This is a genomic window from Gemmatimonas sp. UBA7669, from assembly GCF_002483225.1.
Lineage (GTDB): Bacteria > Gemmatimonadota > Gemmatimonadetes > Gemmatimonadales > Gemmatimonadaceae > Gemmatimonas.
Genome location: NZ_DLHL01000051.1, coordinates 226,937 through 273,031 on the forward strand (window position 1 = coordinate 226,937; position 46,095 = coordinate 273,031).

General features: G+C 66.7%; 39 protein-coding genes (1 of these 39 running past the window's edge). 16 read left to right on the forward strand and 23 right to left on the reverse strand.

The window, feature by feature from the left end:
• The 10 genes from B2747_RS15115 to B2747_RS15160 all read right to left on the reverse strand — a co-directional run.
• Positions 1–320 carry the start of a hypothetical protein gene (locus B2747_RS15115; RefSeq protein ID WP_291162720.1) on the reverse strand. Its footprint begins 958 nt before the window's first position, so only the first 320 of its 1,278 coding nucleotides appear in the window; it begins with the start codon at positions 318–320; its stop codon lies off the left edge, out of view.
• Positions 317–640, reverse strand: a complete 324-nt coding sequence (locus tag B2747_RS15120; RefSeq protein WP_291162723.1) for a hydrogenase maturation protease — start codon at positions 638–640, stop codon at positions 317–319. The genes B2747_RS15115 and B2747_RS15120 overlap by 4 nt, the downstream gene beginning before the upstream one ends.
• On the reverse strand, positions 640–1,170 hold the full coding sequence (locus tag B2747_RS15125; RefSeq protein WP_291162726.1) for a hydrogenase maturation protease: 531 nt from the start codon (positions 1,168–1,170) through the stop codon (positions 640–642). The genes B2747_RS15120 and B2747_RS15125 overlap by 1 nt, the downstream gene beginning before the upstream one ends.
• Entirely contained in the window at positions 1,167–2,792 is a 1,626-nt protein-coding gene (locus B2747_RS15130) for a nickel-dependent hydrogenase large subunit (protein WP_291162729.1), read from the reverse strand. The genes B2747_RS15125 and B2747_RS15130 overlap by 4 nt, the downstream gene beginning before the upstream one ends.
• A 58-nt stretch (positions 2,793–2,850) precedes the next feature.
• Positions 2,851–3,822, reverse strand: coding sequence for a hydrogenase (locus B2747_RS15135; RefSeq protein WP_291162732.1), 972 nt, complete (start codon positions 3,820–3,822; stop codon positions 2,851–2,853).
• 166 nt (positions 3,823–3,988) lie between these two features.
• Positions 3,989–4,666 carry a response regulator transcription factor gene (locus B2747_RS15140; protein WP_291162735.1) on the reverse strand — a complete coding sequence of 226 codons (678 nt, stop codon included), beginning with the start codon at positions 4,664–4,666 and terminating at the stop codon, positions 3,989–3,991.
• A complete protein-coding gene (locus B2747_RS15145) occupies positions 4,663–6,348 on the reverse strand; it encodes a GAF domain-containing protein (protein ID WP_291162738.1) in 1,686 nt (561 codons plus the stop codon). The genes B2747_RS15140 and B2747_RS15145 overlap by 4 nt, the downstream gene beginning before the upstream one ends.
• Positions 6,349–6,386: 38 nt before the next feature.
• The gene (gene hypB, locus B2747_RS15150) at positions 6,387–7,082 is read right to left on the reverse strand and encodes a hydrogenase nickel incorporation protein HypB (RefSeq protein WP_291162742.1); all 696 of its coding nucleotides are present in this window, start codon (positions 7,080–7,082) and stop codon (positions 6,387–6,389) included.
• Entirely contained in the window at positions 7,079–7,489 is a 411-nt protein-coding gene (hypA, locus tag B2747_RS15155) for a hydrogenase maturation nickel metallochaperone HypA (RefSeq protein WP_291162744.1), read from the reverse strand. Before hypA ends, hypB begins: the two co-directional genes overlap by 4 nt.
• 19 nt (positions 7,490–7,508) lie before the next feature.
• Positions 7,509–8,297 carry a DUF1641 domain-containing protein gene (locus B2747_RS15160; protein WP_291162746.1) on the reverse strand — a complete coding sequence of 263 codons (789 nt, stop codon included), beginning with the start codon at positions 8,295–8,297 and terminating at the stop codon, positions 7,509–7,511.
• Between the two features lie 114 nt (positions 8,298–8,411).
• On the opposite strand from B2747_RS15160, the gene hypF reads away from it, so the two are divergent.
• From hypF to B2747_RS15180, 4 genes are all read left to right on the forward strand, one after another.
• A complete protein-coding gene (gene hypF / locus B2747_RS15165; protein ID WP_291162749.1) occupies positions 8,412–10,868 on the forward strand; it encodes a carbamoyltransferase HypF in 2,457 nt (818 codons plus the stop codon).
• Between the two features lie 29 nt (positions 10,869–10,897).
• Positions 10,898–11,581 carry a hypothetical protein gene (locus tag B2747_RS15170; protein WP_291162752.1) on the forward strand — a complete coding sequence of 228 codons (684 nt, stop codon included), beginning with the start codon at positions 10,898–10,900 and terminating at the stop codon, positions 11,579–11,581.
• A gap of 72 nt (positions 11,582–11,653) precedes the next feature.
• Complete coding sequence (locus B2747_RS15175) at positions 11,654–13,288, forward strand: metallopeptidase TldD-related protein (protein WP_291162755.1); 1,635 nt, start codon at positions 11,654–11,656, stop codon at positions 13,286–13,288.
• Positions 13,285–14,679 (forward strand): TldD/PmbA family protein, encoded by a 1,395-nt coding sequence (locus B2747_RS15180; protein WP_291162758.1) that lies wholly within the window; start codon positions 13,285–13,287, stop codon positions 14,677–14,679. The genes B2747_RS15175 and B2747_RS15180 overlap by 4 nt, the downstream gene beginning before the upstream one ends.
• Positions 14,680–14,785: 106 nt before the next feature.
• Here the strand turns inward: B2747_RS15180 and B2747_RS15185 are convergent, their stop codons facing one another.
• Both B2747_RS15185 and B2747_RS15190 read right to left on the reverse strand, forming a co-directional pair.
• Positions 14,786–15,505 (reverse strand): hypothetical protein, encoded by a 720-nt coding sequence (locus B2747_RS15185; protein ID WP_291162761.1) that lies wholly within the window; start codon positions 15,503–15,505, stop codon positions 14,786–14,788.
• A gap of 129 nt (positions 15,506–15,634) precedes the next feature.
• Positions 15,635–16,486: a GNAT family N-acetyltransferase gene (locus tag B2747_RS15190; protein WP_291162764.1), complete on the reverse strand. Its 852-nt coding sequence runs from the start codon at positions 16,484–16,486 to the stop codon at positions 15,635–15,637.
• Positions 16,487–16,515: 29 nt separating this feature from the next.
• On the opposite strand from B2747_RS15190, the gene B2747_RS15195 reads away from it, so the two are divergent.
• Positions 16,516–16,830, forward strand: coding sequence for a superinfection immunity protein (locus B2747_RS15195; RefSeq protein WP_291162767.1), 315 nt, complete (start codon positions 16,516–16,518; stop codon positions 16,828–16,830).
• On the opposite strand, the gene malQ is transcribed toward B2747_RS15195, so the two are convergent.
• Positions 16,794–18,302 carry a 4-alpha-glucanotransferase gene (malQ, locus tag B2747_RS15200; RefSeq protein WP_291162769.1) on the reverse strand — a complete coding sequence of 503 codons (1,509 nt, stop codon included), beginning with the start codon at positions 18,300–18,302 and terminating at the stop codon, positions 16,794–16,796. The genes B2747_RS15195 and malQ overlap by 37 nt on opposite strands.
• A 172-nt stretch (positions 18,303–18,474) precedes the next feature.
• On the opposite strand from malQ, the gene B2747_RS15205 reads away from it, so the two are divergent.
• Positions 18,475–19,455, forward strand: a complete 981-nt coding sequence (locus tag B2747_RS15205; protein WP_291162771.1) for a hypothetical protein — start codon at positions 18,475–18,477, stop codon at positions 19,453–19,455.
• A 138-nt stretch (positions 19,456–19,593) separates the two neighbouring features.
• On the opposite strand, the gene B2747_RS15210 is transcribed toward B2747_RS15205, so the two are convergent.
• The 8 genes from B2747_RS15210 to B2747_RS15245 all read right to left on the reverse strand — a co-directional run bounded on the left by B2747_RS15210 (position 19,594) and on the right by B2747_RS15245 (position 29,792).
• Positions 19,594–20,880, reverse strand: coding sequence for an MFS transporter (locus B2747_RS15210; protein WP_291162774.1), 1,287 nt, complete (start codon positions 20,878–20,880; stop codon positions 19,594–19,596).
• Positions 20,877–21,755 (reverse strand): ABC transporter permease, encoded by an 879-nt coding sequence (locus B2747_RS15215; RefSeq protein ID WP_291162777.1) that lies wholly within the window; start codon positions 21,753–21,755, stop codon positions 20,877–20,879. Before B2747_RS15215 ends, B2747_RS15210 begins: the two co-directional genes overlap by 4 nt.
• Entirely contained in the window at positions 21,752–22,897 is a 1,146-nt protein-coding gene (locus B2747_RS15220; RefSeq protein ID WP_291162780.1) for an ABC transporter permease, read from the reverse strand. Before B2747_RS15220 ends, B2747_RS15215 begins: the two co-directional genes overlap by 4 nt.
• Positions 22,894–24,510 (reverse strand): ABC transporter ATP-binding protein, encoded by a 1,617-nt coding sequence (locus B2747_RS15225; RefSeq protein ID WP_291162783.1) that lies wholly within the window; start codon positions 24,508–24,510, stop codon positions 22,894–22,896. The genes B2747_RS15220 and B2747_RS15225 overlap by 4 nt, the downstream gene beginning before the upstream one ends.
• Positions 24,507–25,556, reverse strand: coding sequence for a BMP family lipoprotein (locus tag B2747_RS15230; protein ID WP_291162786.1), 1,050 nt, complete (start codon positions 25,554–25,556; stop codon positions 24,507–24,509). Before B2747_RS15230 ends, B2747_RS15225 begins: the two co-directional genes overlap by 4 nt.
• A gap of 58 nt (positions 25,557–25,614) precedes the next feature.
• On the reverse strand, positions 25,615–26,928 hold the full coding sequence (locus B2747_RS15235; RefSeq protein WP_291162789.1) for an LVIVD repeat-containing protein: 1,314 nt from the start codon (positions 26,926–26,928) through the stop codon (positions 25,615–25,617).
• Positions 26,912–28,210 carry a hypothetical protein gene (locus B2747_RS15240; RefSeq protein WP_291162792.1) on the reverse strand — a complete coding sequence of 433 codons (1,299 nt, stop codon included), beginning with the start codon at positions 28,208–28,210 and terminating at the stop codon, positions 26,912–26,914. The genes B2747_RS15235 and B2747_RS15240 overlap by 17 nt, the downstream gene beginning before the upstream one ends.
• A gap of 61 nt (positions 28,211–28,271) precedes the next feature.
• Complete coding sequence (locus B2747_RS15245; RefSeq protein WP_291162795.1) at positions 28,272–29,792, reverse strand: hypothetical protein; 1,521 nt, start codon at positions 29,790–29,792, stop codon at positions 28,272–28,274.
• 94 nt (positions 29,793–29,886) lie between these two features.
• On the opposite strand from B2747_RS15245, the gene B2747_RS15250 reads away from it, so the two are divergent.
• From B2747_RS15250 to B2747_RS15285, 8 genes are all read left to right on the forward strand, one after another.
• Positions 29,887–31,410 (forward strand): L-aspartate oxidase, encoded by a 1,524-nt coding sequence (locus B2747_RS15250; RefSeq protein ID WP_291162797.1) that lies wholly within the window; start codon positions 29,887–29,889, stop codon positions 31,408–31,410.
• A gap of 76 nt (positions 31,411–31,486) precedes the next feature.
• The gene (nadA, locus tag B2747_RS15255; protein WP_291162798.1) at positions 31,487–32,494 is read left to right on the forward strand and encodes a quinolinate synthase NadA; all 1,008 of its coding nucleotides are present in this window, start codon (positions 31,487–31,489) and stop codon (positions 32,492–32,494) included.
• The gene (nadC, locus tag B2747_RS15260) at positions 32,491–33,450 is read left to right on the forward strand and encodes a carboxylating nicotinate-nucleotide diphosphorylase (protein WP_291162799.1); all 960 of its coding nucleotides are present in this window, start codon (positions 32,491–32,493) and stop codon (positions 33,448–33,450) included. The genes nadA and nadC overlap by 4 nt, the downstream gene beginning before the upstream one ends.
• A gap of 47 nt (positions 33,451–33,497) precedes the next feature.
• Positions 33,498–34,442 carry a hypothetical protein gene (locus tag B2747_RS15265; RefSeq protein ID WP_291162800.1) on the forward strand — a complete coding sequence of 315 codons (945 nt, stop codon included), beginning with the start codon at positions 33,498–33,500 and terminating at the stop codon, positions 34,440–34,442.
• Between the two features lie 52 nt (positions 34,443–34,494).
• Positions 34,495–35,817: a fumarylacetoacetase gene (gene fahA, locus B2747_RS15270; RefSeq protein WP_291162801.1), complete on the forward strand. Its 1,323-nt coding sequence runs from the start codon at positions 34,495–34,497 to the stop codon at positions 35,815–35,817.
• Positions 35,818–35,857: 40 nt separating this feature from the next.
• Positions 35,858–37,213 (forward strand): cytochrome ubiquinol oxidase subunit I, encoded by a 1,356-nt coding sequence (locus tag B2747_RS15275; RefSeq protein ID WP_291162802.1) that lies wholly within the window; start codon positions 35,858–35,860, stop codon positions 37,211–37,213.
• Entirely contained in the window at positions 37,210–38,310 is a 1,101-nt protein-coding gene (locus tag B2747_RS15280; RefSeq protein ID WP_291162803.1) for a cytochrome d ubiquinol oxidase subunit II, read from the forward strand. Before B2747_RS15275 ends, B2747_RS15280 begins: the two co-directional genes overlap by 4 nt.
• A gap of 9 nt (positions 38,311–38,319) precedes the next feature.
• Entirely contained in the window at positions 38,320–39,015 is a 696-nt protein-coding gene (locus tag B2747_RS15285) for a response regulator transcription factor (protein ID WP_291162805.1), read from the forward strand.
• 23 nt (positions 39,016–39,038) lie between these two features.
• Here B2747_RS15285 and B2747_RS15290 read toward each other — a convergent pair whose 3' ends face one another.
• Both B2747_RS15290 and B2747_RS15295 read right to left on the reverse strand, forming a co-directional pair.
• Complete coding sequence (locus B2747_RS15290) at positions 39,039–40,877, reverse strand: acyl-CoA dehydrogenase family protein (RefSeq protein WP_291162808.1); 1,839 nt, start codon at positions 40,875–40,877, stop codon at positions 39,039–39,041.
• Between the two features lie 117 nt (positions 40,878–40,994).
• Positions 40,995–42,737 carry an Ig-like domain-containing protein gene (locus tag B2747_RS15295; protein WP_291162810.1) on the reverse strand — a complete coding sequence of 581 codons (1,743 nt, stop codon included), beginning with the start codon at positions 42,735–42,737 and terminating at the stop codon, positions 40,995–40,997.
• A gap of 262 nt (positions 42,738–42,999) precedes the next feature.
• Here B2747_RS15295 and B2747_RS15300 point away from each other — a divergent pair, with 262 nt between their 5' ends.
• A complete protein-coding gene (locus B2747_RS15300) occupies positions 43,000–44,577 on the forward strand; it encodes a glycosyltransferase family 39 protein (protein ID WP_291162812.1) in 1,578 nt (525 codons plus the stop codon).
• A 57-nt stretch (positions 44,578–44,634) separates the two neighbouring features.
• Positions 44,635–46,026 carry a dipeptidase gene (locus tag B2747_RS15305; RefSeq protein ID WP_291162814.1) on the forward strand — a complete coding sequence of 464 codons (1,392 nt, stop codon included), beginning with the start codon at positions 44,635–44,637 and terminating at the stop codon, positions 46,024–46,026.
• Positions 46,027–46,095 lie beyond the last annotated feature (69 nt).

Here is a 46,095-nt window from a genome sequence, read left to right on the forward strand (position 1 = left end):
GCCAGATCTCCGGCATCACCGGCGAGCACGAAACGATTGTAGGCCACCAGGGCCGTACCGTGCGTCGATTCATCGGCGGACAGCAATGCCATGGCCTCGTCGCGCGCTCCCGCCAGTGACGCCGCAAAGAAGCGCCAGGCGTTTGGCCAGATTTCGGGGACGCTGCCGCGCATCAGCGCCTCCTGGGCCTGTCTGGCCGTTTCTCTGTCCGTGTCGGAGCGGACGTCGGGTTCCGGCAGCAGCAGCAGCCCGGCCGGGAACGGGAAGATGCCGATGGGTTGCGGACGAACGAGCATGGGAACGGGAAGCAAGGGAGTCATGGGGCGGCCCCTGTGACCTCGGCCGCGACACCGGGCGTCGTATGCAGGGCGACACGAAGGGCACCCTGGCGGTCGTCCCAGAACGCGGGGCACATGCCGGGCGCATAGCGATCATGCAGAGCTTCGCGCACCAGCACCGAGCGGTCACCGGCTGGATTGCGCTGCTTGAGCAACAGGCCGCCGCCACCCGCGCCACGGGTCGGGAGCAGCCACAACTCCTCACCCCGCAGCATGGCCAGCAACGTGTCGTTCGGGAAATACGCCTGGGCGAGATCGGCGCCCAGTACGAGGTATCCCGCCTCGGTGATCTCGATGTCCATCAGGCCACCGTGTGGGACGCCGGCACCGGCGTATCGGCCGGTGCCGGCATCGGCAGATCCTGCGTCCATGCAACGTCCGCGAGGATGCGCTGGATCACCGTTTCCATCGCCGCATCCACCCGGGGCGAGAGCGGCGCACCGGCCGCGAACTGCTGGGCTTCGATGAGCCACACATCGATGCGTGGGGGATAGTCGTCCTTGAGAATCCAGCGGGCGAATGCCAGCGCGTGGTCCCACCGAAATGCGTGCAGGTTGATGCCAGCCAGCGGTGGGGTTTCCGCGTCCACGCCATCGAGGCGAAAGATGGCGCCGGGCTCGGAGCCGCTGCTGCAGGCGTCCACGATGATGACGTGCGGCACGCCGCGCATCTGGAAGGCCACATCCATACCGCCCGTTCCGCCATCGGCACAACGCACGCCGTGCGGCACCCCTCTTTCCCAGAGGTGCCGCACGAGTACCGGACCGACCGCATCGTCGCCGCGCAGCAGATTGCCGCAGCCGACGATGAGCGCCTGCACCGCTGAATTCATCCCATCTCGCCGATGCGGAACCGGGAGAGCTCCTTCCCGGTCTTTTCGTCGTACGCATGCACCGTGCACACCAGGCACGAGTCGTACGAGCGGGCCACATGGCCCATTTCGATCGGATCGTTGGGGTTCTGGATCTCGGCACCGATGAACGCCTGCTCCATGGGGCCGTGGCGACCCAGACGGTCGCGCGGGCCGATGTTCCAGGCGGTGGGCGTGATGACCTGATAGTTCTCGATCTTGCCGTCGCTCAGCACGATCCAGTCGGACAGCGAACCGCGCGCCGCTTCGGTGGAGCCGAAGCCCCGGCCCGTCGCGTGCTCCACGGGCTTGGTATAGAACCGGTCATGCAGGTCGATTTCGTCGAGCCACTTGCGCACCAGGCCAGCATACTTGGGCGCTTCGTGCATGCGGGCCATGACGCGCACGAGGATGCTGGGACCCACCGTATTGATGGCGTCGAGAATGAAGGGGTCGTATTCCTGATGCGAGGCAGCGCCCTCGCGTCCCGCCATCACCTGCCGCGCCAGCGGGCCGACTTCGAGCGGAATGGCGCCCTTGCCCGGCACGTCGTAGCGCGGCGACTTGGACCAGGAATACTTGCCCTGCTTGTGGCCCTCGAGCGGATCGATGGGATCCGTCTCGCCCTGCCATGGATGCAGCGATTTGTCGCCCTTGTAGAACGAGTGTGCGGTGTCTTCGCGAACGTTCAGATGATCGAAGTCATGGAAGGCGCTCCCGTCGTAGATGCCGGCCCGCGACACGAGGGCGTCATTGCGGCCGTCGACCGTGGGGTGCTCGTATTTCGACGGATCGAAGAATGTCCCGGTGGCGAGGAATGCGCCCACGCCCTGGCCATACTTGTCGAGACCGGCCCGCTGAGCGAACCGGATGAACAACCCGCAGTCGGAGTTGCGCTGCGACTCGTTCTCCTCGGCCCACGCCAGCATGTCGTTCCAGCTCTTGATTTCCATCCAGCGCTCGACGGAGCAGCCGAGCCACTGCTTCTCGAGCCAGTCGCGCTTCCAGGCATCGAGAATGGCGATGGAGCGCGTGACGTCGCTGAGCGACGGGGCGCACATCACGCCGCCAGGAATCATGAAACTCGAGTGTGGCCACTGCCCCCCGAACATGGCATAGATCTCGACCGGCTTGGCGGACAACGTGACGCCTGGCTCGAAGCTGGTGCCCACGAAGGCGGCAAACCGGCGCACCACCTCGTCGTATTCCGGGAGATGCTTGTACTTGGGATTGCAGAGGTCGACCGCAAACAACGCATAGAACCAGCGCGGAATGGAGAGCAGGGTTTCGCACGCCTGCGCGATGTTGCGAATGAGGGTCGCGTTGCGCGGGACGTGCGTCTTCCACGCCGTGTCGAGCGCGTAGGCCGCCTTGTACAGATGGGAGCCACCGCAGATGCCGCAGATGCGCGGGGTGACGATGAGACCGGCCTGCGGATCCTTGCCGCGCAGGATGATCTCGAACCCGCGGAACATGCTCGCCTCGGTCCACGCGTCGGTCACGACGCCGTCGCGGATCGTCACGCGCAGATCGAGGTCGCCCTCCACGCGCCCGAGCGGGCTGATGCGCAGGTCGGAGGGCATGGGCTGAGTCGCCGTTGCCATGGCTATGCTGAGAAAGAGAGGGTGAGAGAGAGCGTGCCGTCAGGCCACGTCAGAAACATCAGACGACGAACATGTCTTCCTTGGTCCACTTGGGCGCCGCAATACGCGCCGCGGCGGCGTGGGCCATGTACGAAACGTGATCGGTGCCGGTGGGCACTTCCTTGGGAATGGTGCCGCTCACCTTCTGCGTCTTGAACACCGTGCCCGGCTTGAGATCATGGAACGGCCACTCGGGCTCGGTGCAACCGGTGCAGGGCATGCCGGCGCGGGTCTTCGACGACTGCCGGTTCCACAGGATGCGATTGCATGGCGAGTGCGTCATCGGACCGCGGCAGCCGAGCTCGTAGAAGAGACAGCCTTGCCGCGTGCCCTGACCGAACTCCATCGTGCTCTGTTTGTATTCGAAGTATTGCACACGCGTGCAGCCGGTCTGCGTGAACGTCTTGAAGAACGTCTGCGGACGCTGGAGATCGTCGAGGGCGATGTCGCCGGCACGACCCGAGGCGATGGCCACCAGGATCTGCGTCACCCAGTCGGGGTGCGCCGGGCAGCCGGGGATGTTCACCACCGGCAGCCCCCACTTGGACTTGAAGTCGGAGCCCAGAAATCCGCCGTGATTCCGCTTCATGTACTGCAGTCCGATGTTGTCCACCGGATTGGGATCCACGGCCGGAATGCCGCCCCAGCACGCGCAGTCGCCCAGCGCGACGACCGCGCCGGCGTGCGCCGCGAGTTCCTTGACCCAGTCCTTCATGGGCCGGTCGGCGAACATGTTGAAACGGCCGGTGTTGTTGGGCCCGAGAATGACCGTGCCCTCGAAGACGAACAGATCGAGCTGCCGACGCCCGGCGGCGAGGTCGTCCAGCATCTGCCGGACGGGCGCGCCCATTTCGACACCAAGCGAAGGGTGCCAGAGGATGTCGATACCGAAGTCCGTGACCAGATCGCACGCACTCGGCTCTTCGGCATTCAGGAAGGACATCGTGTTCCCGGAACACGCGCCACCCTGCAGCCACAACACCGTTGCCATGTGGGAAGTCTCCTGGTGGGGAGGGCCGGATGCACCGGCGGGAGGAGGGAGGGGAAGGGGCGTCGGGCGCGGAACGCTCTCTGCGCCGAACCGGATGGCACGATGCGCCTTGGCGGAGCGCGCAACAATAGCAAGAACTAGGTACGCGACGGTCTGCGCGAGGCGCCTAGGGTCCGCTCATCGGGCCGCCTTGCGGACTGCCGTGCTGACTGCTCTGCAGCACGATGAGCCCGCGGCCGGCGGCGATGCGCACCAGCTCCACCTGGTTGTGGGCGTCCAGTTTCTGCATGAGGTTGGCGCGATGTCGGGTGGCCGTGTGCGGTGAGATGTTGAGCGTGTCTGCCACGGCCGATGTGGTGAGCCCGTTGGCAATGAGCTGCAGCACCTCGCGCTCCCGCGCCGTCAGCGTCGTGGGGCGGATGCGCGACTCCTGCAGCCGGACCCGGTCAATGGCCGCCGCGAGATAGCGCTGCCCGCGCAGCACCGCGTCGATGGCGTGGAACAGCTCGTCGTCCATCGAGTCCTTGAGCAGGTAGCCGTTGGCACCCGACTGCAGCGCCTGACTCACCAGATGGGCCTCGTCGTGCATGGACAGCACCAGCACCTTGGTCGGCAGTCCGCGGGCCCGCACGCGACGCAGCGTCTCCAGCCCGTCGATACCCGGCATGTTGAGATCGAGCACCACCAGATCGGGACGTTCGCCTTCGATCAGCTCGAGTGCGGTCTCACCGGATGGAGCCTCCCCCACCACGTCGTAGCGTCCATCGAGGCGCAGCAGCACGGCCAGCCCGCGGCGCACCAGGGCGTGGTCATCGACGAGCACCAGACGCGCACGCGCCGTCATCGGCAAGGCAATTGCACGCGGATCCGGGTGCCTTCACCGGCGCCACTGGTCAGTTCCAGGTGCCCGTTGAGTTGATGCACCCGCTCGGCGATGCCACGCAGGCCGAGTCCCTGCGACTGATCCTGGACGTCGAATCCACACCCATCGTCCTGGATGGCCACCGAAAGGAACCCGCTGTGCTGGGTCACCTCGATCTGGACGCGTGTCGCACCGGCGTGTGCGGACACATTGGTGAGGGCCTCCTGCACGATGCGGAATACGGCCGTCTCATGGGCCGGAAAGCGTCGATCGTCGAGCCCGTCCACATCGAGCTGCACCACGAAGCCGCCGCGCTGCTCGGTGTCGTGCACCAGCTGCGCGAGCGCCGTGCCCAGTCCATGCTGATCAAGAGCCGGCGGCCGCAGGCGACGCGCCAACTGACGGAATCGCGCCGTGGCCTGATTGACCTGCATACGCAGTTCGTCGAGCGGGGCCCGTACGGTGGGCGCATCATCGGGCATGACGCGGGCCAGCACCTGCAAGGCCAGCTTGACCCCGACCAGTGCCTGACCGGCCTCGTCATGCAATTCGCGTGCGATGTGCTGGCGCTCTTCCTCGATCCGTTCGGCGTGCTGCGCGAACAGTCGACGGACTTCGGCGTTCTTGGCCGCGAGGGCGCTCACCAGCCGGGAATTTTCGATGGCCATGGCCGTCGTATCGGCCAACGCTTCGAGAAACGCGGCGTCGTTCCATGTGAAGGCCGGTCGGCCGACGCCGCGGTGCAGCTCCAGAAAGCCCACGACCTGATGCGAGGCGTCACGCAGCGGCACACACACGGCATGCTGCACGCCGTCCTGCTCCACGAGATCGCTGTCACGCGCCAGATCATGCGCATAGTCGGCCGTGAGATAGGCAAACTCATGGTCGAGCACACGACCCGGGATGCCCTCCCCGCGTGCCCAGCTGATGGGACGGCGCCGCCAGCGGCCGTTCCGCCAGTAGGCGTCCGACTCCAGCACGGCCTCGCCCGATGGTCGGGTCACCGACAGGCCGCCGCAGCCTCCGTCGGCCTTGAGAAACTGGGCCGCATGCTCGACCATCTCGTGCACCAGCGTCACGGGCTCACGATGCCGGTGCACCGCGCCGGAGAACGCGAGCAATGCCTCCATGCCGTTGGACCATTCGGCCAGGCGTGCCAGCAGCTCCGAGCGATCGAGGGCCACCGACAGTTGGTTCGACACCACCTCCAGCGTCTGCAGTGTCCCGTCGCTGCACGTCACGGTCGCCGGCCCTGCAAGGCAGAGCACCGCCACCGGGTGTCCGGCATGATGCAGGACGGGCAATGCGACCAGACTTTCCCAGCCCAATGCGCCGGGCGTGATACGCGTACCCGTGACCGGTTCGTCGGGAGCGCGGGACACATGCCGCGTGCGCCTGGCGGTCACCACGCGCATGATGGTACGGAGCGCGGGCTGCATGTCGAATCCGCCCTCGGAGCCCGCGGCCGATCCGGCGATGGACACCGCCTGCACATCCCCTTCGTGCACCGTGCCGAGGGCAACGAACGGCAGGGCCATGTGCAGCGCCATGGTACGGCACAGCGTGGCTCGCAGCGTGGCGCCGTCCGGCTCCCGCGCCAGTGCGCCCGATACCGCCGACAGCAATGCCAGTCCATCGGACGCCCGGGCGGACGTGTCGAACACGAGATGAGGGGCCGCCGACACGATGGCGCGGGTGCGGGTCAGACGGGCAGCGCGGCGCGCCAGCGTTCACGGGCGGCGTCGAGCGTGGTGAGCCATTCGTCGAGTCCCTGGCTCGTGCGCGTGGAACAGGTGAGGACCGGCATGCCCGGGCGCACGGAGGCAATGGACGATTCGGCCGCCGCCCGGTCGAACTCGCACGGCACGGCCAGATCGTACTTCGTGATCATGGCCAGATCGGCCGAGTTGAACATGGTCGGGTACTTGAGCGGTTTGTCCTCACCTTCGGTGACCGACAACAGCACCAGACGCAGCGCTTCGCCCAGATCATACGACGCGGGGCACACCAGGTTGCCGACGTTCTCCACGAACAGCACGTCGAGTGCGTGCAGGTCCCAGCCGTCGAGATGCTGCTCGATCATCTCCGCTTCGAGATGACAGCGTCCGTGGGTATTGATCTGCCGCACCGGCGCCCCGCTGCGTGCCAGACGCTGTGCATCGTTGTCCGTGGCCAGATCCCCCACCAGAGCGGCAACCCGCACACCGCGAGCGTGCAGCGCCGTGAGCGTCCACTCCAGAAACGCCGTCTTTCCGGTACCTGGACTCGATACGAGGTTGACCACAAAAACGCCGGCGTCGACAAACCGCCGCCGCAATCCCCGCGCCAGCTCGTCGTTCTTGCGAAGAATGCCTGCGCGCACCTCGACGATGCGCGTGGTGGGAGCCGTCGTGGTCACGAAATCGGGTTCGCAGAAGACACGGAGAATGACGAACCGGGTGACGAGGTGATGTCATCGGGCTCGTCCAGTTCGAGGCGGGTGAGATCCAGCTCCCGACCACGCCGGATGTCGGCGCTCGGCGTATCACACACCGGACACCGGAATCGGTTCACGCCGGGCAGGTCATGTTCGGCATCGCACCGGACACAATGGATGGCGATGGGCACGTCGTCGATGATGAGGCGAGAGCCCGCCAGCAGCGTGCCCTCGGTGACAAGATCGTATGAAAACTCGAGGGCGCCGGCCTCCACGCCGCTCAGGCGCCCTACGGCAAGGTACACCGTCCGCACGCGTGTCGCGCCGAGGCGTGTGGCCTCGGCGGTGACCACGTCCACGAGACCCTGCGCGATCGATAGTTCATGCATGCTGCATCATGCTCCATGATCAACGGGCGAGCGACTGTCCATACGCCTTGGACACCTTCAGGCCGAACTGGAGAGCCCGTGCGACATCGGGGTCGCGCAGCGCCTTGAGCAGCGCCAGCACCCCCATGGGCTTTTCGTCTGCCGGGGCGCCGTGCGCCTCGTCGTACGAGGTAGCCGCCGAACGGCCGATGGTGGCCAGGACTTCGACCGTCCGGGGTTCCAGCATGCCGGACTTGACCAGCGTCTGGCCGGCGGCCACCAGCGGGGGCAGCGCGGACAGCACATCCTGGAGCTTCACGAAGTCGTTCTGCGACGCGCGCTTGAGTTCCTCCACATCGTCTGACAGGGCAGTGGCGATGGTGTCGCCGCGGCGCAGGAACCCGTCGATCGCCTCGAGCGTGAACGCGGCCAGTTCGAGCCGGTCCAATACGGCTTTGACCGCGTCGATCGTTCGCTCATCCCCCAGGCGCTCGATCAATCCCGAGTCAATCAGTCGTTGAAAGGCTGGGGTAGCGGATATGTCGGCCAACTGCACGCCGACACGCGCCAACTGCGGAATGCGGCCGATGACGTCGCCGGTGGCGGTTTCGTCGCCGGTGAGTTTTTTCAGATCCGATACGCTCTCCGCCACGCTCTCGGCGACGATATTGGCGCGCGCGAGAAACCCGTCCAGGGCATCGGCCACGAAGGCGATGACTTCCAGGCGGTCGAGCAGGCGGTTGAGTGCATCAACGGTTTTCTCTTCCGACAGGCGGGCCAGCAACTGCTCCTGGGCAGCGCTGGAGGCGGAAGGCAACGCGGTCCCCATGGAGGTCCTCCAGGGATCGGGGTGAGATGCGGCAACTTTACGTGCTGAGCCGTCGCCCGTCATGGCAAGATCATGCTATTTCCACCCTGAACCTCCGTTGACGACGTTCCGGACGTGTCATTCCCTCCCCTCAGCGCACCCGTCGCCGCGTCCTGCGGACGGCGGCGTGTCGTCATTCACCTGCGCGGGATCGTGCAGGGTGTCGGGTTCCGTCCCTATGTGCATCGCCTCGCCGTGGCGGAGTCGCTGGGCGGCACGGTGCGCAACGCCGGTGGGGAGGTGGTGGTGGAGGCCGAAGGCGCCGTGGCGGCCGTGGGGCGCTTTCTGGCGCGTCTCCCTCAGGAACTGCCGGCGGCGGCGCGTATCGATGATTGCCGGGTCGAAGAGACGGCGCCGATCGGCGAAGCGGTATTTTCCATCGCCTCGAGCGTGCCGACGGCATCGGACGACATGCAGGCCGCCGAGCAGACGGCGCTGCCGATCGCTCCCGATCTCGCCACCTGCGCCGATTGCTGGGCGGAATTCCACGACCGGCAGAACCGCCGTTATCGCTATCCGTTCCTGAACTGCACACAGTGCGGCCCGCGCTACACCATCGTGACCGGGGTGCCCTATGATCGGGTGCGCACCACCATGGCCCGCTTCGCGATGTGTGCGGCATGCCAACGGGAGTACGAGGACGCCGGGGACCGGCGTTTCCATGCCGAGCCCACGGCCTGCGCGGCATGCGGTCCGCAGCTCATGTGGCAGGCGGTCATCGAGGGCGTTGCCCGGGAGGCGGCGTCTCACACCGCGGTCCTGGGATCCGCGGCACTGGAATGCGCGTTGGCAGTGCTGCGCGCCGGTGGCATCATTGCCGCCAAGGGACTGGGTGGCTACCACCTGCTCTGCGATGCGCAAGACGAGAGGGCCGTGGCGCGTCTTCGCCGCGACAAGGACCGGCCGCACAAGCCGTTGGCGGTACTGGTCGCTTCGGTCGCCGATGCACGCCGCGTGGTGCAGGTGGATGCGGTGGCTGCCGGCGCCCTGATGTCGCCGGCGCATCCCATCGTGTTGCTCACGCCGCAGGTCGCGTCGGGGCTTGCCGACGGCGTTGCGCCGGGTCTCGATCAGGTGGGAGTGATGCTACCTGCCATGCCGCTGCATGCCTTGCTGGCAGAATGTGGTCCGCTGGTGTGCACCAGCGGCAATCTGTCGGAAGAGCCCATGGCATGGCGTGATGCAGACGCCATGACGCGTCTGGCGCCGCTGGTGGATGGTGTGCTGACGCACGACCGCGAGATCGTATTGCCCTGCGATGACTCGGTGGTGCAGATCGATCACAGCGGCGCGGCGGTGCCGTTGCGTCGTGCGCGGGGCTTTGCGCCGTTGGCCATTCGGGTTGTGCCGGGTTCCCGGCGCGACGGGGCTGATCGCGGTACTGTGCTGGCCGTCGGCGCCGAACTCAAGTCCGCGGCGGCGCTGCTGCAGGCCGGGCGGCTCACCCTGTCGCCGCACCTGGGCGATGTGGCCAGTCCGGAAACACTCGAGGCGCTGTCCTTGGCCGTGAAGCGCCTCGAAACGTCGTTGGGGGCGACGCCCGATGTCGTCGCCTGTGATGCCCATCCCGGCTATCTGTCGTCCCTGTGGGCCGCGGCGCGCGCCGCACGCGACGGTGTGCCGCTGGTTCGTGTGCAGCATCATCACGCGCACCTGGCGTCGCTGCAGGCCGAAGCGGTGGCGCGGGGAGCGCTGGCGCCCGATGTCGAACTCGCCGCATTCACATTCGACGGCACCGGCTACGGCGAGGACGGCACGATCTGGGGCGGAGAATTTCTGCGTGGTGGCGCGGCAGGATTCGAACGCCTGGCTTCGTTGCAGTCATTTCTGCTTCCCGGCGGCGATGTGGCGGTGAAGCATCCATGGCGCATCGTCCTGGGGGTGCTCGATGCGGTTGACCGCATGGATGCTGCGCCCATGGTGCTGTCGCCGCACGTGCCCCTCGAAACGCTCAGCCTCGTACGCCAGCAACTCGAGCGACGCGTCGCCTGCACGCGCACGTCGAGCATGGGACGCTGGTTCGATGCCTGTGCCGTGCTGTGCGGCGTGACACCGCACAACACCTATGAAGGACAGGCGGCCATGCAGTTCGAAGCGCTGGCGTCCCGCTGCATGGCAACGGCGCGGGCTCCTCGCTATCGCTTCCGGCTGACCGATGGAGTGCTCGATGGCACACCGGTCATTCACGCACTGCTCGACGATGTGGCGCATCTGCGTTCGCGCGGCGTCGCCCGCGCCACGCCAGCCTTCGCCGAACTCGCGTGGGGCGTGCACGCCGCCGTGGCTGATGCCATGTACATGGTGGCGGCGTGTCATGCGCCGGCAGATCCCGCGGGAGCCGAACGCGTGGTGGGTCTCACCGGTGGGGTGTTCCAGAACCGCCTGCTGACGCAGTTGGCGGTGCAGCGACTCGAAACCGCGGGGTTCACCGTGCTGACGCACCGCCTGGTCCCCTGCAACGACGGCGGGTTGGCGCTCGGACAGGCCACCGTGGCGGCGCATCAATACGCCACCGATTGCCCGACATCCTGAACCGTTCATGTTCGCCAAGAGATAAACCCATGATTACAACGCTCCTCCCGGCACTCGGACTCGGCTTTCTGGTGGGTTTCCGCCATGCGTTTGAACCCGATCATCTCGCGGCGGTCACCACCATGGCCAGTCACGAGCACGGCGTGGCGCGCGCCGCACGACTCGGGGTGGCGTGGGGTATCGGCCACACGCTTAGTGTGGGGCTGGTTGCCGTTGTGCTGGTCACCCTGGGCGTGCATGTGCCCGAACGATTTCACACGGTGGCCGAGCTGGGCGTTGCGCTCATGCTGATTGTGCTGGGTGTGGGAACGCTCGTGGCCGATCTGCGCCGACCAAGAAGGATTCATGATGTCAAAGACGCTGGTCGTCACGATCAGAACACCATTGGTACCCACATCAAAGAGAGTCGCGCGTTCACGGGAAACCCCCGGGCCCTCGGGTTCGGCATTCTGCACGGGCTGGCCGGCAGCGGCGCGGTCATCGTACTGGCGGTGGCGGCCGCGACCGACCAGCGCACGCAGCTCAGTTATCTGGGAGCATTCGGTGTCGGAAGCATTGCCGGCATGGCCATGGTGTCCGCCTTGTCTGGCGCAACCGCCGGGCTGGTGGGACGGACACATGCACCGGCGCTTCGGTACGTGCGGTGGGGCGCTGCCGGCCTGAGCGCCGTCGTGGGAGTCATGCTCGGCACCGAGGTGCTGCAGAGCTGGTGAATACGTGTGTCGGACGTGTGGGCTGCGGGGGAATATCGATGTAACTTTCAGATTCCCCTTTCCCTTTCCGACATGTCCAACTCCCGCCGAGACTTCCTCAAGACCGGCGCTGCAGTGGCCGCCGGCACGTTGGTTGCTTCGTCGCCCCTGCTTGCCGAGTCGCGCCTGATCGTGCCCGGCCCGTTGAGTGACCTGCCGCGCCCCGATGATCCCGCCATCAAGGCGCTCATGGAGGTTGCGCTCAACACGGCCAAGTCCGGTGGCGCGTCGTATGCCGACGTGCGCGTGGCCGCGCGTCGCCAGCAGAATGTCAACACGCGCGATCGCATCGTGCAGGGAGTGAGTGATACCGACACCTACGGGCTCGGTGTGCGCACTCTGGTGGATGGCGCGTGGGGTTTCGCCGCCACGAGCAAGCTCGATCGCGACAGCGTGGCCAACGCCACCAGGGCGGCTCTGGAACAGGCGCGTGCCAATCGCGCCTCGCAGTTGCGGCCCGTGGTGCTGGCGCCCACGCCCGGCAATCAGGTGGGCGAGTGGAAGAGTCCCATCAAGGTCGATCCGTTCACCATTGCCATCACCGACAAGGTGGCCTTCCTGTTGGCGGCCAACGAAGCGGCGCTCAAGGTGAAGGGCGTGCGCAACGTGACGTCGAGCATGTTCTTCCTTCGGGAAGAGAAGTCGCTCATGACGACCGATGGATCGTACATCGTCCAGACCATCTATCGCACGTCGCCCAACATGAGCGTCACCGCCGTGTCGGCCGACTTCAGCGACTTCCAGACGGTGCAGAGCAACGAAGTGGCGCCGATGGGTCTGGGATACGAGCACGTGACAGGCAGCCGGTTGGCCGAACGCGCGCCGGAGTGGGGTGAACTCGCGGTACAGAAGCTCACGGCCAAGCCGGTGGATCCGGGTCGCTACGATCTCCTGCTGCACCCGTCCAATCTCTGGCTCACCATTCACGAAGTCATCGGCCATCCCACCGAGCTCGATCGTGCGCTGGGCTTCGAGGCCAACTACGCCGGCACGAGTTTCCTCGCCCCGCCGGCCAGCGTGCTGGGCAAGCTCAAGTACGGCACGGAGCTCATGAACATCGTGGGCGACCGGGAGCAGCCCGGTTCGCTGGGCGCCATCGGTTGGGACGACGAAGGGGTGAAGCCCACCAAGTTCGACATCGTCAAGAACGGCATCTTCGTGGACTATCAGACCACGCGCGAGCAGGCACCCATGCTGGCCGACTACTACAAGAGCGTCGGCAAGGAAGTGCGCTCCTACGGATGTTCGTACGCGCAGAGCTGGGCCGATGTGCAGTTCCAGCGCATGCCCAACGTGAGCCAGCTGCCCGGCAACAACGACGACACGTGGGAAAGCATGATCGCGAAGATGGATCGTGGCATTGCGATCGTGGGCGATGGATCGTTCTCCATCGACCAGCAGCGCTACAACGGGCAGTTCGCCGGCCAGGTGTTCTACGAGGTGCGCGGCGGCAAGATCGTGGGCCAGCTCAAGGACGTGGCTTATCAGTTCCGTACGCCGGAATTCTGGAACTCGCTCAAGGCCATCGGCGGCCCGCGCAGCTATCACCTGGGCGGCGCTTTTGGCGACGGCAAGGGTCAGCCCAGTCAGTCCAACTCCGTGAGCCACGGCTGCGTGCCGTCGCTCTTCCAGCAGGTGAACGTGATCAACACCGGGAGAACGGCATGAGTGCCATGGGACCCCGTTCGCTCTACGCGCCGGTGAATGTGCTTTCGCGTGCCGAGGCGCAGGAGCTCGCCCAGCGTGTGCTGCGCAATTCGCCGGCCGAGGAAACGCGCGTCAGCATCAGCAGCGCCGCGCGCGCCGACACACGGTTTGCGCTCAATCAGGTCACCACGTCGGGCGAGAACCAGGACACACAGATCACCATCACGGCCTACGCGGGCAACCGCTCGGCCAGCGTGAACACCAACCGGCTCGATGAAGCCTCGCTGGCGGCGGCAGCGCGTCAGGCCTACGAGATCGCGAAGCTGGTGCCGGAAAACCCCGAGCGCATGCCGGAGCTCGGGCCGCAGAACTATCCGCCGCTGCGTGAGCGGGCCATGACCATGCCCTCGCCCACCGAACGCGCGGCGGCGGCCAAGATCGTGACCGAACTGGCGCGCGCCAACGAGCTCGTGGCCACGGGCTTCATTGAGAGCCGCGCGGGCGCGACGGCGCTGGCCAACTCCAAGGGCCTGTTCGCGTACGATGCGAGCGCCTCGGTGACGATGACGGCCACCGTGCGTTCGCCCGATGGCACGGGATCGGGCTGGGCCTGCAGCGATGGCAACAGCTTTGCCGATCTCGATCCGACGACACTCGCGGCTACCGCCGTGCAGAAGGCCAAGGATTCGCGCAATCCGGTGGCCATCGAGCCGGGTCGCTACACCACGATTCTCGAGCCCACCGCCACGGGCAATCTGGTGCAACTCATTGCCAACGCCACGCAGGCGCGTGCGGCTGACGAGGGGCGTTCGTTCTTCTCCAGGCCCGGCGGCGGCAACAAGATCGGGCTCAAGGTGGTGGACGAGCGCGTCACGCTGCTCACCGATCCGGCCGACAGCCCGAGCCTCACCGGGGGCTACGACAACGACGGCGTGCCACTCGAGAAGGTGGTCTGGATCGAGAATGGCGTGGTGAAGAACCTCAACTACGACCGATTCTGGGCGCAGAAGCAGGGCGTGCAGCCCACGCGGGCCGGTGGCGGCGGATTCGGCGGCGCGCGCACGCTGCGCATGATGGGCGGCAATACCAGTCTCGCCGAGATGATCCGGAGCACCGAGCGCGGTGTGCTGGTGACGCGCTTCTGGTACATCCGCAGCGTGGATCCGCGCACCATTCTGTTCACCGGACTCACACGTGACGGCACCTTCCTGGTGGAGAACGGCAAGGTCACGCGCTCCATCAAGAACTTCCGCTTCAACGAGAGCCCCATCTTCTTCCTGAACAATCTGGAAGCGCTCGGGCCCACGGTGCGCATCAACGCGTCGGAGAGTCTGTCGGCGGGTGGCTCGGTGTGGATGCCGCCGATCAAGGTGCGGGACTTTACGTTCTCGAGCTTGTCGGACGCGGTGTAACTCCAAACTCATGACTTGAACTCAAAGCTCAGAGCTGACCGGACTGTCGGTTAGCTCTGAGCTTTGAGTTGAAGTTTTGAGTGTTCAGTTTCGGGCCGGCGTGGTCTCAAACCGCCTGCACAAATACACACCCGGCCTGCTGCGCCATGACGTTGGCGAAGATGCCGCTGGGCTGCATGATGACGCCCGGTACCAGCATGCTGTTGGCCTTCGTGCGCGCCTCGGCCGGCGTGAGCTTGTCCTTGCGCTGTACGAGTCCCACCACCGAGCGATACGCGAGATTGCAGGCCAATACAATGGCGCCGCCCTCGATCTGCTTGTCGAGCATGAGCGCGGCGAAATTGGCGGGCGTGTCGGCACCTGGGGCCGGGAGCACCGGGTTGAACTTGAGTGGCTTGCCGTCGTCGCCCTTGAGCTTCTCTTCTTCACCCACGTTGTAGGTGGTCCAGAAGTCCTGATTCATCGCGAGGTGAATGCCGTTGTGTCGAATGACCATGACGGAGACCATGTCACCCTTCTTGGGCTTGAGCACCTCGTTGTACTGACGCTGCCAGATGCCCGAGCGCAGCACGCCGACGCCGCCCTCGACTTCCGGTACGTCGAACATGGCGCGGTGCTTGCCTTTGATGCGCTTGGCCCAACTCGTGTCCCACGTCTCCTGCTGCTGCGCGAAGTCGAGGTACGCGTCGAGTTCACGCGCGGCGTGGCCGCTACCTGCAACGGAGCTGGCGTCGAGGGAAGTGGCCTGACTGGTGGCGGGCAATGCGGCAAAGGCAGCAGCACTGAGACCGGCGTGCTTGAGAAACGTGCGACGCGCCGAGGACATGCGGGGAGGCTCCGGTAGGGACATGCGCGGGACGCGCCGGTCGGAAATGAAAACAGGGAATACCTGATGATGGCGAACCGCCGCGGCATTGTCACGCGTGGGCACAGGCGCGTACGGGTGCGCGGGTGCTTAGCCCAGGCGTCCCCACTTCACCCGGCAGTACACGGGATGGAAACCCATGCGCTGGGCATTCTTCTGGGAGGTGCTGCCCGGTGCTGCCACCATCATGGCCAGATCGCAGCCGGCCTTGGCGGCGTGGGCCAGCCGCGACTCGAAGAGCGCGCGCTGCACGCCCTGACGCCGCGCGTCGGGCCGGGTGCTGGCGCCCGCAAAGAGGGCGACGCCGTCGTGCAGATGGAGCGCCCCGGACCCCACGTCCTCGCCTCCCAGAGACGCGAGAAAGCTGAACGTGCCCTCGGCCCGGGCGCTCACGCGGCCCAGCGTACGCATGAAGGCGGCGAGTTCCGGTGTTTCGCCCCAACCGGCGGCGGCCACGTCGGCCCAGTGATCGGCCTCGTCGGACGCCGCCACACGTACCGTCGGAGCCTCGGCGGCAGCGTGGGCGGGCACGCGATCGGACGCGGTCATCGGGCGCAGCAACACCATCGACCACTCCACCACCGCGTAGCCGCGTGCGGCCAGCAGCGGCAACACCGCGGGGTCGGCCATGACACTCACCTCGTGCATCACATCGGCGCCGCGCTCGGCAAAGAAGGCCTCGAGTGCATCGAGCTGGGCGCCGAGGCGGGCGTCGGGCGCCTCGGCATCAGCCAAACCAAACACACCGAGTCCGAAGGTTTGCGTCAGCGGCGAACCGACGCCATCGAACATGGCCCACACGCCATCGATGTCGCGCCAGGTGGCGCCCGCCTCGGGGTACAGCGCGGCCCGCGCGTCAACAAAGGCCGCATTGGCGTGCGCTTCAACGCGCTCGAGGCGCTGCGCGAGCGGGAGATCGGCGAGGCGGAGTTCTGACGTCATGTCGTAGGTTGGTCTGCGTATATTGCTGTATGCTTCACCCGCTCATTCGTGTTGTCGTCACGCAGGCCGTGGACTCCGCTGGTCGCTACACTGGCGGCGGGCTGCCCAAGGGCGGTGTCATGCTCGTGGTGCTGGTGCTGCTGTATGGCCTGCCCAGCATGCTGGCCTGGTCTCGGCGCAGCTCGCGTCGCTGGAAGATTACGGCCATCAATCTGCTGTTGGGATGGACGGTGATTGGTTGGGTGGTGGCCATGGTCCTCACCTTTCTGTACGAGCCCCCACCGCCGGGTGAGACCGACACGCCGCATCATCGCATGGACGAGGGCGCCGCTCCGCGTTCGTAGGTGTGCACGAGGTCGCGCAGCCACTGCGTGCGTGTCTCGTCGAGTTGATCCCACGAAAAGCGAAAGGTCCAATTGCCGCTGGTACGTCCGGGCAGGTTCATGCGGGCCTCGCTCCCCAGCGCGAGTAGGTCCTGCATGGGCAGGAGCACGGTGTCGGCTACGGAAGACATGGCCGCGCGAATGAGCGCCCAGGGCATGTCGTCCGAGGTGCAGGCGAGATAGCGCAGCGTGCGAGCCTTTTCTGCCGCGACGTCATCGGCATGGCGCGTTGAGTCCCCTTCGCCTGTTGATTGCCACCAGCCCATGGTGGTGTCGTTGTCGTGCGTTCCGGTGTACACCACGAGATCGCGCGCGAAACGATGTGGCTGAAAATCCGAGTGCTCACTCGCAAACGCGAATTGCAGAATGGCCATGCCCGGAAATCCGCAGCGCTCGCGCAGCGCAGTCACGTCGGGTGTGATGAGTCCCAGGTCTTCGGCCACAATGGGCAGTGGTCCGAGTGCCGCGTGCATGGCCGCGAAGAATGCTTCGCCCGGCCCATCTGCCCAGCGCCCCGACACCGCCGTTTGTGCGTTGCCCGGTACTTCCCAGTAGCCGGCGAAGCCGCGGAAGTGATCGAGACGCAGCACATCGAACTGCGTGAGTGCGCGGCGCAGGCGCGCCGTCCACCACGCATAGTTGCCTTTGGCCATGGCCGACCAGTCGTACAGTGGATTGCCCCACAACTGTCCGGTGGCGCTGAAGTAGTCCGGAGGGACGCCGGCCTGCACGGTCAGCGAACCATCGGCCTGCAGCTGAAACAGCTCGCGGTTGGTCCAGACATCGGCTGAGTCGTGGGCCACGTAGATGGGCACGTCACCCATGAGACGCACGCCGGCAGCGGCGCAGTAGCGACGCAGCGCGTGGAACTGCTGATCGAACACGAACTGCTCGAGGACGCGCCGTCTGATGGCGGGCGCCAGTTGCAGCCGCGCGGCCGCAAGCGCCTGTGGTTCGCGGTCTCTCAGTGCAGAAGGCCACTGGGTCCATGACGCGCCACCTTCAGCTTCCTTGATGGCCATGAAGAGCGCGTAGTCGGGCAGCCAGTGCGCCTCGCGTTCGACAAAGTGCTGCACCGCGTCGTCCAAGGGCAGCGCATCGAGCCATGCGCGTAGCGCCGCCGGTTTTGTGGCGTGCACGGCGGCGAAGTCGACCTGCGCCGGTTCGTGGCCCGTGGCGGTCGTCGTGTGGCGCGCCGTGTGCTGCTCGGGTAGATGAATGAGCAGCGGGTTGCCGGCAAAGGCCGAGAAGCACTGGTAGGGCGAGTCCCCGTATCCGGTGGGCCCCAGCGGCAGCATCTGCCAGAGGCTGAGGCTGGCTGTCCGCAACCAGTCCACGAAGCGATGGGCTTCAGGGCCGAGGTCGCCAATTCCGCCGGCGGAGGGCAGGGAGGTGGGATGCAGCAGCACGCCGGCCGCGCGAGGAAACGCCATGAGGGGAGTGGAGTACAGAGCAGGGCTGGCGCGGCGCGATTGGCCGCGCCGCAACAACAGAGCGCTCGTCGAATCTCGGCGTGGGGCGGCGGCTTGGCCAGCGGTCTGGTCCGGGGTCTCTCCGGCACGTGGTGAAACGAGCGGGCGCGTCCACCGTAATAACGTATACCTTATGAACACTCCCCGAAATTTCCCTGCGGCGCTGTGGTTGACGACCACCATGTTGGCCCTCACGGCCTGCGTGTCCACCACGCGTGATGCGGGTGGTCCGTCCAGTGCCCCGTCCAGCGGCGCGCTGCTGTCCACGACCGGTCAGTCCACGCCGACGCAAACGGTGCTTGATGTGTTGCGCGCGGACCGCGAGTTCGCGCGGCGTGCGGGCGGCGCCTCGTTCCCCGAGGCACTGCGCGCGGGATTTTTGCCCGGCGTCATGATGCCTGCGCCGCCAACGCGCATCGTCGCGGGCGTGGACTCGGTGCTGGCGGTGTTTGCCAACTCGCCCGATGCCGGCGGGCGCATGACCTGGACGCCGGTGGGGGCGGGCGTCTCAGGCGATGGCACGCACGCCTACACGGTGGGGGTGGGCCGTGTGCGGCGCGCGGACGGTACGCGAAGCCAGTTCAAGTATCTGAGCTACTGGATACGCGTCGGTGACGGCTGGAGGGTAGCGGCGTGGCGACGGCGCCCGGTAGACACGAATGTGGTGCTCGATTCCACGATGCTTGCGCCGCTGCTTCCTGCTCGCGCGTTTCCCGCTGTGGACGCTGCGGGTATGGTGGCCCATCGCCAGAGTCTCATGGCTGCCGAGCAGGGTTTCTCCGATTTGGCGCAGCGCATCGGCGTGGGGGCCGCGTTTGCGGAGATGGGTGACGAGCAGGCGGTGAACGTCGGCCCATCATCGCTGGGGCGCTTTGTGGTTGGTCCGCGCGCCATTGCCATGGCGGTGTCGGGCAATCAGCCACTCACCGCGCCCAGTGCGATTACGTGGAACGCTGACACGGCACTGGTCGCCTCCTCGGGCGATTTGGGCATCACGTTCGGTGTCATTCGGCCGAAGCAGCCGCCAGCGGACAATCCCAACGCCGGCGCCTCGTTCTTTACGATCTGGCGCCGCTCCTCGCCGAATGCGCCGTGGCGCTACGTCGCCGAGTAGCCCCCGACCCCGACCCCGACCCCGACCCCGACCTCGACCCCGACCGCAGTAGCCTCGCTCGCGGTTCCTTCCCGCCGTGCGCCCTTACGCCGTCCACCTTACGCAGTACCCCATCTCATCTCTCACCATCCCAAGCTCTCACCGTCTCACCGGAGTCGGTGCGTAGGACTCGAGATCGCGGGACATCAGGAGTGTCCCCAGCACAACGAACGCCGAGATCCAGAACGGACTCGCCTGTCCCGTCGCGTCAAAGGCGATGCCCAGCACCACCGGAAACGCCACGCGCGTGATCCCGCCATAAGTGTGCTGCACACCCATGTAGAGGCCCCGGTCCGCGCTGCTCACCACACGTGACAGCATGGCCGTGACACAGGGGAAGGTGAACGCCGTGCCCAGCGGCAGCAGGCCCACGGCCAGCGCCAGCGTCACGTAGTCACGCGACAGCGACACACCAACCAGTCCCGTGGCCAACAGAATGAGCCCCACGCGACTCAGTCGCGCCTCACCAAACCGGTCAATGATCTTGCCCAGCAGCAGCGCGCGCACCACCACGCTCAGTGTGCCGATGTACATGAACACATAGCCGATGGTGGTCTCGTCCACGCCAAAACGCCACGCGAGAAAGAGTGCGAGCACCGCGGTCGTGCCCTGAAACGCGCCGATGGCCAGCGCGTAAATCAGGATCAGGCGAGACGCCGGCTCCGCGGGATGCGCCACCACACGCCACACCGTTTCGCGGGAACTCCGGCGCACGGCCTTCACACCCGTCTGCTGCTCGGTGGTGATGTTGGGTTTGCGGATCTCGGTGAGGTACTTCCAGGCAAACGCCATGTTCACGAGACAGAGCGCCGCCGCCATCAGACCGGGTGTGTGTTTGCCCCAGATCTGCAGCCACGAACCGATGACCGGTCCCAGCGCGACACCGGCATTGGTGGCCGCCGACAGCCATCCCAAACTCTTGGCGCGATCTTCCGGGCGGGTGGCATCGGCCACATAGGCCTGAATGACACTCACCGTGCCACCACCCGCGCCCTGCACAATGCGCGACAGGAACAGCAGCCACAAACTGTCGGCAAACGCAAATACGATGTACGCCAGCGCACTGGCGCCCAAGCCCACCATCAGCGCCGGGCGTCGGCCGTAGCGATCACTGAAGCGGCCCCACATCGGCGCGCTGAGCAACTGCGCCACGCTGAACGACGACACCAGCAGGCCAACGACGAACCCACCCGCGCCAAGATCCTTGGCATAAAACGGCAGCAGCGGGAGAATCATCAGCATGCCCAGCATGTCGATGAAGGCCGCCACCATGAGGACGGTCAGCCGGCCGAAGGCCGACCGTCCGTCGTCGATGGGATGTTCGCCGGTGTGCGTGTGCTGCGTGGGCGTTGGCGAACCGGATGGGTCGCCGGGCGTGTTGCTCACTCCGTCTTCCCCAGCGCCGCAGGGGCCGTACTGCGTCCCACCAGACCGGCCAGGGCGATGATGGTCAGCACGTAGGGGATCATCTCCACGAATTGGCTCGGTACAAGTTGGGCGCCCTGCAACTGGATCTGCAGTGTCTCCGCCGCGGCAAAGAGCAGGCAGGCCACCGCTACACGGGCCGGTTGCCAGCGGCCGAAGATGACCGCCGCCAGCGCGATGAAGCCACGTCCCGCCGTCATGCCATCGGTGAACTGATGCTGATCGAGAGCGAGATAGGCGCCACCCAGTGCCGCCATGGCGCCGGCGATGTACAACCCGAGTACCCGCAGGCGCATGACGTTGACACCCAGCGACGCGGCCGCCTCCGGCTTTTCACCGATGGCCCGCACGCGCAGGCCAAATGGCGTGCGGTACAGTACCCAACCCAGTGCCGGCAACGTCACAAGACCGATCCATACCACCGGGTTGGTAAACGACGCCAACATGGCATTGCCCACGCCTTCGCCACCAAAGCCGGCCACACGCGGGGAGTTGCTCGAGCTGTCGAAGATGAGACGCAGGAAATACCGCGTGCCCGCCACCACGATGAGATTGATGGCCACACCCACCACGACCTGATTGGCCCGGAAGCGCAGCGTGGCCACGGCGAGAATGGTGGTCATCACGGCGCCGGCCGCGAGCGCACCGGCGAGGCCGGCCCACGCGCTGTCGCCATAGTAGGCACCGAGTGCGGCACCGAAGGCCCCTGACAGCATGAGGCCTTCGAGACCGAGGGCAATCACGCCCACGCGCTCGGACAGCACGCCGCCGGCAGCCGCCAGCAGATACGGCACGGCAATGCGCAGCGTCTGCAGGAGGAAGGCAATGGCCATCATGACGCGCGCCCTCCGCTGGTCTGCTGCGCCCGTGTGAGCGCCGCCATGGTGCTGGCGGCCGCCGCGCGCAGCTGCCGCTGCACCTCAGGCACCGCCGTGGCCACCGAGAGAATGACGACAGCGGTGAGAATGTCGGTGAGTTGCTTGGGTACGATGGCGTTCACGGCCAGACCGCCCTGCGACAGCGTGGCGAACAGCAGGGCAGAGAGCACAATGCCGAATGGGTGATTGCGCCCCACGAGTGCCACGGCAATGCCGAGGAAGCCGGCCCCACCGGCAAAGCCGTCTTCGTAATAACCCTTGTAGCCAAGCACGAAGTTCACGCCGCCCAGTCCGGCGAGCGCGCCAGACAAGGCCATGCTCGTCCACATCACACGCGGCACATGCACGCCGCCATACTCGGCCGCGTCGGGTTGCAGGCCCACGGCCCGCAGCTCGTAGCCGCTGCGGGTACGGAACAGCCACCACCAGCTCGCCGCCGCCGCAGCCAACGCGAGCAGCAGCACCGCGTTGGCCGCGCTGCCGCTGAACACCGAAAACCAGTCGGCCAGACGAGGCAGCGTGCCCGCGTGAATGTCGGGCGTGCGCAGCGTCTCCGGCAGATGCAGGTGCGTGGACACCACCCAATTGAGCAGTGCCAGCACAATGAAGTTGAGCATGATCGTGACGATCACTTCGCTCGCGCCAAAGCGCGCGCGCAGCACACCGGGCACCGCACCCACACCGGCGCCCGTGAGCATGGCGGCCATGACGCAGAGCGGCACCGCCAGCAGCCCCGGCATGCCAGCCGGCAAACTCAGACCCAGCAGCGCGGCACCAAATCCACCGGCGGCCAGCTGACCTTCGGCTCCCACATTGAACAGTCCCGCGCGGCCAGCGAGCGCAAACGCGAGACCGGTGCAGGTGAGCGTGGTGGTTTTGTACAGTACCTGGCCAATGCCATAGGGATTGCCCCAGGTGCCCTTGATGAGCAGCGCGTACACCGCCGCCGGGGACTCACCGAATGACAGGATGAGCAGGTCACCGATGACGGCCGCGATGCACAGCGCCACAATGGGCGGCAGCACCGCCTCGAGTGCGCGCAGCGTGGTCGCGCTCAACGACGCGCTGCCACTGGCGCCCGATGTAGACGAGCCGCTCATGCCGCCGCTCCCGTCATGTAGGGGCCCAACCGCTCCGCGCTGCAAGCCTGTCTGGGCAGCACGGTTACAAATCGTCCGCGATACATCACGGCAACACGGTCGGCCAGGGCCAGCACTTCCGAGAGATCGGCGCTGATGAGCAGAATGGCCTTGCCGGCGTCACGCGCGGCCCGCAGCTGCGCGTGAATGAACTCGATGGCGCCCACGTCCACACCGCGTGTGGGCTGCGCGGCCAGCAGCACACCAAAATCGCGGCCCATCTCGCGAGCAATGACGATTTTCTGCTGGTTGCCGCCGGACAGCGCACGTGCCGGTAGCGCGGGCAGTGGCGGCCGGATGTCGAATCGCGCCACCTGCTCCGCGGCATGCCGCTGAATGTGGGCCTGATCGAGACCGGCGCGCGTGGTGAAGCGATGCTGCTGCCCGAGGATGAGATTGTCGGCGATGCTGTAGTCGAGCACGAGGCCGCGACGATGCCGGTCTTCGGGAATGTGCGAGAGTCCCGCATCGGCACGCTGCCGTACCGACAGTCCCGAGAGCAACTGCGCGTCGAGTTCGATGCGGCCCTGCTGCAAGGGTCTCAGGCCCGCGATGGCTTCGAGCAGTTCCGTCTGTCCGTTGCCTTCGACACCGGCCACTCCAAGAATTTCACCGCCGGCCACGTCGAAACTGAGATCGGAAACCGCCGGTGTGCCGCGGTCGGTGCGCAAGGACAGATTGCGCACCACCAGTCGCGCATTGCCTGCACGCACGCCAGTCGTGACGGCCACCGTATCCGACTCGGCCCCACTCGCCGCGCTGTCTCCAGCACTGTCTCCAGCACCGTCCACGGCACCCATGGCGTCGAGGTGCAGATTGACATCACGTCCCACCATGGCGCGCGCAATGTCCCGCGGCGTGGTGCCGGCCGTGGCAAAGCGCGATACCGTGGCGCCTGCGCGCATCACGGTAATGGTGTCGGACACCGCAATGACTTCGTCGAGCTTGTGCGTGATGAGCACGACCGTACCGCCATCGTCGCGCAAGGCGCGCAGCACCGTCCAGAGCTCCTGCACCTCCGGCGGCGACAGCACCGCGGTGGGCTCATCCAGAATGAGCACCCGTGCGCCGCGATAGAGCGCCTTGAGAATCTCCACGCGCTGCGCTTCACCCACCGACAAGTCGGCCACCAGAGCCCTGGGGTCGACATGCAGTCCGCACTTGAGACAGAGAGCTTCCACCTCGCGCACCGCGCGTGGAAGGTCCACCTGCCAGCCCGCGCGCGGCTCGGTGCCCAGCACCACGTTCTCGGCCACCGTGAGGGTGGGCACGAGCATGAAGTGCTGATGCACCATGCCCACGCCAGCGGCGATGGCTTCGGTGGTCTTCCAACCCGAAACGTCCTTGCCGTTCACGCGCACACGACCCGCGTCAGGCGCATACATGCCGGCCAGCACGCGCATGAGCGTGCTCTTGCCGGCGCCGTTCTCACCCACCAGCGCGTGAATCTCGCCGTGTGGCACCTGCAACGAGGCGTCGCGATTGGCCACCACACCGCCAAACGTCTTGACGACGTTTTGAATGTCGATGGCGAGTGGACCGGACGGCGCTTCCGTGGACAACACGGCGTTCATCGGCCACCCTCACGCGTGGACGGCACCACGATGCGACCGGCCACGATGTCGGCCGTGAGACTGTCGAGCCGCGCACGCACGGCATCGGAAATGAGCGCGCGATTGTTGTCGTCGTACACGTAGCCCACACCCTTCTCGGCCAGGCCGAATTGCTGCACGCCACCGGTGAACGTGCCTTCCTTCACCGACTTCACCGCCTGGTACACCGACTCGTCGATGCCCTTGACCATGCTGGTGAGAATGAAGCCCGGCGCCTCGGCATACTGATCGGCATCAACGCCGATGGCCAGTTTGCGCGTCGTGCGCGCCGCTTCGAACACGCCCAGCCCCGTGCTGCCGGAGGCGTGGAAGATCACGTTCACGCCCTGGTTGTACATGGCCAGCGCCATCTCCTTGCCGCGCCCCGGATTGCGAAAGGCCTCGGGGGTCACGCCTGCGTAGTTGGCAATGACTTCACAGTCGGGGCAGACGTGGCGCACGCCCGCGCGGTAGCCGGCCTCGAACTTGTGGATGAGGGCGATGTCCATGCCGCCCACAAAGCCCACCTTCTTGCTGTCACCCACCAGGGCGGCGAGGGCGCCCACGAGAAACGAACCTTCTTCCTCGCGGAACTTGAGCGCCTTGAGATTGGCAGGCAGCGGCAACGGCGTGCCCGACGCGTCCGTCGGCAACGCCAGATCTACGTCGGCAAAGCGCACGTTGGGATATTCCTTCGCCAACGTGAGGATGTCGTCGGTGAAGATGAAGCCCACGCCGATGACGAGATCCATGCCCTCGGCCGCGAGCAGGCGCAGTCCGGCCTCGCGGTCGGAGCCCTCACCCGGTTCGATGTAGGTGACACGCGCGCCGAGGTCGCGGGCCGCGCGCTCGCCGCCCAGATAGGCGCCGTCGTTGAAGGACTTGTCGCCGCGGCCGCCGACATCGAAGACGATGCCGACATCGAGGCCTTCGGTGGTGTCGGCTACCGTCGCCCCGGAGGGGCGTACGGTGAGCAGGGCGACATGGGCGAGTAGTAGCGCCCCGATCAGGAGGAGGGTCCGACGCATGGCCCCGAAGGTTCGCCGCCCGAGGGCCCGACGGGAAGGCCCTGACGGACGTCGTCGCTCAGCGTGTGGCGGGGGTGACGCGCCAGAGGCCGTTCAGCATGTCGCTCGCAAACACGCCGGCAGACGACCAATGCACGCCCCAGACGTAGAGTGGCAGGTTGCCGGGGCCCGTGAACGCCGCCCGTTCGCGCCCCATGCGCGTGAGGTCGCAGCGTCCGTCGCTGCTGCGCTGGGCGGCGGTGCATGCCGCGAGGTCGCCCCGCACATCCAGCACCCGCACGCCGGCGTTGTAATAGGCCGCGTAGGCCAGGCCGCTGGCCTCGTCCACCGAAAAGTTGTGCGTGCCGGCGCCTGCCACGTTGTAGAACGCCACCTCGCGCGGGGCGGAGAGATCCTGCAGGTCCACCACGTGCACGTCGCCGCTGCTCGCGGAGCCAATCACACCCGGCCCTTCCTGACCCACCAGGAGCCAGCGGCTCGGGCCGAGCAGCGGGTCATGGAGGCGCCAGACATTGTGCACCTGACCCCCAACCGTCCGAATGCGACTCACGAAGCGCGGGGCCGACACGGACCCGCTCACGGCGCCGATGTCCCAGATGCCCACGCCGTCGTTCCATTCGGCGGTGTAAAGCAGGCCGCCGCGCACGGACACGTCGTGAACAAACGGGGCGCCCATGACCTGCGACCAGACGGTGCGCGGGTTGGCCGGGTCGCTCAGGTCGAGCACCACCAGCCGGGCGGGGAGGCCGTTGGCCGGGTCTACGGCGCAGAAGGCGTAGAGCACCCCATTCACGCGGGCCAGTTCGGCCGTGTGCACGCCGGTGCGCAGCTCGCCGCCCGTGGTGCGCACCAGAAGACGCGGCGATCGACCGTTGGTCAGCGAATACAGCGCGATGCCGCCGTTTGGATTCGGTTCAATGGCCACGAGCATGAGCGTGCCGTCATCGGACACCTGCACGTCGCCGGTCGTGCCCGCGTCGGCCACCAGCACACTGTCCACGAGGCGTGGCTGGGCGCCGCTCACGTCCCAGAACTTGACGGCATTGCCGCGCACACTGCCGCGTGCCCCCCAGGTGGAGGTGTAGGCCGTGTTGCCATGTACCCACACTTCGCTGGTGTAGCGTTCGCCAACCGCGCCCAGTCCCAGCGGTGCCAGCACGGGCGCGCCCGTGGCCGGTGGGGCCGGCGTGTCGGTATTGCCGGGGGGCGTCGGCGGCGCGACCGGACTGCTGCGGTCGCCGCTGCCGGAGCAGGCCAGACCAAACAGGGCGCACAGTCCCGCGACGCCGGCGCGTACCGCCCTGCGCACCGCCCTGCGCACCGGAGGGGATTGCATGCGACGGGAGTCCCCGCGGTTACTGCCGATGGTCATGGATGGGTGCATGGGAGGCAAGATGCGGGTCGGTGCCCGCATCGGCGAGTACACCATAGCGGCCGACTCGTGCGCGCATGCCGCCCAGATGCCATCTGAGACCAGCCGAGAGCGAGAGTTGGGTGGCGCGGCCATAGAACTGCGCCGGGTCGAAGACCGTGGGTTGACGGCGCGCCGCGGCATGCGCCACGCCCACTTCGGCAAAAGGCACCAGCTGGCCGCCACGTGTGCGCCAGGACGGCGCGGCCAGCTGCAGGGTGCCCAGCGTCCAGCGTGTCACACCCACGATCTGAAAGTCGATGTGGCCTGTACTGGTGCGAAAGACGTCGAGCAGGCGTTCCTGCTCGGGACGCTCCGTGCGTTCAGCACGTGCCGACAGCAGCCATGAGCCCAGCGCCATCTGCCCCTCGGCCAGCACCGATTCGTAGCGGAATGCGCGCACGCGGCCAAAGCCCTCGTCCACCCGGGCCACCTCAATGAGACCATAACGCCAGCGTGTGTTGGCGCGCGCATAGCGCAGCGCGCTGCTCCACTGCCGGTGATCAAACGCGCCGCCCTGTGTGATGCCCGGACTGCGCACGAAGGCATGACTGGTTTGCCACTCCCACGCGGCGTTGGGTGACACCACCACCCGTGTGGCACGCGAATCGCCAAGGCGCTGCCACTGCGGCGCCGCAAAGGGTGAGCTGGGCTCGTCTCCGTTGAACCAGCCGTGCTCGATGGATGCCGAGCGCCCGGAGCCCGACCAGCGCAGCGCGCCCAGCACTTGCACCCGCTCGATGATCTGCGCGTGGTGATGGTTGACCGGATACTTCACGAACGGTCGCACCATGGGATCATCACTGCCGTATGGCGTGAAGCCGCGGCCGGCGGACAGCGACGCCTGCCACATGCCCACGCGGCTCGTCCAGCGCGGCGACTGCAGTGACGCCATGGCCTCGTGCACCAGCGTGTGCGGGTGACGACGGTCGACATAGCCTTCGCCGTACATGCCGGCATTGAGCTCCCCGCGGCGCAGCGTGTACCCCTCGGCGTTCAGCATGCCGGTGACGCGTAGCGGCCCGGTGCGCAGCGCCCCCATGAGCATGGGCTGCGTGAGGTAGCCTTCGCGCAATCGACGATTGGCGACTGCGGGATCGGCCTGCGTCACCACGGCAATGGCCATGGCGCCGAGTGAGCCGCGCGATGAATCGGAGGCCTGCGCACTGAGACGACAAACGCCCGGTGGCGCCGCGAGCAGCAGCGCGGCACCACCGAGCGTTTGGACACGCTTCAACGTCATGACGTCAAACGCACGGCGCCACTGGCGCACGTCGTCTGGCGTGGTGTCGTGGGGCGGGATGTTACTTGATGGGCTTGTAGCGGTAGCCGTAGATCTTGTCGCCGGTGGCCTTGAAGACGACCTCCTTGCGCTCACCCTTCTTGATCGCGCCCGACTGCTCGGTGGCGTTGGCCACCACGTTGCCCGCGGCGTCGAGGAACTCCACCGTCACCGCATAGTTGCCGTCGGTGGCCGCCACCTGCTCGAGCGACAGCGTGAGCGTGGACGTCTGGCCGCCACGCGAAAAGCCGGCGACATCCACCTTCACCGGCAGGGCCTCGGCGATGTTGTTGTACTTCACCAGCGAGTCCGTCCAGGCCTTCTTCTCGGCCGGCGTCTTGGCACTCTTGCCCAGACCCTGCGACGCATAGGCGAACATCATCCAGCCGTCGTAGTTGTTGGGGTCGAGTTCCACGAGCTTCTTCGAGGGCGAAAACATCTCCTGGTACTTCTCGCGGCCGTAGTACGTGGCGGCGAGGTTGCGCAGGCCGTCGCGGTTGTACGGATTCTTCTGCACCGCCAGCTCGAAGAGCTTGAGCGCGTCGTCCGTGCGGTTGGCGCGCGTGGCAATGACGCCGGCCATCGTCATGGTGATGTCGGTGGCCTTGTCGGGCGAGGACAGGAGACCCGCATACACCTGCGGGATGCTGGCCGTGTCCTTGGCCAGCGTGAGTGCGTCCGCCCAGCCGTTGTACAGGTTGGCCGCGTCGGGGCTTTCCGGGTTGGCTGCCAGCGTGGCCTTGAAGGCCTCCGCCGCTTCCTTGCCCAGCGTAGCCTGCTCGGCGCCCTGCGCGCCACTGGCCAGCTCGAGCTTGGTCATGGCCGTGTAGTACAGCGAGGTGTTCTTGAGATCGCGGTACGTGGTGTCGGAACCCGCGATGCCAATGACATGCCCCCAGTGCAGCACCGCGCCCTTCTTGTCGCCACGCGTGTTGGCGACGTTGGCCAACACGTAGTGCGGGTAGGGGCTGTCGCCGCTGAGTTTGAGCGAGCGCTTGGCGTAGTAGTCGGCCGAATCCAGCTGTCCGCTGTTGGATGCACTGAGGGCGGCCTGGGTGAGCGCCAACCAGGCTTCGTTCTGGCGCAGGGCCTTCACGTCCTCCGCGCATTCGGGCGAGGCGGCCGTCATGGCCTTGAAGCCCGCATCGAGCCCGTCGATGATGTCGTACGGCTCAGCGGGATTGCTCACGAAGCCCAGGCTGCCGCGCGTGGGCGCAGCCCCCACACCGGGCTCAACGGCCCACATGATGAGGGCCTGGGTGAGGATGTAGTTGTAGCCGGTCGGGTTCTTGGCGAAGCGCTCGGGCTTGGTGTCGAGCTCCTTCAGCACCCCCATGAGCACCTTCTTGCGGTCGTCGGGATTCTGCGCCGACTTGGCCCGCTGGAAGGCCAGCGACTGGATGGCCAGTTCCTTGGGCTGGTTGGGGTCGATGGAGCAGGCCGCCGAAACGCCGCCGGGCTGCGCATTGCCCACAGTGGGCAGCAGCAAGGTGCCGGTAACGGTCGCAGCAGCCATGGCGCGGGCCATGAACGTCAGACGCATGACGTATCCTCGAAGATCGGAAAAGAGCGGGGGAGTCTGGCCAACGCGACCAGGTCTACTTTTTCGGACGCGATGTCCTTTGATTGAAACTACTATGACCGACCGGATTCGCACGCGGTTCCTTGTCATCGGTAGCGGAGTGGCCGGATTGCACGCCGCGTGGCGCGCATCGGCACATGGTTCGGTGACGGTCCTCACCAAACGCACGCTGTTTGATTCCGCCACGGCCTACGCGCAGGGTGGCATTGCCGCCGCCCTCGGGGCCGGGGATTCGCCGGAACTCCACCGGGAGGATACGCTCGCGGCCGGCGCGGCGCTGTGCGACCGGGAGGCCGTGCAGGTGCTGGTGGAGGAAGGGCCGGCCCGTGTCCGTGAACTGCAGGCGGCCGGCGCCCGCTTCGATCTCGATCCGGACGGTGACTTCAAGCTGGGCAAGGAAGCGGCCCACTCGCGTAGCCGCATCGTGCATGCGCAGGGCGACCAGACGGGCGCCGAAGTGGCCCGCGCCCTCGTGGAGAAGGTGCGGGAATCGCCCGACATTACCGTGCACGAAACGGCCCGTGTGCTCGACCTGCTGCTCGTCCCCGACGAGGGGGTGATGCAATGCGCTGGGGTCCGAGTGTCGTTGGCGGGTCGTCCCGTGGAAATCGTTGCCGATGCCACCGTGCTGGCGACGGGCGGCTGTGGCCAGATCTTCCGCTACACCACCAACCCGCAGGTGGCCACGGGCGACGGCTTTGCCATCGCCCACCGGGCGGGCGCACGACTGGCAGATATGGAGTTCGTCCAGTTCCACCCCACGGCCCTCGACACGCCCGAGAACCCGCTGGCCCTGGTGTCCGAGGCGGTGCGCGGCGAAGGGGCCATCCTGCTCAATGCGCGGGGCCAGCGGTTCATGCCCAAGCGCCACCGGTTGGCGGAGTTGGCGCCGCGCGACGTAGTGGCGCGCGAGATCTTCCGCGAACAGCAGGCCACCGGTCGGGTATTTCTGGATGCCACCAAACTGGGAGACGGTTTCCGCAGCCGCTTCCCGGGCATCTATCGGCTTTGCCGGGCCCGCGGCATCGACCCCACCTGCGAGCCCATCCCCGTCACTCCGGCCGCGCACTACATGATGGGCGGTGTGGTCACCGATCTCGCGGGTCGGTCCAGCATCCCGCGTCTCTACGCGGTGGGGGAGGTGGCCCGTACTGGCGTGCATGGCGCCAATCGCCTGGCCTCCAACTCCCTGCTCGAGGGGTTGGTGTTTGCCGAGCGGGTGGCGCGTGACATGATCGACACCCCGCAGGGCCTGGCCGAGCCGGGTCGGGAGGCATGGGAGGTGCCGCCGCTGGATGACCGGGGCGCCGCACAGGTGGCGGCGGACGAAATCCGGCAGGTCATGTGGGACCATGCCAGCATCGCCCGCACGGCGGCTGGTCTGCGGCGCTGTCTCGTCGCACTCGAACAGATCGGTGAGCGTCTCGCACCGGGGGCCACCGAGGAACGCAACCTCCACACCACGGCCACACTGGTGGCTGAGGCCGCCCTGCAGCGCAAGGAGTCGCGTGGAGGGCACTTCCGGAGCGATTTTCCCAAAGCCCGCCGCAAGTGGCAGGGCCGCCACATCACCTGGTAGGTCCAAACCTGGTAGGACTGGGGGCTGACGCGCCCGTGCCATCCGGCCGGCGCCGGGTCCCCCGCTTCCCGTCGTCATGACCATTCTCGAAGCTCACTACGATCCCGCGCTGGCCGAGGAAATCCGGCTGCTTGCCCGCAGCAAGAACGCGGTCATCCTGGCGCACAACTACGAGCGCCCGGAAATCCAGGACGTGGCCGACTACGTCGGTGACTCGCTGGGGCTCTCGCGTGAAGCGGCCCGCACCGATGCCGACATCATCGTGTTCTGCGGCGTGCACTTCATGGCGGAAACCGCGGCCATTCTGTCTCCGCAGAAAACCGTGCTCCTGCCCGATCTGGCCGCGGGCTGCTCGCTGGCCAGCACCATCAACGCCGAGCAACTGCGCGCATGGAAGGCTGAGCATCCCGGCGCCGTGGTGGTGTCCTATGTGAACACCACGGCCGAAGTGAAGGCCGAGAGCGACTACTGCTGCACCTCGGGCAACGCGGTAGAGGTCATCAACGCCATACCGCGCGAGAAGGAGATTCTCTTCCTGCCCGACATGTTCCTCGGCGCCCATGTGCGTCGCGAAACGGGACGCGACAACATCCATGTGTGGATGGGCGAGTGTCACGTGCACGCGGGCATCGACCCCGAGCACATCTCGCGTACGCGCGCGCAGCATCCGGGTGCGGAGTTCCTCATCCACCCCGAGTGCGGCTGTGCGACACCCGTGGTGGAGGCAATCAGTGCCGGGGCAGTGGACAAGGCGAACGTGCACATCCTCTCGACCGAGGGCATGATCAAGCGTCCGCAGCAGACGGAGCAGGACACGTTCATCGTGGCCACGGAAATCGGCATTCTGCATCGTCTGCGCCGCGAGAATCCCACCAAGCACTTCATTGCGGCCAACGACCGCGCGCAGTGCACATACATGAAGGTCACCACGCTCGAGAAGGTGCGGGATGCCCTCGTGTACAAGCAGCACCAGATCACCGTGCCCGACGACGTGGCCGCACGGGCACGCACGGCCATCGAGCGCATGGTGGCCATCGGTGGTTCCGGCCCCAGTCCCTTCGGTCCCGAGGATCCCGGCGAATGAACGCCTTCCACCCGCCTCTGCGCCCCACGCCGCCACACGCATTCCCCGCCGTGTCGCCGCAAACCATCACCCCGCTTGGTTCCTCGGCCTACAAGCCGTCGGCGCTGGGCTTTCCGCTCAGTGCGGACGACGTGACGGCGCAGGTTCGGGTGGCACTGCTGGAAGATCAGGCGTTCAACGACGTGTCCACCCTGGCCACCGTGGTCAGCGACCGCCATGTGCGCGCCGCCATCGTCACACGTCGTGACGGCGTGGTGAGCGGCATCGCCATGGCGGTCGAGGCATTCCGGCAGCTCGATCCGCACATCAGCATTCGCGTGGACGCGGATGACGGCACGCGGGTCCGCGCGGGAACGCCGGTGTTGTTTCTCTCGGGCCACGCGCGCGGCATTCTGTCGGCGGAGCGCACGGCGCTCAACTATCTGCAACACCTCTCGGGTATCGCGTCGCTCACCTGGCGCTACGTGCAGGCCATTGAGGGCACGCGGGCGCAGATTCTCGACACACGCAAGACCACGCCCGGCTGGCGGCTGCTCGAAAAATTTGCCGTGCGCTGCGGCGGTGGGGCCAACCACCGGCTCGATTTGCGCAGCGGGGTCCTCATCAAGGACAACCACCTCGCGGCCATCGGCGGCGACATCGCCATGGCGGTGTCGCGTGCGCGGCAGTTGGCCGTGCCCGGCACGCCGGTGCAGGTGGAGTGCGACACGCTCGATCAGGTGGACGCTGCCGTGGCGGCGGGTGCCGATTGGGTGTTGCTGGACAACATGACGCCAGATCGACTGCGCGATGCCGTGCAGCGCTGTGCCGGTCGTTGCGTAACCGAAGCATCGGGTGGTGTCACGCTGGACACCGTGCGCGCCATCGCACAAACCGGCGTGGATCGCATTTCCATTGGCGCGCTCACCCACTCGGCGCCTGCACTCGATCTCGGTCTCGACTTCGACGGTCTCTGAACTCCCCATTCCGTGGGTCGCGTGTCGGCGGCCCGAGGAAGTGTGCCATGCCTGTTCGTCTGCCACCGCTCACCGATCCCGCGTCCGTCGTGCTGTTTGAAGGCATGGTGGATTACGCGGGGCTCTATCCGCCGGCCGCGCTCGACATGCGGCCGGCTGTGCGCAACTTCGCCCACTACCGCGCCAGTGGCAGTGGCTGGATGCTCGGCCGCTTTGTCTGCCCGGCCGATCGCCTCGCGCAGTTCTCCGATATCGCCGATCCGCTGCTCCCCCGCGATGCCGGCGCCATTCCCTGGCGACTCAGCGTCACGTCCAGCGGCGATGTCTCGGCCGATCTCACCGCGATTGCCACCTTCAACGAGCGCCATCGTGTGTGCTTCGATGAATGTGGCGCCAAGGTCGATGTGTACGAGGCGCGCGTGAGCACGGTGGCGGACATCGAGCGTCTCGCCGACGCGGTGCCGCGTGACATCACGCTCTATCTCGAAGTACCGGTCAATGAGGCGCTGGACTCGCTGATTGCGGCGGTCGCGCGCGCCGGTCGTCGGGCCAAGATCCGCACGGGTGGTGTGACCACCGAGGCCTTCCCCACGGCGCAGCAGGTGGTGCGCTTCCTCGCCAGTTGTCTGGCGCATGACGTGCCGGCCAAGGCCACCGCCGGTTTGCATCATCCGCTGCGCGGCGTGTACCGGCTGACCTACGACGTGGACGCCAGCACGGGTCTCATGTTCGGCTTCCTCAATGTGCTGCTGGCTGGCGTGCTCCTCGGAGGCGGCGGCTCGGAGGCCGAGGCGGTGGCGCTGCTGGAAGAATCGCAGGCCAGTGCGTTTGACATCAGCGAGGCCCAGATTGTGTGGCATGGTCCGGAAGGCGACCGGCTCTTCGGCAAGCACGCACTGCAGCAGGTGCGTGAGCGCCTTGTCAACAGCGTTGGCTCCTGCTCGTTTACCGAACCGGTGGATGAGTCCCGTGCGCTTGGCTGGCTTCCGTGACTCCGTGCATTCCCGCAATCACTGATCGACCGACTTCCTCCGCGCCCAAGGCATGATGTCAACGTCGTGGGTGGCCTCCGCCAATGGCCATCCGGATTTTCCGCTGCAGAACCTGCCGTTTGGTGTGTTTCGCCGCAGTGGCAGCAAGGAGGCCCCGCGAGTCGGCGTGGCCATCGGAGACAGCATTCTCGACGTGCCGGCCTGTCTGGCGGCGGGGCTGTTGAGTGACGCCACCGACGACGCGCAGCGTGGCGCGCGCGCCTGTGCGGCGCCGTCGCTCAACGCGCTCATGGCCATGGGCGGTGGCGTACGCCGCGCACTGAGAGAGGCGCTCATGGCGCTGCTCTCGCGCGATGTGCCCGAGCACAAGCGCCTGGTGGAGCAGCACGCCCTGGTGTTGCAGGCCGAGGCCGAGCTGTTTCTCCCGGTGCAGGTGGGCGACTACACCGACTTCTATGCGTCGGTGCATCACGCCACCAACGTGGGCAGCATGTTCCGTCCCGACAATCCGCTGCTGCCCAACTACAAGTGGGTGCCCATCGGGTATCACGGGCGCGCATCAAGCATCGTGCTCTCGGGCACGCCCATCGCGCGCCCGGAGGGACAGCGTAAGGGTCCCGACGATGCCGCGCCAAGCTTTGGTCCGTCGCGCAGTCTCGACTACGAGCTCGAACTGGGGGCATTTGTCGGCACCGGCAACGCGCTCGGCACCAGCATTCCGCTCGCGCAGGTGGACGAGCACCTCTGGGGCCTGTGCCTGCTCAACGACTGGTCGGCGCGCGACGTGCAGAGCTGGGAGTATCAACCACTCGGTCCGTTTCTCGCCAAGAACTTCGCCAGCAGCATCAGCCCCTGGGTGGTCACGCTCGAGGCCCTCGAGCCGTTCCGAGCGCCGCTCGCCCCGCGCGCCGAAGGGGACCCGGCACCGCTGCCCTACCTGCACGATGTCGGCGATCAGGCGCACGGCGGATTCGCACTCACGGTCGAGGTCTGGCTGCAGACGGCCCGCATGGCTGCCGACGGCGAGGCGCCGGTGCGCGTTTCGCAGGGCAGTAGCCTGGATCTCTATTGGAGCTTCGGGCAGATGCTCGCGCATCACGCCAGCAACGGCTGCAACATGCGGCCGGGCGACCTGCTGGGCAGTGGCACCATTTCCGGTGCCGCGCGCGAGAGCCGCGGCTGCCTGCTGGAGCTCACTTGGCGGGGCGCCGAGCCGCTGACGCTCCCCAACGGCGAGCAGCGACGCTTCCTCGAGGACGGCGATACGCTCAGCCTCACCGCCTACGCCGAACGTGACGGGGCCACCCGCATCGGATTCGGCTGGTGCCACGGCACCATTGTGGCCGCCGCCAGCCAGCCGCCGAGCATGCGATAGTGCGGCGGAACGTGCGCCCGCCCCGAGCCGTTGAACCGGGATGATGTCAGATCTCGAGTTCGCGCGGGCGCAGATGGCCATGTCGTTGGCCTTCCACATCGTGTTTGCGGTGGTGGGTATCGGCATGCCCGCGCTCATGGTCATAGCCGAGTGGCGCTGGCTGCGTACGCGCGATGCCATGTACCTCGAACTCGCCAAACGCTGGGCCAAGGGCACGGCCATTCTCTTTGCGGTCGGCGCCGTGTCTGGCACCGTACTGAGCTTCGAGCTTGGGCTGCTCTGGCCCACGTTCATGGAGCATGCAGGGGCGGTCATCGGCATGCCGTTCTCGCTCGAAGGCTTTGCGTTTTTCACCGAAGCCATCTTCCTCGGCATCTACCTCTACGCCTGGCAGCGCATTCCGCCCAAGGCGCATTGGTGGGCGGGAGTTGTGGTGGCCGTCAGCGGCGCGCTGAGTGGCGCCTTTGTGATCTGCGCCAATGCATGGATGAACGCCCCTGAAGGCTTTGCCATGGTGAACGGTGTCGTCACGAACGTGGACCCCATCGATGCCATGTTCAACGCTGCGGCGCCCTCACAGGTGTTGCACATGACGCTCGCCGCGTATGCAGCCTGCGGCTTCGCAGCGTCGGGTGTGCACGCCTATGCGTTGTATCGTGGCACACCACATCGCGCATTTCATCGCGCGGCGCTGCAGATCGCCCTCATCATGGGCCTGCCGGCCGCGGTGCTGCAGCCGCTCTCCGGTGACATCTCGGCGCGCAGCGTGGCCGAACGCCAGCCTGTGAAGTTCGCGGCCATGGAAGGACACCTGCGCACCGGCCCCGCCGATTTTGTCATTGGCGGCTGGCCTGACGAAGCCACGCTCACGCATCGTGGCGCCATTGAGGTCCCAGGGGCGCTGTCGTTCATGACGACGGGCTCCACGAAAACGGTCATTCCGGGTGTGGACCAGGTGCCCGCTGAAGACCGTCCACCGCTGGCCATCGTGCACACGGCCTTTCAAATCATGATCGGCTGCGGCATGCTCATGATGGCGCTCGCCGCCTGGGGGGCGTGGCGCACCTGGCGTCGTAGGCGCGGACAGGGCACGGCGCTGCCTGACGATCGTGCATTCCTGTTGGCGGTCATTCTTGCCTCGCCGCTCGGTTTTGTGGCGGTGGAAGCCGGATGGACCGTCACCGAGGTGGGACGGCAACCGTGGATCGTGCATGGCATTCTGCGCACCGCCGATGCTGTGACGCCCATGCCCGGGCTTGGCGTGACCTTCGCCTTGTTCACGGCGCTCTACTTCGGACTGGCCATTGCGGTGGTGTTCCTGCTGCGCCGCCAGATTCTCAAGACCGGCATTCGTCACCTGCCGATCGGGCTCACCGGCGAGATGCCAATTCCATGAGTGACGCCGCCGCGACGCTCACCTGGACCTTGCCGCATGCGGTGGCGGGCACGATGGTGCTCTCGCTCAATGCATACGTGCTGCTGGCCGGTGCGGACTTTGGCGGCGGCGTGTGGGACCTCATGGCCCGTGGACGCAATCGCGACGCACAGCGCGCGCTCATCGCGCACGCCATCGGCCCCATCTGGGAAGCCAACCATGTCTGGCTGGTGTTGGTGGTGGTGCTGCTCTTCACCTGCTTCCCCTCGGCCTTTGCGCATCTGGCCACGGTGCTGCACATCCCCATCACGCTCATGCTGGTGGGCATCGTGCTGCGCGGGTCGGCGTTCACGTTTCGCACCTACGACAGCACGCGCGACGCGGTGCAGCGCCGCTGGGGACTGATCTTCTCCATCTCCAGTGTGCTCACGCCGGTGTTGCTCGGCGTGTGTCTTGGGGCGGTGGCCGCCGGACGTGTGCCCATGATGTCGCCGGCTGATGCCGCAGCGCTGGAGTTCGGCGCGCGGTTTGTCGACCCCTGGGCCCGCTCGTGGTTTGCCTGGGCCGTCGGCGGGCTTACCCTGGCGCTGTTCGCTGGCTTGGCGGCCACCTATCTCACGGTAGAAACGGTGGACACAGAGCTGCAGGATGTGTTTCGTCGTCGTGCCCTGCAATCGCAGGGCGCCGTGATGCTCACCGCCCTTGGCACGCTCTGGCTTGCCCGCGACGCGTCACCGATGCTGTTTGGTGCGCTCACGCAGGGGGCGGGCGTGCCGGTATTGCATGCGTTGACGGCGCTGGCCACTGCGGTCACCTGCTGGGCTCTTGCCCGCCGTCATTTTCGCGTGGCCCGCCTGGCCATGGTGGGCCAGGCCAGCTGCCTCGTGTGGGGATGGGCCTGGTCGCAGTTCCCGTGGCTGCTGCCGCCCGACCGTTCCATCACGTCCCTCGCCGCGCCGCGCATCACCCTGTCGCTCACGCTGGGCGCCCTGTCGGTGGGCACGCTCATTCTGCTGCCGAGCTTTGTCTACCTGTTCCGGGTGTTCAAGAGCCCGGGCGCCGGCTTTCTGCCGGATGACGAGGCGGTCACGGTTCCGGAGGATCGCGCCGGACCCTAGTTTCTGCAAATGCGTCCTGACCTCATTCGCGTCGTCCTCGTGGACGACCACCAGATTGTGCGCGCCGGCCTCAAGGCCGTGCTGGCCACCGCCAAAGACATCACCGTGGTGGGCGAAGGCAGCAACGGCAAGGATGCGCTGGTGCTGGCCGAGCGGCTCAATCCGCACGTGATTGTCATGGACCTGTCCATGCCCGACATGGACGGCCTCACCGCCACGCGCGAATTGCAGAAGGCCAACGCCGGACGCACGGTGGCGCCCGACGAGGAGGTCACGCGGCGCGTGCTGGTACTCACCATGCACACTGAAGACGAGCATCTGGTGGCGCTGCTCGAAGCCGGTGCCGGTGGTTATCTGCTCAAGTCGGTGGCCGACCGCGAATTGGTGGACGCCGTGCGCACCGTGGCGGCGGGTGACGTGTATGTGCAGCCCACCGCGGCGCGTGCGCTGGCTCGCGGACTGGCCAAGCGTGACGGCAGCGCCGAAGAGCGTACGCGCTTCGAGAAGCTCACCGATCGTGAGCAGGTGGTGCTCAAGATGGTGGCCGAGGGCTACACGGCGCCGGAGATTGGTGAGCATCTCACCATCTCGCCCAAGACGGTCGACACATACAAGCAGCGCATTGGCGAGAAGCTGGGCCTCACGCATCGCACCGACTACGTGAAATTCGCGCTCAAGCTGGGGCTGCTGAAGAACGAAGGCTGAGCGGCCCGGTCAGAGCGGCGCCGTCAGAGGCCGACGTGCCGCTCCTGCTCCTGTCGTGTGAGACTGAATCCCGCCAGCGGCGGCACCGGCACGTCGAGCAGTGCGTCGCCACTGCGATAACCGCCTTCCGTGCGCACGCGGGTGGCAATCTGTCGACGCAACGCGTCGATCTTTTCGCCTGATTCGCTGGACAGCTCCTCGCGCGCCGCGCGAAAGCGCCGCCCCGACTGCAGACAGAAGAGATCCGTCAGCGCGATCTCGCGCACGCAGGCATCCACGCCGCGCTCTTCGATGAGGCGCTGGGTGCGCGCCAGTGTCACGCAGCGCGCGTAGAGTTCGGTGGCCATATCGGCGAGCCGCTCCACCACCAGCTGACGTTGCAGAATTTCCTTCTTGTGTGTGGTGATGGCTTCCTGCGTGGCCTTGGCCAGTTCGGCCGTGTGTCGCTCCACGTAGTCGGCGTGGGTGCGCAGCGTGGCGTGCATGGGCGCGGCCAGACGGTCACGCTTGCCGAACGCCGAAGCCACACGACCCGCCGCATAGCCTGACACGAGTACCCAGTTCTGGATGGGATTGCGCAGTGCGCCGGCAATTTCCTTGAGGTCTTCGGCCGGACCCTGAATGCCGTTGAGTCCCACGAACAACTTGAGGATGTCGTTGGCCCCCTCGAAAATGCGATTGATGCGCGCGTCACGCAGCCAGCGTTCGTAGGGCCAGGGCTTCACGAAACCACGTCCGCCCGCGAGCTGCACCATGTCATCACTCGTGCGCCAGACCAGCTCGCTGGCAAACACCTTGGCGCACGCGGCCTCGAGCGCCACATCCACGTCGCCACTGTCGATGGCCGCAGCCAGCGCACCCACCATGGAGTCGGCGGCGTAGGCATCGGCGGCCATGGACGCCATCTTGCGCTGCGTAATCTCGAAGCTGGCCAGTGGTCCGCCAAACTGCGTGCGCGCCTCGGCGTAGCGCGTGTACTCGTCGAGAATGCGCTTGCTGCCCTGCGTGCAACCGGCCGCCAGCGAGAGCCGTCCGGCGTTCAGGGCATTCACGGCCACACGAAAGCCCTTGCCGACCTCTCCCAGCACGTGGTCATCGGGAACAAAGAGATTCTCGTACACAAGCTCAGCCTGTGTCGAGCCGCGAATGCCGAGCTTGCGCACCGTGCCGTCCACACGAAATCCCGGCATGTCGGGCCGGATGATGAAGGCCGTGGGCCGAAGCACGGTCTGGCCATCGCGCTCAATGGGCGTTTGCGCAAACGTGGCAATGACTCCCGCCCGTTGCCCGTTGCCAATCCAGTGCTTGCGGCCGTTGAGCACCCAGCCTGTGCCATCGGCGCTTCGCTCGGCGCGGGTGACGATGTTCTGCGCGTCGGAACCCGTTTCAGGTTCGGTGAGCGCGTAGGCCGCCAACGTTTCGCCCCGCGCGAGGCCGGGCAGATAACGCGACTTCTGCGCGTCGTTGCCGGCAATCACCACGGCCTTGCTGCCCAGGCCGCAGTGTACGCCAATGAGCACGCCCAGTGAGGCATCTACCGAGGCCACCGCGCCGAACACGCGCGCGTACGCACTGGCCGAGAGTCCCAATCCGCCGTACTCGGTGGGAATGGTGAGGGCCAACAGTCCTTCGCGCGCAAAGGCCTGGATGACGGCTTCGTCGATGAACTCCTGCTCGTCGAAGCGCCGGGAATCGATGAGCCCCGTGCGCACCATCTCGTTGAGCGCGGCCACGAGACGCCGCACCGTGTCCGCCTCGGCCGGATTGCGCACCGCCAGTGAGGCCGGATACGGAAACAGCAGCGACTCATTGATGTCGCCGGTGAACAGATCGCGCAGGAAGGACGGGGCGGGCGTGCTCATCGAGACTCCGGTGGGAAAAACAAACGGGGTGCCCGATGAATCGGACACCCCGTGCAAGTTAGCAGCCGTACCGCGGCCCGGAATTGCGGCGCGGAATTGCGGCGCGATGCCGCGTGCTCAGTGTTCCGGAGGCGGTGCGCCCCCGCCACCACCACCCGTACCGGGTGGGGTGCGCACGGTGATGACCACGCGGCTGGCCTTGCCCTGATTGCGGTTGTTGGCGTCCACCGCCTGCAGCGTGAACGTGGCGGTGCCCAAGGAGAGGCCAGCGACCGACACGGAGGTGGACTGCTGGTTGGGCTGTCCCACCGCCACACCCGGGAAGTTGCTGGTCACCAGCACATTGCGGTTGCGCAACACGTTGCCCTGCGCGTCGCGCAACTCGATGGCAAAGGCGCTTTGGGCGCCCAGATTCACCGTGAAGCTGTCCACGGCCACGATGGTGTCCACCGGAATTTGCGTGATGATCAGGTTGGCCTGACCCACACGCTGCTCCACTTCGGCAAACACCGTGACCGCGCCCGCGGCCAGCGCGGTCACGCGGCCCGTCTGCGTGATGGACGCGCGGGTCGGGTCGCTGACCAGCCACTCGATGGTGCGGTCGGTGACTTCGGTGCCGGTGGAATCGGTGACACGCGCCTGGAACTGCGCGGTCTGGCCTTCCACGATGGTGGTCTGCAATGGCGAGAGCGTCACCGACTGCACGGGCACGCGGGTGACGGTGAAGGTCAGCGTGTCGGCTACACCTTCCGACGTGGCTATGAGACGTGCCGTGCCGAGCGCAATCGGCGTCACGATGCCCGTCTGGTTGAGCGAGATGGTCGTGGGCGTGTTCGTGCTCCATACCACGACGCGTCCCTGCGGAATCTGCGTGTTGGTCGAATCAAGCAGGATGGCGCCGAACGCACGCGGAATGCCCAGTCGCAAGTTGCTCACACGCGGCTGAATGGTCACCCGGTCAATTCTTGGATCGACTGCCTCCACCGTGGCGCGGCAGTCGATGGCCGGGAACTCCACCGGCGAAGCCTTGATCTGAGCGGTCCCCGCACGACGCGTGGTCACCAAGCCGGTCGTCGAGACGGTGGCTACGACTTCGTTGTCGCTCGTCCAAACGATCGGTCGCCCCTGAGTGGGAATGACGTTGGGTACAGCTGCGGTGTCGCGCAGTGTGATCGTGAAGGACGCATTCTGGCCGGTGGTCACCTTGGCCGAAGTCGGCGTGAGCGAGCAGCTACCAATGGGTACCGGCGTCACCTGAATGGCGGCCTGACCCACGGTCTGATCGGTTTCCGCGGTGATAACCACATTGCCAGGCGTCAGCGCGATCACGAAACCCGTCTGATCCACCGACGCAATCGAGGTGTTGCTTGAGCTCCAGCGGAACGTGCGGCCGGTGATGATGACGTTCTGGTTGTTGCGCGCCGTCGCGGTGAGCTGGCGCGTATTGCCCGTGCGTAGCGTGAGCGTGTTGGGTGTGACCGTCACCGTCGTGGCCTGCTCCGGCGTCACGGTGACCTGCACGGACGCGCTCTTGCCGTCAGCGACGGCCGAGATGGACGCCGAACCGACGGCGATGGCCAGCACCTGGCCCGCGTCCGTGACGGTGGCCACGGCCGTGTTGCTCGAGGAATAGTTGATGCGCTTGTTGCGAATCGTGTTGCCGTCGCAGTTGAACGCCGTGCCCACAATGGGCGCCGACCCGTTCACCGGCAGGGTGAGGCTGATGGGCGCAACCGTGACCGAGCAGGCCTCGGGCGGCTTGAGGTCGAGGCAGCCTGCGCTGAAAACCAGCGCGGCGCACAGGAGGGAGGTGCCAATCCGGCGTGACGACGTCGACACAATGCCTGGCGTGACCCGCATGCAGGTCCGTCCTTGAGAACAAGAGTGAAAAACCGGCCCGATGAGCATCGGGTCCGAACGAAAGGCTCCGCATGAGGACGCCCGGCCGACAACGGTCGTAACCGGACGACACTGTCACAGCACGGGCACCCCACCCAGACAAGCTGGGCGCCGCCACGGGCCGGAGCAAGCACCCGCCGTCATACCCGCGAAATGCCTGCGGCGTGCCGCCGTGACACACGGCCACATGAGGCCGTTGTGTACCCGCCTATCTTTGGGACACATGACCACCGGTCTTCCCCATTCCGAGCCCACGGCGCAGGCGGTCTGGCGCCGAACTGTGGGTTGGATTCTTGGCGCCGCCCTGCTGCGCGGCCTGCTCTCGGCCCTCGTCCCGCTGCTGCCCGACGAGACCTATTACTGGGACTGGTCGCGCCGCCTCGAGGCGGGCTACTTCGACCATCCGCCGGGTATCGCGCTGCTCATTGCGCTGGGCACCAAAGTGCTGGGCCCCACGGCGGCCGGCGTGCGGCTGGGGCCGGCGCTGGCGGCGCTCATCACGCATGTCGCCGCTGCTGCAGCCGCCTGGCTGCTTGGCGGGCGCGAATTGTCGGGTGCCCGCGCGGCGCTGCGGGCGGCGCAGCTCATTGCGCTCATGCCCATCGCGACAGCGGGCCTTGTGCTGGCCACGCCCGACGCAGCGCTCTTTGCCACAGCCACGGTGGCCGTGCTGGCCGTGGAGCGTGCGCTCGCCAATCCCCTGCGTTCGCTGCGCAGCCTGGCATGGTGGACGCTGGCCGGCGTCGCGCTGGGCGGCGCTTTTGTGGCCAAGTACACGGCCGTGCTGCTGCCCTTCGGCCTTGTCGTCGCTTGTCTGCTTCATCCCGCACTGCGTCGACGCTTTCTCGACCTCGGGCCGTGGTGGGCCAGTCTGATTGCGCTCGGATTGTTTGCGCCGGTCGTGGTGTGGAATGCCTTCAACGACTGGGTGTCGTTCCGCTTCCAGCTGGGCCACGGCTTCAACGCGGCGGCGCGTGGCAATCCGCTCTCGCGCGAACTCGAAATGCTTGGCGCACAGGCCGGGCTGGCCTCACCCATTCTCTTTGGACTGCTGGCGCTGGTGCTCTGGCAGGCGCTGCGCGATGGGTGGCGCAATCGCCACGCTCTGGCGCCCACCGACCTGGCCACACGCCGCTTCGCCCTGGCGGTCGTGTCGCTCACGCCGCTCGCCTTCTTTGCCGTGAGTGCCTGGCGACGACCCGTGGAAGCCAATTGGCCAGCCATGATCTATCCCGCCGGCATTCTGCTGCTGGCCACCTCGCGCGATGCGCGGGTGCTGGGTGTCTGGTGGAAGCGCGGCCTCGTGTTTGCCGGCGTGCTGGTGACGGTGGTCGCGCTGCAGGTGGCGACACCCGTCTTGCCGGTGCCGCCGCGCCGCGACCCGATTGCGCGTGCCTTTGGCTGGGACTCGCTCGCCGCCGCGGTCGATCGCGCGCGTCACGATCCCTGGCTCGAGGGCACGGTGGATCGTTGGGTCGCCGCCAACACGTATCAGGACGCGTCGGAACTCGCGTTTCACTTGCCCGATCATCCGCGCGTGTTCTCGCTCAACATGGCCACGCGCACCAATCAGTACGATGTCTGGCCCAACGCCTGGGGACGCGTGCGTCCGGGCGACGGCGTGGTGCTGGCCATTGAGGCCACGCCCAAGGGCGACTCGTTGGCCGCGGTGGTGGGCCAGTGGTTCGACGAGACCAAACCCGGCGGCAACGTGTCGCTGCGCCGAAAGGACGGCGAAGTGACAACACGACGCCTCTGGTTGTATCGCATCGCACGCACGTTCCCGCGCGAAAAGCCCTGAGCACGCCGACGGACGCTCCGCGCTTCGCACACCCATTCGCCACTCCCCCTTCCGCTCATGACCACCATCCCCGCTGATCTCGCTGCGTGGTGCGACGCCAACGACGCGCGCGCTCTCGATGAACTCTGTGCCTGGCTGCGCATGCCGTCGGTGTCCGCGCGCAGCGAACACGCGGCGGACTGTGAAGCGGCGGCCGAATTTCTGGCCGAGGATCTCGCACGCCTTGGCTTCGTCACCGTGGTGGAAGGGACGCCCGGTCATCCCATTGTGGTGGGTGAGTGGCGCAAGGCGGGCCCCAAGGCACCCACGCTGCTCATCTACGGGCACTACGACGTGCAGCCGGCGGAGCCGCTGGAGCTCTGGACCTCGCCCGCGTTCGAGCCCACCGTGCGCGACGGCAAGCTGTTCGCGCGCGGCTCGGTCGACGACAAGGGCCAGCTGCATCTGCACATCAAGGCGCTTGAAGCGCATATCGCGACACGCGGCGCGTTACCATGCAACATCATCGTGCTGGCGGAAGGCGAGGAGGAAGTCGGCAGCGTGAACCTCGAGGCCTTCCTCGAGCGCGAGAAGACGCGTCTGGCCTGCGATGCGGTGGTGATCTCTGACAGCACCATGTTCGCGCCGGGTATCCCGAGCATTCTCTCCAGTCTGCGCGGCATGGCCTATCTGCAGATTGACGTACGCGGCGCGCAGGGCGACCTGCACAGCGGCATGTATGGCGGCGCGGTGGTGAATCCGGCCATGGCGCTCGCGCGCATCCTGGCCACCATGCACGACGACACGGGACGCATCGCGATTCCGGGTTTCTACGACGATGTGCGGGCGTTCCCCGACCACGTGCGCGCGGCCATGCGTGAGCTGCCCTTCAGCGACGAGGCCCTCATGCACGAGGTGGGCGTATCGGCACTTGGTGGTGAGCCGGGCTACACCACGCTCGAACGCCTGTGGACCCGTCCCACCTGTGAAGTGAACGGTCTGCTGAGTGGCTACACCGGCGAAGGCGCCAAGACCGTGCTGCCTGCCGTCAGCATGGCCAAGGTGAGTTTCCGTCTGGTACCCGACCAGGATCCCGAACGCATCGCGGCGCTGGTGCAGGCACACGTGGAACGCGTGGCGCCGCCCGGCGTGTCGGTAACCGTGACGCACCTGCATGGCGGCCGGCCGTGGCGCGCCGACCTGCAGGGGCCCATCATCGACGCCGGCAAGGCCGCACTCGCCGCAGCTTTTGGTCGCGAGCCGGTCATCACGGGCGAAGGCGGCAGCATTCCCGTGGTGGGCGACTTCGAACGCATACTGGGCGCCCCCGTGCTGCTCATGGGCTTTGGCTTGCCGGGCGAGAACGCCCACGCGCCAGACGAGTGGATCAGCGTCGAGAACTATGCGCTCGGCATGCGCGCCGCGGCCACCTTGTACGACGAGTTTGCGAAGCGCGCGGCGCAGTCCTGAATCATTGCTGTCGACCGAACGATTCAGCGGTCGGCAGAGGAAGTAAACAGCTCACGCAGAGGCGCAGAG

What these genes read in the sequence shown, in the direction of transcription:
- B2747_RS15120 (WP_291162723.1), bottom strand. Translation starts at nt 640, where the DNA reads ATGGACATCGAGATCACCGAGGCGGGATACCTCGTACTGGGCGCCGAT.
- B2747_RS15125 (WP_291162726.1), bottom strand. Translation starts at nt 1,170, where the DNA reads ATGAATTCAGCGGTGCAGGCGCTCATCGTCGGCTGCGGCAATCTGCTG.
- B2747_RS15130 (WP_291162729.1), bottom strand. Translation starts at nt 2,792, where the DNA reads ATGGCAACGGCGACTCAGCCCATGCCCTCCGACCTGCGCATCAGCCCG.
- B2747_RS15135 (WP_291162732.1), bottom strand. Translation starts at nt 3,822, where the DNA reads ATGGCAACGGTGTTGTGGCTGCAGGGTGGCGCGTGTTCCGGGAACACG.
- B2747_RS15140 (WP_291162735.1), bottom strand. Translation starts at nt 4,666, where the DNA reads ATGACGGCGCGTGCGCGTCTGGTGCTCGTCGATGACCACGCCCTGGTG.
- hypA (WP_291162744.1), bottom strand. Translation starts at nt 7,489, where the DNA reads ATGCATGAACTATCGATCGCGCAGGGTCTCGTGGACGTGGTCACCGCC.
- B2747_RS15160 (WP_291162746.1), bottom strand. Translation starts at nt 8,297, where the DNA reads ATGGGGACCGCGTTGCCTTCCGCCTCCAGCGCTGCCCAGGAGCAGTTG.
- B2747_RS15170 (WP_291162752.1), top strand. Translation starts at nt 10,898, where the DNA reads ATGATTACAACGCTCCTCCCGGCACTCGGACTCGGCTTTCTGGTGGGT.
- B2747_RS15175 (WP_291162755.1), top strand. Translation starts at nt 11,654, where the DNA reads ATGTCCAACTCCCGCCGAGACTTCCTCAAGACCGGCGCTGCAGTGGCC.
- B2747_RS15180 (WP_291162758.1), top strand. Translation starts at nt 13,285, where the DNA reads ATGAGTGCCATGGGACCCCGTTCGCTCTACGCGCCGGTGAATGTGCTT.
- B2747_RS15185 (WP_291162761.1), bottom strand. Translation starts at nt 15,505, where the DNA reads ATGTCCTCGGCGCGTCGCACGTTTCTCAAGCACGCCGGTCTCAGTGCT.
- B2747_RS15190 (WP_291162764.1), bottom strand. Translation starts at nt 16,486, where the DNA reads ATGACGTCAGAACTCCGCCTCGCCGATCTCCCGCTCGCGCAGCGCCTC.
- B2747_RS15195 (WP_291162767.1), top strand. Translation starts at nt 16,516, where the DNA reads ATGCTTCACCCGCTCATTCGTGTTGTCGTCACGCAGGCCGTGGACTCC.
- malQ (WP_291162769.1), bottom strand. Translation starts at nt 18,302, where the DNA reads ATGGCGTTTCCTCGCGCGGCCGGCGTGCTGCTGCATCCCACCTCCCTG.
- B2747_RS15205 (WP_291162771.1), top strand. Translation starts at nt 18,475, where the DNA reads ATGAACACTCCCCGAAATTTCCCTGCGGCGCTGTGGTTGACGACCACC.
- B2747_RS15215 (WP_291162777.1), bottom strand. Translation starts at nt 21,755, where the DNA reads ATGATGGCCATTGCCTTCCTCCTGCAGACGCTGCGCATTGCCGTGCCG.
- B2747_RS15220 (WP_291162780.1), bottom strand. Translation starts at nt 22,897, where the DNA reads ATGAGCGGCTCGTCTACATCGGGCGCCAGTGGCAGCGCGTCGTTGAGC.
- B2747_RS15225 (WP_291162783.1), bottom strand. Translation starts at nt 24,510, where the DNA reads ATGAACGCCGTGTTGTCCACGGAAGCGCCGTCCGGTCCACTCGCCATC.
- B2747_RS15230 (WP_291162786.1), bottom strand. Translation starts at nt 25,556, where the DNA reads ATGCGTCGGACCCTCCTCCTGATCGGGGCGCTACTACTCGCCCATGTC.
- B2747_RS15235 (WP_291162789.1), bottom strand. Translation starts at nt 26,928, where the DNA reads ATGACCATCGGCAGTAACCGCGGGGACTCCCGTCGCATGCAATCCCCT.
- B2747_RS15240 (WP_291162792.1), bottom strand. Translation starts at nt 28,210, where the DNA reads ATGACGTTGAAGCGTGTCCAAACGCTCGGTGGTGCCGCGCTGCTGCTC.
- B2747_RS15245 (WP_291162795.1), bottom strand. Translation starts at nt 29,792, where the DNA reads ATGCGTCTGACGTTCATGGCCCGCGCCATGGCTGCTGCGACCGTTACC.
- B2747_RS15250 (WP_291162797.1), top strand. Translation starts at nt 29,887, where the DNA reads ATGACCGACCGGATTCGCACGCGGTTCCTTGTCATCGGTAGCGGAGTG.
- nadA (WP_291162798.1), top strand. Translation starts at nt 31,487, where the DNA reads ATGACCATTCTCGAAGCTCACTACGATCCCGCGCTGGCCGAGGAAATC.
- nadC (WP_291162799.1), top strand. Translation starts at nt 32,491, where the DNA reads ATGAACGCCTTCCACCCGCCTCTGCGCCCCACGCCGCCACACGCATTC.
- B2747_RS15265 (WP_291162800.1), top strand. Translation starts at nt 33,498, where the DNA reads ATGCCTGTTCGTCTGCCACCGCTCACCGATCCCGCGTCCGTCGTGCTG.
- fahA (WP_291162801.1), top strand. Translation starts at nt 34,495, where the DNA reads ATGATGTCAACGTCGTGGGTGGCCTCCGCCAATGGCCATCCGGATTTT.
- B2747_RS15275 (WP_291162802.1), top strand. Translation starts at nt 35,858, where the DNA reads ATGATGTCAGATCTCGAGTTCGCGCGGGCGCAGATGGCCATGTCGTTG.
- B2747_RS15280 (WP_291162803.1), top strand. Translation starts at nt 37,210, where the DNA reads ATGAGTGACGCCGCCGCGACGCTCACCTGGACCTTGCCGCATGCGGTG.
- B2747_RS15285 (WP_291162805.1), top strand. Translation starts at nt 38,320, where the DNA reads ATGCGTCCTGACCTCATTCGCGTCGTCCTCGTGGACGACCACCAGATT.
- B2747_RS15290 (WP_291162808.1), bottom strand. Translation starts at nt 40,877, where the DNA reads ATGAGCACGCCCGCCCCGTCCTTCCTGCGCGATCTGTTCACCGGCGAC.
- B2747_RS15295 (WP_291162810.1), bottom strand. Translation starts at nt 42,737, where the DNA reads ATGCGGGTCACGCCAGGCATTGTGTCGACGTCGTCACGCCGGATTGGC.
- B2747_RS15300 (WP_291162812.1), top strand. Translation starts at nt 43,000, where the DNA reads ATGACCACCGGTCTTCCCCATTCCGAGCCCACGGCGCAGGCGGTCTGG.
- B2747_RS15305 (WP_291162814.1), top strand. Translation starts at nt 44,635, where the DNA reads ATGACCACCATCCCCGCTGATCTCGCTGCGTGGTGCGACGCCAACGAC.